General features: G+C 72.3%; 33 protein-coding genes and 1 riboswitch. Of the genes, 23 read left to right on the top strand and 10 right to left on the bottom strand.

What is annotated here, in order from left to right:
- Positions 1-571: 571 nt before the first annotated feature.
- From AB0I49_RS10070 to AB0I49_RS10080, 3 genes are all read left to right on the top strand, one after another.
- Positions 572-2,293, top strand: a complete 1,722-nt coding sequence (locus AB0I49_RS10070) for a serine/threonine-protein kinase (protein WP_363226362.1) — start codon at positions 572-574, stop codon at positions 2,291-2,293.
- A 130-nt stretch (positions 2,294-2,423) separates the two neighbouring features.
- Positions 2,424-4,046, top strand: coding sequence for a succinic semialdehyde dehydrogenase (locus AB0I49_RS10075; protein ID WP_363226363.1), 1,623 nt, complete (start codon positions 2,424-2,426; stop codon positions 4,044-4,046).
- Positions 4,047-4,122: 76 nt separating this feature from the next.
- Positions 4,123-5,916, top strand: coding sequence for a GMC family oxidoreductase (locus tag AB0I49_RS10080; protein WP_363226364.1), 1,794 nt, complete (start codon positions 4,123-4,125; stop codon positions 5,914-5,916).
- A gap of 608 nt (positions 5,917-6,524) precedes the next feature.
- On the opposite strand, the gene AB0I49_RS10085 is transcribed toward AB0I49_RS10080, so the two are convergent.
- Positions 6,525-6,827 carry a chorismate mutase gene (locus AB0I49_RS10085; RefSeq protein ID WP_363226365.1) on the bottom strand — a complete coding sequence of 101 codons (303 nt, stop codon included), beginning with the start codon at positions 6,825-6,827 and terminating at the stop codon, positions 6,525-6,527.
- Positions 6,828-7,094: 267 nt separating this feature from the next.
- On the opposite strand from AB0I49_RS10085, the gene guaA reads away from it, so the two are divergent.
- The 5 genes from guaA (at position 7,095) to AB0I49_RS10110 (ending at position 12,322) form a co-directional block, all read left to right on the top strand.
- Positions 7,095-8,681: a glutamine-hydrolyzing GMP synthase gene (gene guaA, locus AB0I49_RS10090; RefSeq protein ID WP_363226366.1), complete on the top strand. Its 1,587-nt coding sequence runs from the start codon at positions 7,095-7,097 to the stop codon at positions 8,679-8,681.
- A gap of 117 nt (positions 8,682-8,798) precedes the next feature.
- Positions 8,799-9,377, top strand: coding sequence for a Uma2 family endonuclease (locus tag AB0I49_RS10095; protein WP_363226367.1), 579 nt, complete (start codon positions 8,799-8,801; stop codon positions 9,375-9,377).
- A 101-nt stretch (positions 9,378-9,478) separates the two neighbouring features.
- A complete protein-coding gene (locus AB0I49_RS10100) occupies positions 9,479-10,267 on the top strand; it encodes a class II aldolase/adducin family protein (protein WP_363226368.1) in 789 nt (262 codons plus the stop codon).
- A gap of 112 nt (positions 10,268-10,379) precedes the next feature.
- Positions 10,380-11,660 carry a hypothetical protein gene (locus tag AB0I49_RS10105; RefSeq protein WP_363226369.1) on the top strand — a complete coding sequence of 427 codons (1,281 nt, stop codon included), beginning with the start codon at positions 10,380-10,382 and terminating at the stop codon, positions 11,658-11,660.
- Between the two features lie 125 nt (positions 11,661-11,785).
- Entirely contained in the window at positions 11,786-12,322 is a 537-nt protein-coding gene (locus AB0I49_RS10110; protein WP_363226370.1) for a DoxX family protein, read from the top strand.
- 72 nt (positions 12,323-12,394) lie between these two features.
- Here AB0I49_RS10110 and AB0I49_RS10115 read toward each other — a convergent pair whose 3' ends face one another.
- Together AB0I49_RS10115 and AB0I49_RS10120 are read right to left on the bottom strand one after the other, a co-directional pair.
- Complete coding sequence (locus tag AB0I49_RS10115) at positions 12,395-12,616, bottom strand: hypothetical protein (protein ID WP_363226371.1); 222 nt, start codon at positions 12,614-12,616, stop codon at positions 12,395-12,397.
- A gap of 53 nt (positions 12,617-12,669) precedes the next feature.
- Positions 12,670-13,977: a PspC domain-containing protein gene (locus AB0I49_RS10120; protein WP_363226372.1), complete on the bottom strand. Its 1,308-nt coding sequence runs from the start codon at positions 13,975-13,977 to the stop codon at positions 12,670-12,672.
- A gap of 132 nt (positions 13,978-14,109) precedes the next feature.
- Here AB0I49_RS10120 and AB0I49_RS10125 point away from each other — a divergent pair, with 132 nt between their 5' ends.
- The 4 genes from AB0I49_RS10125 to AB0I49_RS10140 all read left to right on the top strand — a co-directional run bounded on the left by AB0I49_RS10125 (position 14,110) and on the right by AB0I49_RS10140 (position 18,532).
- Positions 14,110-16,119, top strand: coding sequence for a serine/threonine-protein kinase (locus AB0I49_RS10125; RefSeq protein ID WP_363226373.1), 2,010 nt, complete (start codon positions 14,110-14,112; stop codon positions 16,117-16,119).
- 109 nt (positions 16,120-16,228) lie between these two features.
- Positions 16,229-17,503 (top strand): PspC domain-containing protein, encoded by a 1,275-nt coding sequence (locus AB0I49_RS10130; RefSeq protein WP_363226374.1) that lies wholly within the window; start codon positions 16,229-16,231, stop codon positions 17,501-17,503.
- Between the two features lie 47 nt (positions 17,504-17,550).
- The gene (locus AB0I49_RS10135) at positions 17,551-18,264 is read left to right on the top strand and encodes a response regulator transcription factor (protein ID WP_363226414.1); all 714 of its coding nucleotides are present in this window, start codon (positions 17,551-17,553) and stop codon (positions 18,262-18,264) included.
- Between the two features lie 31 nt (positions 18,265-18,295).
- Positions 18,296-18,532, top strand: coding sequence for a DUF397 domain-containing protein (locus AB0I49_RS10140; RefSeq protein WP_363226375.1), 237 nt, complete (start codon positions 18,296-18,298; stop codon positions 18,530-18,532).
- Here the strand turns inward: AB0I49_RS10140 and AB0I49_RS10145 are convergent.
- Complete coding sequence (locus AB0I49_RS10145) at positions 18,527-18,982, bottom strand: ATP-binding protein (RefSeq protein WP_363226376.1); 456 nt, start codon at positions 18,980-18,982, stop codon at positions 18,527-18,529. The two genes, AB0I49_RS10140 and AB0I49_RS10145, sit on opposite strands and share 6 nt — an antisense overlap.
- A 221-nt stretch (positions 18,983-19,203) precedes the next feature.
- On the opposite strand from AB0I49_RS10145, the gene AB0I49_RS10150 reads away from it, so the two are divergent.
- The 3 genes from AB0I49_RS10150 (at position 19,204) to AB0I49_RS10160 (ending at position 21,600) form a co-directional block, all read left to right on the top strand.
- The gene (locus AB0I49_RS10150; protein ID WP_363226377.1) at positions 19,204-20,076 is read left to right on the top strand and encodes a helix-turn-helix transcriptional regulator; all 873 of its coding nucleotides are present in this window, start codon (positions 19,204-19,206) and stop codon (positions 20,074-20,076) included.
- Between the two features lie 13 nt (positions 20,077-20,089).
- Entirely contained in the window at positions 20,090-20,287 is a 198-nt protein-coding gene (locus AB0I49_RS10155) for a DUF397 domain-containing protein (RefSeq protein WP_363226378.1), read from the top strand.
- 197 nt (positions 20,288-20,484) lie between these two features.
- On the top strand, positions 20,485-21,600 hold the full coding sequence (locus AB0I49_RS10160; RefSeq protein WP_363226379.1) for an alpha/beta hydrolase-fold protein: 1,116 nt from the start codon (positions 20,485-20,487) through the stop codon (positions 21,598-21,600).
- Positions 21,601-21,648: 48 nt separating this feature from the next.
- Here the strand turns inward: AB0I49_RS10160 and AB0I49_RS10165 are convergent, their stop codons facing one another.
- On the bottom strand, positions 21,649-22,749 hold the full coding sequence (locus AB0I49_RS10165; RefSeq protein ID WP_363226415.1) for an NlpC/P60 family protein: 1,101 nt from the start codon (positions 22,747-22,749) through the stop codon (positions 21,649-21,651).
- Positions 22,750-23,220: 471 nt separating this feature from the next.
- Between AB0I49_RS10165 and AB0I49_RS10170 the strand changes: the two genes are divergently transcribed.
- Complete coding sequence (locus tag AB0I49_RS10170; RefSeq protein ID WP_363226380.1) at positions 23,221-23,574, top strand: hypothetical protein; 354 nt, start codon at positions 23,221-23,223, stop codon at positions 23,572-23,574.
- A 40-nt stretch (positions 23,575-23,614) separates the two neighbouring features.
- Here AB0I49_RS10170 and AB0I49_RS10175 read toward each other — a convergent pair whose 3' ends face one another.
- Positions 23,615-24,814 carry an NlpC/P60 family protein gene (locus tag AB0I49_RS10175; RefSeq protein WP_363226381.1) on the bottom strand — a complete coding sequence of 400 codons (1,200 nt, stop codon included), beginning with the start codon at positions 24,812-24,814 and terminating at the stop codon, positions 23,615-23,617.
- A gap of 7 nt (positions 24,815-24,821) precedes the next feature.
- Positions 24,822-24,987: riboswitch (cyclic di-AMP (ydaO/yuaA leader) on the bottom strand.
- A 335-nt stretch (positions 24,988-25,322) separates the two neighbouring features.
- Between AB0I49_RS10175 and pcrA the strand changes: the two genes are divergently transcribed.
- The gene (gene pcrA / locus AB0I49_RS10180; protein WP_363226382.1) at positions 25,323-27,839 is read left to right on the top strand and encodes a DNA helicase PcrA; all 2,517 of its coding nucleotides are present in this window, start codon (positions 25,323-25,325) and stop codon (positions 27,837-27,839) included.
- A gap of 68 nt (positions 27,840-27,907) precedes the next feature.
- On the opposite strand, the gene AB0I49_RS10185 is transcribed toward pcrA, so the two are convergent.
- Together AB0I49_RS10185 and AB0I49_RS10190 are read right to left on the bottom strand one after the other, a co-directional pair.
- On the bottom strand, positions 27,908-29,584 hold the full coding sequence (locus AB0I49_RS10185) for a peptidoglycan DD-metalloendopeptidase family protein (RefSeq protein WP_363226383.1): 1,677 nt from the start codon (positions 29,582-29,584) through the stop codon (positions 27,908-27,910).
- A 185-nt stretch (positions 29,585-29,769) separates the two neighbouring features.
- Complete coding sequence (locus AB0I49_RS10190) at positions 29,770-30,609, bottom strand: alpha/beta fold hydrolase (RefSeq protein WP_363226416.1); 840 nt, start codon at positions 30,607-30,609, stop codon at positions 29,770-29,772.
- 331 nt (positions 30,610-30,940) lie between these two features.
- Here AB0I49_RS10190 and AB0I49_RS10195 point away from each other — a divergent pair, with 331 nt between their 5' ends.
- A complete protein-coding gene (locus AB0I49_RS10195) occupies positions 30,941-31,351 on the top strand; it encodes a cobalamin B12-binding domain-containing protein (protein ID WP_363226384.1) in 411 nt (136 codons plus the stop codon).
- A gap of 290 nt (positions 31,352-31,641) precedes the next feature.
- On the opposite strand, the gene AB0I49_RS10200 is transcribed toward AB0I49_RS10195, so the two are convergent.
- Both AB0I49_RS10200 and AB0I49_RS10205 read right to left on the bottom strand, forming a co-directional pair.
- The gene (locus AB0I49_RS10200) at positions 31,642-33,306 is read right to left on the bottom strand and encodes a DUF5691 domain-containing protein (protein WP_363226385.1); all 1,665 of its coding nucleotides are present in this window, start codon (positions 33,304-33,306) and stop codon (positions 31,642-31,644) included.
- A gap of 208 nt (positions 33,307-33,514) precedes the next feature.
- Positions 33,515-34,912: an SWIM zinc finger family protein gene (locus tag AB0I49_RS10205; protein WP_363226386.1), complete on the bottom strand. Its 1,398-nt coding sequence runs from the start codon at positions 34,910-34,912 to the stop codon at positions 33,515-33,517.
- A gap of 206 nt (positions 34,913-35,118) precedes the next feature.
- Here AB0I49_RS10205 and AB0I49_RS10210 point away from each other — a divergent pair, with 206 nt between their 5' ends.
- The 5 genes from AB0I49_RS10210 to sucD all read left to right on the top strand — a co-directional run bounded on the left by AB0I49_RS10210 (position 35,119) and on the right by sucD (position 42,554).
- A complete protein-coding gene (locus AB0I49_RS10210) occupies positions 35,119-36,189 on the top strand; it encodes an AAA family ATPase (protein WP_363226417.1) in 1,071 nt (356 codons plus the stop codon).
- Positions 36,190-36,271: 82 nt separating this feature from the next.
- Positions 36,272-38,863 carry a DUF5682 family protein gene (locus AB0I49_RS10215; RefSeq protein ID WP_363226418.1) on the top strand — a complete coding sequence of 864 codons (2,592 nt, stop codon included), beginning with the start codon at positions 36,272-36,274 and terminating at the stop codon, positions 38,861-38,863.
- Positions 38,863-40,050: a VWA domain-containing protein gene (locus tag AB0I49_RS10220; protein WP_363226387.1), complete on the top strand. Its 1,188-nt coding sequence runs from the start codon at positions 38,863-38,865 to the stop codon at positions 40,048-40,050. Before AB0I49_RS10215 ends, AB0I49_RS10220 begins: the two co-directional genes overlap by 1 nt.
- Positions 40,051-40,472: 422 nt before the next feature.
- Positions 40,473-41,648 carry an ADP-forming succinate--CoA ligase subunit beta gene (gene sucC, locus AB0I49_RS10225; RefSeq protein WP_363226388.1) on the top strand — a complete coding sequence of 392 codons (1,176 nt, stop codon included), beginning with the start codon at positions 40,473-40,475 and terminating at the stop codon, positions 41,646-41,648.
- Positions 41,649-41,669: 21 nt separating this feature from the next.
- Entirely contained in the window at positions 41,670-42,554 is an 885-nt protein-coding gene (gene sucD / locus AB0I49_RS10230) for a succinate--CoA ligase subunit alpha (RefSeq protein WP_363226389.1), read from the top strand.
- Positions 42,555-42,686: the final 132 nt, after the last annotated feature.

The raw sequence follows: 42,686 nt of genomic DNA on the forward strand, positions 1-42,686 counted from the left end.
GGAATCACCAAGTCCGCCCCGCAGAGGGGCATTTCACATGAGCGGCGGGATTGCGCACTGCTGGTCCGTGATGCCCCATCCGAGAAGACTGATGCCCTGTCAAACTATCGGGTTACGTCATTCACACCGGTTCGATTTTCAACAGGGTGCGGATTCCCGTTGATTTGGCCCGCGAAGCATCTTCGCGGCAGATGATTTCCGATACGGGGTGACGGGCGGCCGGGCGGTCGAGCGGCCGGGCGGCCGGGACCCCGGGCCCATCGCGGAGCTGTACGCCGAGCGGGGCGGCGGGAGGCCGGACTGCCCGGAGGCCGAGCGCGGGCGCGCGACCACCGCCATCACCGCCACCACGTGTACGAGGACAGCCTCGCCGTCGCCCACGCATTCGATGCGGGAAAGGTCCAGGGAGGCCACTGAGGCCACTGAGGCATCCATGAAGTACCGCACCACAGCAGGCCGTTGACGGGTTCAGTCGGCCCGGTCGCCGCGTCGTCTCGCCGGTTCCCGACCCGAGCGGAGCGGGCCGGTACGGTACCCGCCCGTCGGCTGATGCGTGGGGCAAGATGAGGCCATGGGGACCTTCGGTGGAGACGGTCGGCTGCTGGCCGGGCGTTACCGGCTCGGGGAGCGGCTCGGGCGGGGCGGTATGGGGACGGTCTGGCGGGCCACCGATGAGCTGCTCGGGCGTGAGGTCGCGGTGAAGGAACTGCACCTGACCGACGCGCTGTCCGCCGCCCAGGCGGACGAGCAGCGGCAGCGGACGCTGCGGGAGGCCCGTACGGTCGCGCAGCTCAAGCATCCGAACGTGATCGTCCTGCACGACGTGGTCGAGGAGGACGGGCGGCCGTGGATCGTCATGGAGCTCGTCGACGGCCGGTCGCTGGCCGACGCGCTCGCCGCGGACGGGCCCGTCGGGGCGCGCGAGGCGGCGCGGATCGGGGTGGCGATGCTGGGCGCGCTGCGCGCCGCGCACGCGCAGGGGGTGCTGCACCGCGACATCAAACCCCCCAATGTGCTGATGGAATCCGGCACCGGCCGCATCGTGTTGACGGACTTCGGCATCGCGCAGGTCTCCGGAGTCACCACGATCACGGAGACGGGCGCCTTCGTGGGGTCGCCCGAGTACACCGCCCCCGAGCGGATGTCCGGCCGTACGACCGGGCCGGAGTCCGACCTGTGGTCGCTCGGCGTGCTGCTGTGCGCGGCGCTCAGCGGCGAATCGCCGTTCCGGCGCGACTCGTTGGGCGGAATCCTGCACGCCGTGGTCTATGACGAGATCCGGCCGCCCGTCGCCGCGGGCGAGCTGCTGCCCGTCGTGCGGGGCCTGTTGGAGCGGGACCCGGCGCGAAGAATGGGGGCGGAGGAGGCGGAGGGGCGGCTGAGCGCGTATCTGCGTACGGGCCGGATGCCGGTGCTCGGACGCCCGTACGCGCCGACCCAGGCCGGCGTGCCCGTCCCCGTCGCGCCGTCCGCCGTCGCGTCCTCCTCCGCCGTCACCCGCATCCGCCGGTCCTTCCCGCGCCCGCCGGCGTCCCAGGACGCGCTGTCGCCGGAGGCGGCGCAGGCGGCGCGCGCGAACCGGGCCCGGACCGCGCTGCTGGCCGCCGTCGCGGTCGTCGCGCTGGCGGGGGTGGGCGCGGGGTTCGCCGCGCTGATCCTCGGCGGCGGCGAGGGCGGCGGGCACGGGAGCACGTCTGGCACCCCCACCCCCTCGGGCAGCGCCACGACGCGCCCCTCCGAACGGTCCACGGACGACCGTACGTCCCCGGCCTCCCGGCCCGTCCCGAAGCCGCCCGCCTCGGAGCTCGCGCCGGGCCCGTCCGCGCGCATCACCGTCCCCGTCGGCTACCACCTGGTGCGCGACCCGGCCGGCTTCGCCCTCGCCGTCCCCGACGGCTTCACCCGCTCCTTCGAGCCGCCGCGCGTCTTCTACTACGCGCCGGGCAAGACGTTCCGCCTCGGCGTCCACATCCAGGACCAGCGCCCGGACGGCCCGATGGGCGCGACGCGCGCCTCGCACGCGCAGGGCGCGGCCCACTATCCGGGCTACCGCTCGGCCCGCGTCGAGCGGCTCTCGCGCGCCGGACGCCCGGCCGCGCTGTGGGAGTTCACCTGGAACGGCTTCGGCGAGGACGCGGGCCCCCGCCACACCCGCGACCTCACGTGGAACGAGGGCGGCAAGATGTACGACGTGTGGGTCTCCTCCCCGGCCGGCGAGGCCGCCGCGGGCCGCCGCCACTTCGACGCCGCGCTCGACACGTTCGTACGGACCGAGCCGAAGTCGGCGCCCTGAACCGTCGCGCCCCGTCTGACCTGCACATACACCCATCCACGCCAGTGAACGCTGGCGCAGTTGTGTGTGACCGGTGAAAACTGGCTACTGGCGGGTACCCAAAGCGCCCGCCCCGTCATACGCTCGCCGCATGACGGACTCGCAGGGCAGCCCACAGGACCGTTCGATCCCGGCCGGCGGCAACCCCGTCGCCGCCCCCGGCGCGCGTACCGCCGCCGACGTGGTCACCCCCGACCTCGTCGCCCGCCTGACCCGCGGCGTCATCGGCAGCGGCACCACCGCCAACCACACCCCCTTCACCGGGGAGAAGCTCGCCGACCTGCCCGAGGCCACCCCCGACGACGTCGCCGAGGCGTTCGCGCGGGCCCGCGAGGCGCAGCGCGGCTGGGCGGCCACGCCCGTACAGCGCCGCGCCGCGATCCTCCTGCGCTTCCACGACCTCGTGCTGCGCCGCCAGTCCGAGGTCCTGGACCTCATCCAGCTGGAGACCGGCAAGACGCGGCTGCACGCGCACGAGGAGGTGCAGGGCGTCGCCGTGGCCTCCCGCCACTACGGCCGCCGCGCCCACGCCTATCTGCGGCCCAAGGCGCACACCGGGGTCGTCCCGACGCTGACCAAGGTCACCGAACTGCGCCAGCCGCGCGGCGTCATCGGCCAGATAGCCCCCTGGAACTACCCGCTCGAACTCTCCGTCAGCGACGCCCTCCCCGCCTTCGTCGCGGGCAACGCCGTCGTCATGAAGCCCGACACCGAGACGGCGCTCACCGCCCTGTGGGCCCGCGACCTCCTCATCGAGGCCGGGCTGCCGGCCGCCGTCTGGCAGGTCGTCCTCGGCGAGGGCCCCGTCGTCGGCCCCGCCGTCGTCGCCCACGCCGACTACGTCTCCTTCACCGGCTCCACCCGTACGGGCCGCGAGGTCGCCCAGGGCGCCGCCGCCCGCCTCGTCGGCGCGTCCCTCGAACTCGGCGGCAAGAACGCCATGCTGGTCCTCGACGACGCCGACGTCGACAAGGCCGCCGCGGGCGCGGTCCGCGGCTGCTTCTCCTCCGCCGGGCAGCTGTGCATCTCCATCGAGCGGCTGTACGTCCACGACTCCGTGGCCGACGCGTTCCTGGACCGCTTCGCCGCCCGCACGAAGGCGATGCGGCTCGGCGCGGCCCTCGCCTACGGCGCGGACATGGGATCGCTGGTGAGCGAGCGGCAGTTGGAGACCGTCAGCCGGCACGTGGAGGAGGCCGTCGCCAAGGGCGCCCGGCTCGTCGCGGGCGGCCGGGCCCGCCCCGACGTCGGCCCGCTCTTCTACGAGCCGACGATCCTCGACGGCGTCGAGCCCCCCATGTCCGTGTGCACGGAGGAGACCTTCGGGCCCGTCGTCTCCGTCTACCGCTTCACCGACGAGCAGGAGGCGGTGGAGCGCGCCAACGGCACGCCGTACGGGCTCAACGCCAGCGTCTGGTCCAAGGACGGCCGCCGCGGCCGGGCCGTCGCCGCCCGGCTGCGGGCCGGGACGGTCAACGTCAACGAGGCGTACGCCGCCGCGTACGGCAGCGTCCAGTCGCCGATGGGCGGCATGGGCGACTCCGGGCTCGGCCGCCGCCACGGCTCCGAGGGCATCCTCAAGTACACGGAGGCGCAGACCGTCGCCCAGCAGCGGATCATGCCGCTGGCCCCCGCCTTCGGCCTCGACGACGAGAAGTACGCGCGGCTGATGACCCGCAGCCTGCGCGTGATGAAGGCGCTCCGCCTCCGCTGACCGACCGCACGGCCCGGGCCGACCGCCCGCACGGCCCGGGCCGGTCCGCCAACCCCACCGATCTCAAGGAGAGCCAGTGTCACGGGAGAAGTGCGTCCACGACTACGACGTGATCGTCGTCGGCTCCGGCTTCGGCGGCGCGGTGACCGCCCTGCGCCTGACCGAGAAGGGCTACCGCGTGGGCGTCCTGGAGGCGGGCCGCCGCTTCACCCGCGACACCCTCCCCAAGAACTCCTGGGACCTGCGCAACTACCTGTGGGCCCCCGCGCTCGGCCTCTACGGCATCCAGCGCGTCCACCTCCTCGGCAAGGTGATGGTCCTCGCCGGAGCCGGCGTCGGCGGCGGCTCGCTCAACTACGCCAACACCCTCTACGTACCGCCGAAGGCATTCTTCGACGACCCGCAGTGGTCCGGCATCACCGACTGGCAGCAGGAGCTGGCCCCCTATTACGACCAGGCGCAGCGCATGCTCGGCGTCCGGCTCAACAGGACCATGACCCCCTCCGACGTCCATCTCAAGGCCGCCGCCGAGAAGATGGGCGTGGGCGACACCTTCCACATGGCGCCCGTCGGGGTGTTCTTCGGCGACGGCGACGACGCGCGGGGCGAGGTGCGGGCCGCCCCCGGCGGCGAGGTCCCCGACCCGTACTTCGGCGGCGCGGGCCCGGCCCGCACGGCGTGCACCGAGTGCGGCGAGTGCATGACCGGCTGCCGCCACGGCGCGAAGAACACCCTCAACGAGAACTACCTCCACCTCGCCGAGCGGGCCGGCGCCGTCATCCACCCCATGACGTCCGTCGTGGCCGTCCGCGAGGACCCGGCGGGCGGCTACCAGGTCGCCGCCCGCCCCACCGACGACCGGCGCACGGGCCGGGCCACGGTGTTCCGCGCCGGACAGGTCGTCATCGCCGCCGGCACGTACGGCACCCAGACCCTGCTGCACACCATGCGGGACAAGGGCCTGCTGCCGGGCATCTCGCCGCGCCTCGGCCACCTCACCCGCACCAACTCCGAGGCCCTCGTCGGCGCGCAGACCGACGACCGCCGCTACCGCAGGGCACACGGCGCGCCCAGGGCCGACTTCACCCAGGGCGTCGCCATCACCTCGTCGGTGCACCCCGACGAGAACACCCACATCGAGCCCGTGCGGTACGGCAAGGGGTCCAACTCGATGGGCGCGCTCACCGTCCTCCAGGTCCCGCACGGCGGCCGCGCCCCCAAGGCCCTCGCCTACGCGGCCCGCTGCGCCCGCCACCCCCTGCTGCTGCTCCGCTCCCTGTCCAACCGCCGCTGGTCCGAGCGGACCATCATCGGCCTGGTCATGCAGTCCCTGGACAACTCCCTCACCACCTACCGCAAGCCGAAGGGGCTCGGCAAGGGCCTCCTCACCGCCCGCCAGGGCCATGGCGCGCCCAACCCGGACCACATACCGGAGGCGACGCGGGCCGCGTCCCTCATCGCGGAGGAGATCGGCGGCTTCGCGGGCAGCAATGTCGGCGAGCTGATGGGCACGCCGCTGACCGCGCACTTCCTCGGCGGCTGCCCCATCGGCGCGGACGCGGAGCACGGCGTCATCGACCCGTACCACCGGCTGTACGGGCATCCGGGCATCCACGTCGTCGACGGCTCGGCCGTCTCCGCGAACCTCGGCGTCAACCCGTCCCTGACGATCACCGCCCAAGCGGAACGAGCCATGTCGTTCTGGCCGAACAAGGGCGAGGCGGACACCCGCCCTCCGCAGGGCGCAGCGTACGAGCGGCTGCCCGCGGTCGAGCCGCGCGGCCCGGCCGTGCCGAAGGAGGCGTACGCGGCGCTGACCCTGCCGTTCCTGCCGGTGCCCGCCGTGCCGCCGAAGAAGCCCGCGGACTGATCACGCCCCGGGCGGCGGGGGAGAGCGAAGGGCCCCGGGAGGCCGCTCGCGGGGGCGGAGCGGCCTGCCTCGGGGCCCTAGGCTGTCGGCTCCGGCGTCAGGGCAGCGCCGGTGCCGAAGGGGCGGCGCCGGGGGGAGCGCCGCTGGCTATGGGGTGCGCACGGGCTTCTGACGGCCCGGTGGTCGGGACCATTGGCGGTGCGTCGCGACGGGGTGTGCCGCTCTTCGCGCCTTGGATGCATCGTGCTGGATGCGCCGCGCCGCACGCAACCGTTTCGACCGGATACGGTCGGTCCCGGGCGTCCCCGGAACCGACCGTCCAGTGTGTGGTGACCGGGCTGCTGTCCCCTGCTGACCGGTCACCGGACCACCGGAGCGAGGTCCCACGACGTACGCGCTCGTACGTCACACGCTCCGGCGGCTCCGCCCTGTCGTGAAGGGCGCCCAGAGAACAGGGGCGGAAACCACGCGTGGATCTCAAGTGGGCCGCTCCTGGCTGGCGCGGACACCCGGTCCAACGAAGGCCGTCGGCGGCCGGTCACGCGCCGTACGGGTGACGGCCCCCGAACACAGGGCCGCGGACCGGCGCCCGCCCGCCGCCGGCGGCCTCAGACCCGGCCCCGGCACAGCTCCAGCAGCGTCATCGCCAGCGCCGTGCCCGGCTTGCCCAGCTGGTCGCTGTAGTGGGTGAGGATCTCCATCTCGCGGGAGAGGTTCACGCGGCGGCCGCCGGAGGCGATGCGCTCGCGCTGGATGACGGCCGAGGTGGCCATCCGTTCCTGTACGAGCCCGATGATCCGTCCGTCCAGATCGTCGATCCGCTCCCGCGCCCCGACGATCACGGAGGCGGCCTCGTCGGTACGGGCCCCGGTGTCGGCGGCGGTGTCGGCGGCGGTGGTCGTAGTCGTCACGTGTGTCTCCTGGGGGTCTGGGCCCCCGGAGCCGACGATCACTCTGATCGGACCCGGAACTCTCGGCGAGCGAACGCAGAACGCCCCGGGCCTGTCGGCCCGGGGCGCCTGGGAAGTCGCTTGTCGATCAAGCAGCACGACCATGGCAGCCGGACGGGCCGGTGCCATAGGTAAACACGAAGGTCGAGTGCGTGAACATGGGGCTCAGTATGTGCCCGTTAGAATCGAAAGTCCAACCCCCCGTTCCACCGCCGGAAGGCCGCCGAAGTGCCCTCAGCGTCCCCTGCAGCCGCCCCCGACACCGTTCTGGTCGTCGACTTCGGCGCGCAGTATGCCCAGCTCATCGCCCGTCGTGTCCGTGAGGCGCGGGTCTACAGCGAGATCGTCCCGTCCACCATGCCGGTGGCCGAGATGCTCGCCAGGAAGCCGAAGGCGATCATCCTCTCCGGCGGCCCCTCGTCGGTCTACGCCGAGGGCGCCCCGACCGTCGACCGCTCGCTCTTCGAGGCCGGGGTGCCGGTCTTCGGCATGTGCTACGGCTTCCAGCTGATGGCCACGGCGCTCGGCGGCACCGTCGACAACACCGGGGCCCGTGAGTACGGCCGTACGCCGCTGACGGTCTCCCGGCCCGGCTCCACCCTCTTCGAGGGCACCCCCGCCGAGCAGCCCGTATGGATGTCGCACGGCGACGCCTGCTCCGCCGCCCCCGAGGGCTTCACGGTCACCGCGTCCACGGACGTCGTGCCGGTCGCCGCCTTCGAGAACGACGACCTCAAGCTGTACGGCGTGCAGTACCACCCCGAGGTCATGCACTCCACCCACGGCCAGCAGGTCCTGGAGCACTTCCTCTACCGCGGCGCGGGCATCGAGCCCACCTGGACGACCACCAACGTCGTCGAGGAGCAGGTCGCCGCGATCCGCGAGCAGGTCGGCACGAAGCGCGCGATCTGCGGGCTGTCCGGCGGCGTCGACTCCTCGGTCGCCGCGGCGCTCGTCCAGCGGGCCATCGGCTCCCAGCTGACCTGCGTGTACGTCGACCACGGGCTCCAGCGCAAGGGCGAGACGGAGCAGGTCGAGAAGGACTTCGTGGCGGCCACCGGCGTGCAGCTGAAGGTCGTCGACGCGGAGGAGCGCTTCCTCACCGCGCTCGCCGGGGTCAGCGACCCCGAGCAGAAGCGGAAGATCATCGGCCGCGAGTTCATCCGCGTCTTCGAGCAGGCCCAGGCCGAGCTGGTGGCCGAGGCGGGCGCGGCCGGCGAGGACGTCGCCTTCCTCGTCCAGGGCACGCTCTACCCGGACGTCGTCGAGTCCGGCGGCGGCACCGGCACCGCCAACATCAAGTCCCACCACAACGTGGGCGGCCTCCCCGAGGACCTGGAGTTCGAGCTCGTCGAACCGCTGCGCCACCTCTTCAAGGACGAGGTCCGCATGGTCGGCACCGAGCTGGGCCTGCCCGACGCCATCGTCCAGCGCCAGCCCTTCCCCGGCCCCGGCCTCGGCATCCGCATCGTCGGCGAGGTCACCAAGGAGCGCCTGGACCTGCTGCGCGAGGCCGACGCCATCGCCCGCCAGGAGCTCTCGGCGGCCGGCCTGGACCGCGAGATCTGGCAGTGCCCGGTCGTCCTCCTCGCCGACGTCCGCTCCGTCGGCGTCCAGGGCGACGGCCGCACGTACGGCCACCCCATCGTGCTGCGCCCCGTCTCCTCCGAGGACGCCATGACGGCGGACTGGTCGCGCCTCCCGTACGACGTACTGGGCCGCATCTCGACCCGCATCACCAACGAGGTCGACGAGGTCAACCGGGTCGTCCTCGACATCACCAGCAAGCCCCCCGGCACCATCGAGTGGGAGTGACCTCCCACACGTAGCGGTCAACGCCGACGCCGTCGCTCATTCGTTTGGGCGGCGGCGTCGTCGTACCCCGTGGGTACGCTGCTCGTACAGGCGAGACTCTGCCGCATGGGAGCAACCATGAGCGCCGCACGTGAGTACGGGCGGCCCCGCCCGCCCGAGGGCGGCTGGACGGCGGACGACCTCGACCGGCTTCCGAATCTGCCTCCGCATACGGGGCTGATCGACGGGAGCCTTGTCTTCGGGAGCGCGCAGACCCGATTCCACTCGCGCACCCTGCGGCTCCTGGACAACGAGCTGCTCGCTCAGGCCCCGGAGCATCTGGACGTCGATCGCGGGATGACGGTCCGGCTGGACGACAAGAACCGCCCGGAGCCCGACATCGTGGTCTTCCGCGCGGAAGCCGCCACACACTCCGACCAGACCTGGTACGAGCCCGAGGACGTCGTCCTCGCCGTCGAGGTCGTCTCACCCGACTCCAGGGCCCGCGACCGCGAGGTGAAACCCCGCAAATACGCCGCCGCCGGCGTCCCGCACTTCTGGCGCGTGGAGAAGAGCAACGATCTCCCGGTCGTGTACGTGTACGAGCTGGACCCCGCCACCAGGGCCTACACGGCCGTCGGCATCTACCACAACCGCCTCAAGCTGTCGGTCCCGTTCCCCATCGACATCGATCTCACCGAGATCGACAACCTCTGACGGGCCCACCCCTGTTCTCCGGCGATACCGGGCGGTAGCTTCCGTCCCGTACAGACATACGCGCAGACACACCCGCGCGCTATCGCCGGAGGAGAGCCGTCATGCCGCAGGCACCGGAGCCCATACCCACGGATCAGCTTCAGTTCGCGATGCCGCCTGAGCACGAGAGCGTCGCCGACGAGCGGCGGTATCGCAAGGAGCGGCTGGCCGCCGCGTTGCGGCTGTTCGGGCGGTTCGGGTTCGAGGAGGGGGTGGCGGGGCACATCACCGCGCGGGACCCGGAGTTCACGGACTGCTTCTGGGTGAATCCGTTCGGGATGTCGTTCAAGCACATCACCGTCGACGACCTCATCCTCGTCAACCACGCCGGGCAGGTCGTCGAGGGCCGGTACCACGTCAACCAGGCCGCGTTCGCGATCCACTCCCAGGTCCACCAGGCCCGCCCCGACGTCGTCGCCGCCGCCCACAGCCACTCCACGTACGGGCGCGCCCTGTCCTGTCTCGGGGAGCTGCTGGACCCGATCACCCAGGACGTCTGCGCCTTCTACGAGGACCACGCGCTCTTCGACGACTACACCGGGGTGGTCGTGGACGAGGAGGAGGGGCGGCGGATCGCCAGTGCGCTCGGGGCGCACAAGGCCGTCATCCTGCGCAATCACGGGCTGCTGACGGTCGGGGACTCGGTGGACGCGGCGGCCTGGTGGTTCATCACGATGGAGCGGTCCTGCCAGGTGCAGCTCGCCGCGAAGGCGGCCGGGAAGCCGGTGCTCATCGACCACAAGAGCGCCGTGCACACCCGCGAGCAGCTCGGCAACGACCTCGTCGCGTGGATCAACTATCAGCCCCTCTACCAGCAGATCACGCGCAGCGAGCCGGAGTTGCTCGGCTGACAGCGGCCCGAATGTGAGTTCGGTTGCGCCGAGGTGCTCTCCGCATGCGGCACAATTCCCTGACATTGTCGGGAAGTTGAGGCCCCAGGGGCAGGAGAGGTGGCGTTGCGGCGTGGCTGTGGAGACGGCGGAGAACGCCGAGGCGGACGCGGGCGCGCACGGCGGCGGCTGCGCCTGCGGTAGCTGTCCGCACAGCGTCCGGGCCGGACGCCGGCGCGCGGCCGCCGAGTTCGCCGCGCGGCGCGACGAACTCGCCGCCGGGCAGGGCGTACCGGCCGCGCTCGCCCACTCGGACGGCGCCTCCCGGCAGTGGGTGTCCGACGAACTGACGCAGGCCGCCCGCGCCCTCGCCGGGCGCGCCCACGCCGAGCGCGACGCGTGGCACTGCCTCGTACGGCGGCGCACCGTGTTCGCCGTCTGGGGCGGCTGCGCCGCGCTGCTCCTCGGGCAGGCGCTGACCGCGATCGGCGCGGGATGGACGGCGGCCCGTACGGCGGGCATCGTCGCGGCCGTCGCCACCGCCGCGCTGCTGACCCTCGCCGCGCGGCTGCACCACTCCCGCGGCGGCCTGCTGGCACCCGTCGTCGGCGCGGACAACCGGCTCTCCACCTCCCGCGCCGTCGCCGCCGTATGGCTGCTGTTCGTCCTCTTCGCGGTGCTCCTCATCGCCGTCGAGACGGCCGTCTCCCCGGCGGGAGCCGGCCGGCGGGAGCTGCTGGCCGGGTTCCGACTCGGGCGCTCCGCCGGGGTGTTGACCGTCCTCGCCCTGACCTGCGCGGTCGCCGTGCTCGTACGGCGCGTCGTCGCGCTGCGCGTACGGACGCAGCGGCTCCAGAAGATCCGCGCGGACCGGCCGCGCGCCGCCGACCTGCTCACCGACGACGCCGGGCGGGGCAGCTTCGGCGATGTGCAGTACGCGCTGGTCTGCGCCGTCGTCGTGGTCCTCGCCGCCGTGCGGCTCGCCCGCCGGCCGCAGCAACTCCCCGACATTCCCTGGGGGTTGGCGGTGCTGATGGCCGTCAGCGCGGCTGTGTACGTGGCGGGCAAGTACGCGGAGGGCGGGCGGCCGGTGATCCTGTCGGTCGTACGGGCGCGGGAGGCGGGCGACCTCGACGGGCCGATCCGCACCGGCGACGACATCGAGATCCGCGGCGCCGGCTTCCTGCCGCCCGGCGCGCGGACCCCCGACCGGCTGGCCCGGATGGTCGTGCGGATCGGCGCGGTGTACGTCCATGTGCCGCTCGTACCGGCGCCGGGCGGCTTCACCAACCCGACCGACGCGGCGCTGACCGTGCCGATCCCGGTGGACGTCGAGCCGGGCCCGGCCGAGGTGCAGGTCATCACGGCGGCCGGGGCCGAGACCAACCGCTACCAGATCACCGTCTGCGACTGAAACCGGCCGCCGCCATGGCCGTTGCGCTCTGAGCCCGCGGCCCTCGCCGTACGTATGGTCAGGGGCGAGGGGCCGACGGACGGGTTGGCGCCCGACGGGCGGGTTACGGAGAGGCGGCGGCAGTCATGGCACATGTGGACCGGGGGATGGGGCCGGGGATCGGCGGCAGCGGCGGGCCCGGCGGCCTGCGGGCGGCCGCCGCCCGGTACGCGCTGCTGCCCCTGCGCGTCTTCCTCGGCGTCACCTTCATCTACGCGGGGCTCGACAAACTCACCGACTCCGCCTTCCTGTCGGACAGCGGACCGGACTCCATCGGCGACCTCATGCGGGGCGTGCACGGCAGCTCGGCCGTACCCGCCCTGATCGACCTGGCGCTCAAGAGCCCCGTCGGCTTCGGCTACGCCATCGCCTTCGGCGAACTCGCCGTCGGCATCGGCGTCCTCTTCGGCATCCTGGGGCGGCTCGCGGCGCTCGGCGGCGCGCTGATCTCGCTCGTCCTGTGGCTCACCGTCAGCTGGGCCACGGAGCCGTACTACTACGGCAACGACCTCGCGTATCTGATGGCCTGGCTGCCGCTGATCCTGGCGGGCACACCGGTGTTCTCGTTCGACGCGGAGTGGGCGCGCCGCCGACGGCGGCACGGGCAGCGGCTCTTCGGCTGAGCGGGCCGCTGAGCGGGCCGCGTCGGCCGCCGGGGAGTGCGCACGCCCCGCCGGCCGACGCGGCGGGAACCGCTACCGCTCCTCCGGGTCCCCGCCGCGCCCGCCGCGGCGGCGGATGCCGAAGGCCAGCGACGAGACGAGGCCCGCCGCGATGAAGCCCATGCCCATCGCGGGCAGCAGCGCGTAGGCCGGGAAGTGCCAGAGCCCCGCCGCCATCGCCAGATACATCGCGCACCCGCCGAGGAAGATCAGACCCACGACGATCTTGCCCGGCTCGAACTCATGCCGTCGCACGGCGTACCTCCGATGGGGAGTGGCGGCAGCTGACGCTGTCCCGCCATTCTCGTTCATGGCCTCTCACGGATCACCTCGGCCTGCCCCAGCCCCACCTTGAGCGAGATCTCCAGAGTCCCGCGTGACGCCTTGCCGTTCACCGGCTTGAGCGTCACCTCGCGGTGCTGGTCCGGCTTGATGTCGATGTCGTCCGACGTCTCGCCGGGCAGCTGCACGTCGCCGACGCCGATGTCCACCTTCGCCTTCACCGTGACGTCGTCGGGCACCGCCACCCTGAGCTTCCCCGCGCCGACTTCGGCCCGCGTCGCGACCGTACGGTCCTCGCGCCAGTCGACGCCGGTCAGATCGAGGGTTCCGTAGCCGCTGCCGAGCCGGTAGCCGGAGCGCACGTCCGAGGCGTTCGACGGGGACCAGGTCCGCCGCGACCAGTCGGCGGTCACGGACTTGGGCAGCCCCGCCGCCGCCGTCAGCAGCAGCCCCGTCACGACGGCCGCGACGACGGTGCCGCCGCCCGTGCGCCCGTACAGCGAACTGACCGTGATGCCCAGGCCGAAGACGCCGAGCGCGCACGCGAAACCGATCTCCAGGCTCGTGCCCAGCGGGTGGTGGCGCCACGTCACACCGATGGCCAGCCCCGCGGCGGCGAGCGCCCACAGGAAGATCCAGCCGCCCAGCGGCCGGCCCCGGCGGGCGGGCCGGCGGGCCGCGCGCTCCGCCGCCTTCCGGCCCCGCGACGCGGACTTGGCGTCTTCCGCACCGTAGTCGGGACCCCACAAATAGCCTGTCCCGGCGGGGGAGTGGCCGGGGACGCCGTCCTTGACGATCGGGTCGCGCCACCAGGACGGCGCGCCGGGCGCGGGCGGCGCCTTGGTCTCCGGCGGCGCGTCCTTCTGCACGGTCGCGCCGCTGGTGGCGGGGGTTTCGTCGGCGCTGTCGGCGGCTTGCCGACGCTGCTGCGACCAGTACGTGGCGCCCGCCACGGCGCAGACCAGCAGGAGCGAGAAGGAGACGACACCGCTGTTGTTGAGCATCGACAGGAACAGTCCGCTGCCGACCAGCGCGCACAGCACCGCCGTCAGCGCGGGCCCCTCGACCCGGCCGGACAGCAGCCGCCGGCCCTCGTTCTCCTCCTCGCCCTCCAGCGGCACCAGCAGCCACGCGAAGCCGTACGCGATGAGGCCGAGGCCCCCCGTGAAGGAGAGGACGCCCAGCACCACCCGGAAGATCACGGGGTCGAGGTCGAAGCAGCGGCCGAGCCCCCCGCACACTCCGGCGACCACCTTGTGCTCGCGGCTGCGCCGCAGGGGCGGCCTGGCGCCCGGCGTGGTGTCCGCCGTTTCGGCGGTGGGTGCGTCGGTCATACGTACATGGTGTCAACCCGCAGGCGTCGGAGGCATCCGCGGCAACCCTGGACGTTCCCTGAGACCGTCCCTTAGGCAATGGCCGCTATCGTGATCCATCGAACATGAAGCGGGGACCCAGAGGGGAGCACGGTGTCGGAGTCGGTGACGGGCGGGGAGCCGGGAACGCAGTCCGATGAACAACGGCTGGTCGCCGGGCGGTACCGGCTTCTCGAACGGATCGGCCGCGGCGGCATGGGCACGGTGTGGCGCGCCGAGGACGAGCTGCTGGGCCGCCAGGTGGCGCTGAAGCAGATCCACATCTCCCCCTATCTGGAGGACGACGAGCTCGCGACGCTGTACGAGCGCACCCGACGCGAGGCGCGCAGCGCGGCCCGGATCGCCCACCCCAACGTGGTGGTCGTCCACGATGTGGTCGAGGACCGCGGCCGTCCGTGCATCGTGATGGAGTACGTACCGTCGACGACCCTCGGCGACGTGCTCAAGCAGTTCGGCACCATCTCGCCGGAGGAGACGGCCCGGATCGGGCGCGGCATGATCGCGGCGCTGCGGGCGGCGCACGCGGCCGGGGTGCTGCACCGCGATGTGAAGCCGGGCAATGTGCTGCTCGGCGCGGAGGGCCGCGTCGTGCTCACCGATTTCGGCATCGCGCAGTCCAGCGGCACGTCGACGCTGACCAAGACCGGCGAGATGGTCGGCTCCATCGACTACATCGCGCCCGAGCGCGTCAAGGGCGGCAGCCCCGGCCCCGCGTCGGACCTGTGGGCCCTCGGGGCGACGCTCTACCAGGCGCTGGAGGGCCGCCCGCCGTTCCGCAAGGACACACCGGTGGAGACGGCCTACTCGATCGCCGTGGACCCCTTCGAGCCGCCGCGCCGGGCGGGCCCGCTGACGAAGCTGGTCGAGACACTGCTGGCGAAGGAGCCGGAGTTCCGGCCGCCGGCGGAGCTGGTCGAGCAGATACTGCGCGAGCCGATGGCGGAGGCCGAGACCGCGTACATCGACGCGATGGTCAAGCCGACGGGGTCGACGGCGGGCGGCGCTGCGGGGACGGCTGGTACGGGCACGGGGGCGACGGCGGGGACCGCCGCGGGGGCCGCGGCGGGGGCCGCGGGCGCTGCGGCTCCTCCGGGATTCGGCCCGGCCATGGCCATGGGTACGGACACGGGCGCGGGTACGGGCACTGGTACGGGCACGGGGCAGGGTTACGGGCCCGCCGCGACCGGTACGGGTACGGGCCCGACCGCCACGGGCGCGGACCCGGCCACGGGCTTCGGCACCGGCCCGACGGCCCAGGCCCCGTCCCATGAGGCGCCCTATGCGGCGGCCTCCCACGCGCCGACCGGCCCGACGCGGCGCGACGACTACGGCGCGGCGGGTCCGGGCTTCGGCGCCGCACCCCTGTCCGAGGCCGCCACCGGGCCGTCGTCGTCACCGGCACCGGCACCGTCGCCGTCACCGGGCAAGGGCTCCCCGGACAAGGGCCGGGGCCGCGGCCGTACGGTCCTGTGGACCGCGGTGGCCATGGTGGCCGTCATAGCCGTGGCGGGCGGCACGTACTACTACTTCACGGAGATGCGGACCTCGGGCGGCTCCTCCGCCTCGGCGGACGCCTCCGGCAAGCAGGACCACAAGCCCACCGCGCCGTCGTCGACGAAGCCCTCGCCCGGCAAGTCCAAGCTGCCGCCCCCGCCGGCGGTGCCGGACGGCTACCAGAAGGTCACCGAGGACGGGCTGGGCGTCAGCTTCCCCGTGCCGGAGGGCTGGACGCGGCAGGAGAAGAACTCCACGGAGGTCAACTACATCGACCCGAGCGGACTCGCGCGCATCCAGGTGAACGTCCTGGACTTCGCCAGCTCCGACCCCCTCCAGCACTGGAAGGAGGTGGAGACGCAGGTGAAGGCGGAGCAACGCGGCTACAAGCTGGGGCGGATGCAGGACACCAAGTACCTCGGGGAGGAGGCGGCGGTGTGGGAGTTCACCTTCCAGGGCAAGGCCAGGGAGTTCCGCGCCATCGACCTCGGCTTCGGGCACGAGGGCGGCAAGGAGTACGCGATCTACCTCTCGGCGCCCTCCACGATGTGGGACCAGTACCGGCCGGTGTTCGACTCCGTGAAGGACGGTTTCCGTCCCCTGAAGTGAGGCGCGAGGCGACCCGGAGGCCGTGCCGCGTCGGCAGGGCGCGGTTCTGCGGGTCCCGTCAGGGGTGACCCTGATGCCCGGAGCCCCGCTGACGTGTGACGATCGGGGCATGACCGCCGCCTACACCGCACCGCCCGACCCGGACGCCGCCCCGCCGCTGCGCAAGCTGTACCGCAGCGCGGAGGGGCGCATGCTGGGCGGGGTGGCGCGGGGGCTCGCCGGCCACCTGGGGCTGCCGGTGTCATGGGTGCGCGTGGTGTTCGCCGCGCTGCTCATGTCGGAGGGGCTGGGCGCGGTGCTGTACGCGGTGTTCTGGTTCGTCGTGCCGCTCGGCGTCGGCGGCGTCGAGGCCCGGCGCGCGCCGGCCGAGACGTTCCCGGACGGCAGGCGCAGGCTGCTCATCCGCAAGCCGGACCGGGGCCAGATCTTCGCGCTCATCGCGCTCGTCATCGGTGCCGCGATCTTCCTCGACAACCTCCACCTCGGCCGCGCCAACGCCTATATCTGGCCCGTCCTGCTCATCGGCGCGGGCGTCGCCCTGGTCTGGCGGCAGGCCGACAACGCGCGCCGCGCGCACTGGATGGAGGTCAGCCGCCGCAAGCGGGTGCTCCCGGTGGCGCGCGGCGCGACGGGCGTGGCGCTGGTCGGCGTGGGCGTCACGGGCATCGTGGTGCTCCAGGGCTCGGCCCGGCACCTCGGCACGGTCCTCCAGGCGTCGCTGGCCGTACTGGTCGGCATCGCGCTGCTGGCCGGGCCCTATCTCGTACGCATGACGCAGGACCTCACCGAGGAACGGACGATGCGCATCCGCGCGCAGGAGCGTGCCGAGGTCGCCGCCCATGTGCACGACTCGGTCCTGCACACGCTCACCCTGATCCAGCGCAACGCCGAGGACTCGCGCGAGGTCTCGCGGCTGGCCCGCGCCCAGGAACGGGAGCTACGGGCCTGGCTGCACCGGCCGGAGGGGCGCGGCAAGGACGAGGCGCAGGCGCCGCAGACGCTGGCGGAGGCCGTCAAGGCGGCGGCGGCCGAGGTCGAGGACCACCACGGCGTGCCGATCGAGGTCGTCGTGGTCGGGGACTGCCCGCTGGACGAGAAACTGGGCGCGCAGATGCAGGCCGCGCGGGAAGCGATGGTCAACGCCGCCAAGTACGGTGGCGAGGGCGGGGCGGTGCAGGTCTTCGCGGAGGTCGAGGGGCGCACGGTCTTCGTCTCCGTACGGGACCGGGGTCCGGGCTTCGACCTGGACGCGGTGCCGGGCGACCGGATGGGCGTACGGGAGTCGATCATCGGCAGAATGCAGCGCAACGGCGGTACGGCGCGCCTGCGGTCCGCGCCGGACGGCGGCACCGAGGTGGAACTGGAAATGGAGCGGTCGGCGTGAGCGGGCCGCGCGGCCGGACGACGGACGAGGACGAGGGACGGACGACGATGAGCGAGGGCAACGAGCCGACGGGCGGCGCCGCGATGGGCACGGACGAGGGGCGTACGGTGCGGGTGGTGCTGGTCGACGACCACCGGATGTTCCGCACGGGCGTGCAGGCCGAGATCGGTCAGACGGACCGTACGGGCGTCGAGGTCGTCGGCGAGGCCGCCGACGTGGACCAGGCGGTCACCGTCATCACCGCGACCCGCCCCGAGGTCGTACTCCTGGACGTCCACCTGCCCGGCGGCGGAGGCGTCGAAGTACTGCGCCGCTGCGCCTCGTTGATGGCCGCCCCCGAGCAGCCGGTGCGCTTCCTGGCGCTGTCCGTGTCCGACGCCGCCGAGGACGTCATCGGCGTCATCCGCGGCGGCGCGCGCGGCTATGTCACCAAGACCATCACGGGTACGGACCTGGTCAACGCCGTCTTCCGGGTCAAGGACGGCGACGCGGTCTTCTCCCCGAGGCTGGCCGGCTTCGTCCTCGACGCCTTCGCGTCGACCGACGCGCCCCCGGTCGACGAGGACATGGACCGCCTCACCCAGCGCGAACGCGAGGTCCTGCGCCTGATCGCGCGCGGCTACGCGTACAAGGAGATCGCCAAGCAGCTCTTCATCTCGGTGAAGACCGTCGAATCGCACGTCTCGGCAGTGCTCCGCAAACTCCAGCTCTCCAACCGGCATGAGCTGACCCGGTGGGCCACTGCCAGGCGGCTGGTCTGATCGCGCGGGATCAGTTGGTGGGTGACATCGGATGAAGGCTCCGAACGGTTCGTGGTCGGCGGACTCCGAGGCCATCTGGCGGAAGAGCAGCTACAGCGGGGCGCAGGGCGACTGTGTGGAGGTGGCCGATACCGACGGCTCCATAGCTGTCCGTGACTCCAAAGCCTGTCGCGGACCCGCCCTCGGATTCACCCGCGCCGCTTGGTCCGCTTTCATCGGGGGCGTGAAGCACGGTGCGCTCCGGAGGCATGGCGCGCCGGGGTCATGACGTGAGTTCAGCGCCTCCGGTCGGAATCTTGAGCTCCACCCAGACCTGCTTGCCGATGCCGTCCCTGCGCGGGCACGTCCCCCAGCGGTCCGCGAGCGCGATCACCAGGGCGAGCCCTCGGCCGTCCTCGTCATCGTCCTTGGCCGGGCGCGGCACCGGGAGGTCGTCATTCGCGTCGGCGACCTCCAGGCGCAACGCGCCGTCACAGAACCCGAATCGAGTCCCGATCTCCCGGCCGGGCGAGGTCTTGGCGTGCTCGACGGCGTTGGTGACGAGTTCGGAGAGCAGCAACACCGCTGTCTCGGCGGGTTCATCGGTGACGCCCCAGATCGCCAGCTGCTCGCGCAGAGCGGCACGTGCGCGGCCGACGCTTCTGCGGTGGCGGGGGAATCGGTAGGCGGCCTCGTCGGTGGCGGGCGCGATTGCCGCCTGTTCTCCGGGTGCAGACACAGGAGTGCCCCCTCAAGAGTGCGTGGCTGGCCGGCGGTTCGGTGTGCTGTCGTCCGACCGCGAGCATCGCGCCACGTGAGTGGTTGGTGACTGTTGGTAGCCTGGCGTGCCGAGCTCGCACGGTGCAAGCGAAACACTCAAAGTCACTTGATCTGACGACGACGCTGGGTATGTTGGTGATCGCTAAGAGTGCCTGTGGGGGCATCGGTCAAGGGGGCGTCATGCCAGTGCTGGAAAACCCAACCGTCCGTCGTCGTGTGCTGGGGGCGAACCTTCGTCGATTGCGCGAGGACAGGGGGCTGTTCTTGGAAGATGCCGCCGAACAGCTCAGTTGCCATGCGGCGAAGGTCAGCCGCATCGAGTCCGGGCGAAGTGGAATCCGGCAGCTTGACCTGCGTGTGCTGCTCGACTTCTACGGCGTCAAGGACCGCCAGGTGCGGGAGGGATGGCTTGCCCTGGCCCGTGAAAGTCGCAGGCGGCGCTGGTGGCGGGAGCTGGAGGACCAGCTTCCACAGGACTTTCTCGATCTGATCGGCCTGGAGGATGAGGTTGCCGGGTGCCGAGGTTTCCAACCGAGTGTGATTCCGGGACTGTTCCAGACCGAGGCGTACGCGACCGCGGTAATCCAGGGCGGCTCTGCGGGCCCGCCGGACGAGGGGCAACGGACCAAGGTGCGCGTGCGGCTGGAACGTCAGAAGGCGCTGACGAGACGCCAGCCCGAGTTGCTCAACGTGTGGATGGTCCTGGGCGAGGCGGCTCTTCGGCAACGGATCGGCGGGCTGGGCGTATTGCGAGAGCAACTGTTGCATTTGGCCGATTTGGCGCAACTTCCGAACGTCACTCTGCAGGTACTACCCTTCTCGGCGGGGGCTTGTAAGGGGGGAATGCTGCCCTTCTCGCTCTACAATTTCCCGGCCCCGACGGACCTGGAAGTGGTGCTTCTGGAGAGCTTCACGAGCCACGCCTACCTCGATGGGCCTGAGGATACGGCTCACTACAGCAGTGTCTTCGATCATGTACGAGCAGCAGCGTTGAGCGCCCTGGACTCGGAGGCGTTGATCGTCAGCTCGGCCGACGAGCTGGCCCGTGACTAAGGAAGTGCGACAGATGACCGCTGATCGGTCCGAGTGGTTCAAGAGTTCCTACAGCCATCAGAACGGCGAGTGCGTCGAAGCCCGCCGGGCCGGGACCGGCATGAGCCTGCGGGACACCAAGGACCGCGAGCGCGGAACCCTGGCATTCGGGTCGGATGCCTGGGGCGCGTTCCTCGGAGGCGTAATACAGGGAGCCTTCCGCGCGGTATAGCAGCGGGAAACCGCAGACCTCCTGTTGAGCTCCGGTCAAACAGGGCAGGTCAGGCCCCGACGCGTCCGTATATGACGCTCTGGTCACAAGCGGAACCTCGATGACGAGTACGCCATCTCTTCCGGTCGAAAGGCCCCCACGGGGCCCCTGGCAGCACTGCCCCCTGCGGCTGCCCTTGATCCGGAAACGAGAGCTTCATGAGCCTGACGGGGACGCCCTTCTTCCTGACGTCGATTGTGCTGGTGATCGCGGCCCTGGCGGTGCCGCTGCTGCTGTGGAGCCGAATAGGCGGGCCGCGGGCGGTGCGGGCGGTGGCGCGGTTCGTCATGCTGCTGTTCGCGCAGACCACGGCGGTCGTCATGGTCTTCGTGATCGTGAACAACTCCAACGGGCTCTTCGACAACTGGGACGACCTGCTCGGCACCGGCAACCACGTCAACGCGGCGGCCGACCTCGGCGCGGACGGCACCGGGGGGAAGTCGGTGAAGCACGAGCCCAAGGTGATGCAGAAGTTCAAGCCGGCCGGGGACCAGCGGATGGGGCCGGGGGTGCGGGAGACGAAGCTCAAGGGGCAGATCTCCGGGGTGGAGGGCGAGGTGTACGTGTGGCTGCCGCCGCAGTACGACGACCCCGCCTTTCAGGGCCGTAAGTTCCCGGTGGTCGAGGTGCTGCCGGGCTTCCCCGGCTCGGCCAAGGCGTGGTTCGGGACGCTGAACGTCAACACGCAGCTCAAGCCGCTGATGGAGAAGGGCGAGGTGGAGCCGTTCATCATCGTTGCGCCGCGCACCACGCTGCTCGGCGACGTCGACACCGGCTGCGCCAACGTCCCCGGCAAGGTCAACGCCGATACCTGGCTGAGCGTCGACGTCCGCAAGATGGTGACGGACAACTTCCGGGCCGCGGACAAGCCGGACGGCTGGGCCGTCGCCGGGTACTCCGCCGGCGCGCACTGCGCCGCCAAGCTCGCCGTCTCGCACCCGGACCGCTACCGGGCCGGGGTGAGCCTGTCCGGCTACAACGACCCGATCGCCGAGCCCGTGGCGCTGACGGCGAAGGACCCGGTCCTGCGGGAGAAGAACAACCCGTGGAAGATCCTCCAGCAGGCCAAGACCCCGCCGCGGACCGCCCTGTTCGTCTCGGGCGCGGACGGCGACGGCTATCAGGCGGGGATGGCGCTCAAGCAGGCGGCGAAGGCGCCGACGACCGTGCACGTGGAGAAGATCCCGAAGGGCGCGGGCGGGCACGGCACGGTCGTCTGGCGGAAGCAGGTGCCGGAGGTCTTCAAGTGGCTCACGCATCAGCTCAAGGCGTGAGGTAAGGGGCTGGATACAGCTTGCGGTCACGCCCCCTGGGCTGTCCGTTCACGCCGGGCGCGTCGCGCCCGCGAACGGCATCTGGTCGATCGGCGCCACCCGCACCGGCGCCCCCGGACGCGGCGCGTGGATCATCTTGCCGTCGCCGACGTAGATGCCGACATGGCTGACGCCCGAGTAGAAGAACAGCAGGTCGCCGGGCGCGAGTTGGGACCGGCTGACCCTGGAGCCCGCGTTGATCTGGGTGTACGTGGTGCGCGGCAGCGACACCCCCGCCGCCTGCCAGGCGGCCTGCGTCAGCCCCGAGCAGTCGTACGCGGACGGGCCGGTGGCGCCCCATACGTACGGCTTGCCGAGCGCCGCGTACGCGTAGGACACCGCGCGGGCCGCCCGCCCTGTCGGGGCCTGGGCGCTGCCGCGCGCCGCCGAGCGGTCCGCCGCCCGTACGGCCGTGCCCCGGTCCGTACCAGGCGCGCCGTCGTTCCCGCCGTCGCTCACGCTCGTACCGTCGTTCTGCACGTCGGCGCGCTGTGCGGCCGTCAGCTCGCCTAGGAGCCGCTTCGCGGCGTCCAGCTTCCCCTCGGCGGATCGTTTGTGCACGCCCAATTCGGCCTGGGAGTCCTTGAGGCGGGCCAGTTGGGAGTCGGCGGTGGTGCGTACCTGCCGTACGCCGCGCAGTTCGCGTTCGACGCGCTCCACGGCGGCGGCCTGTCGCCCCGCCATGTGCTCGGCGCGCGCGGCGCGGTCGAGGTACTGGTCGGGGGAGGCGGAGAGCGCGAGCCGGATCTCGGGGGAGAGGCCGCCGTCGCGGTACTGCGCCGTGGCATACGACCCCAGCGCGTTACGGGCCGCGTTGAGCCCCTCGGTCTTGCGCGCGGCCTCGTCGCGCAGCTCGTCCAGCGCGTCCTCGGCGGCGCGCGCCTTCTCCTTCGCGCCGTTGTACCGCTCGGCGGCTGCCTCCGCTTCCTGGTAGTAGCGGTCCACCTCGGTCTTGACCTGGGCCGGGGTGGGCCGGGGCGCGGCGTGTCCGGTGCCTTCCAGCGCGGTACCGGTGGCGGCGCCCGCGAGGGCGAGGGTGGCCGCGGTGCGTGCGGTGGGGCCGGTGAGCGAGTACGGCCGGGGCCGTTTGGGCTTGCGGTGCGAGGCCACGGGGGCCGTCACTTCCTTCCGGTGCCTTGCTTTCTGTTCTGTGCTTTTCTGCTCCGCGCTTTGCTGAACTGCGCTTTCCTGCCCTGCGCTTTCCTGTACTGCGCATTTCTGTTGTGCGCGGTTCGCCGCGGCGGCCCGGCGGTGGCCCGTAATAGGGGGGCGGGCCGCCGCCGGGTTTTCTCGGCGTAGTGGCCGACAGCCGCCGTCCGAGCGCGGTACGGGCCCTGGCGGGGCCCGGTCGTTCGGACGGTGACAGTGGGGAGCCGGTCACCTGGGGCAGGACGCTAGGCCCGACCGTCACGGGACTGCGCGGGCATGACTGCTATTGGATGAAACCGTGCGCACGGTGACCGCACGTGATCGGTCCACTCGCGCTCGTACAGGAAGATTTCGGCCGCCCTTGATCGAAGCGGCGAATGAGGCTGACCTGACTGCCGGTGGGTGATAAGGCCCCGGATACTGTCGGGCCTCATGGACGTACTGATTCACACCGTCGTCGGCCTGCACATCATCGGCATCGCGGCCCTGCTCGGCGGCTTTCTCACCCAGATGAAGGCCATGGGCAAGGGCGAGGCGCGCATGGTCCCGGCGATGCTGCACGGCGCGCTGACCATGCTGGTGACGGGCGTCGCGCTGGTCGGCCTCGACCAGGCCCAGGACTACTCGCTCAACACCGTCAAGATCGGAATCAAGCTGGCGTTCCTGGTCGTGATCCTGGGCCTGGTCTATGTGAAGCGGGACGACGAGAAGGTGGAGCCGCCCGTCTTCGGCATCGTGGGGGCGCTGACCGTCGCCAACATCTTCATCGCGCTGCTGTGGACGTAAGCGGCTGAGAGCCGGCGCCCGGGGGCGTGAGCGACCTCCGCTACGCCGGGCGCACGCTCCCGTAGATCGGCATGTAGTAGATCGACTCCACCCGCACGTTCGCCCCCGGCTTCGGCGCGTGGATCATCTTCCCGTCGCCTATGTACATGCCGACGTGGCTGATGTCGTCGTAGAAGAAGACCAGGTCACCCGGTTGGAGATCGTCCGTGGCGACCCGCGTACCGGTCTTGACCTGATCCCAGGTGGTGCGCGGGAGATCGACGCCGGCCGCCTTCCACGCCGCCTGGGTCAGCCCTGAGCAGTCGTACGAATTGGGGCCGGTGGCGCCCCACACATACGGCTTGCCCATCTGTGCGCGAGCAAAGGCGATCGCCTTGTCGGCCTTGGCGGCGTGCGTCCCTGAGGGGGCCCTGGAATCGGTGCCGCCCCCCTTGTGGCCCTTTTCCGAGCTGCCCTGCCCCTTGCCGCTGCCGCCGCCCTCCGCGGCCTCTTCCTTCTGCCGCTTCTCGGCCTGGCGTTTCGCCAGCTCCTCGGCCTTCTTCTTGGCCGCCGCCTCCTTCTTCCTCTCGATAGCGGCCAGCCGCGCCTTCTCCTGGACCGTCAGCTTCGACAGCAGCTCCCGCGCCTCGCCGAGCTTGCCCTGGACGGCCTCCTTCTTCGCCTTCAGCTGCTTTTGCGAATCGGTGAGCGCGGCCAGGTTCCGTACCGCCTCGCCCCGGTCCCTGGCCGCCGCCTTCTGCTGCGTACGGAACTCCCGTACGGCCTGCTCCTGCCGGCCGGTCATCCGGTCGATCAGATGCGTCTGGTCGAACCAGCTCTGCGGGTCGGAGGCGAACAGCAGGTTCGCGGTCTGGCTCATGCCGCCGTCGCGGTACTGCGCCGCGGCGTACGCCCCGAGCGCGCGCCGCGCGTCGTTGAGCTTCCCGGTGCGCCGGGCCACGTCGTCGAGGAGCCGGTCGACCTTTCCGTTCTGCGCGTCCGTGCGCTCCTTGGCCGCGTTGTACTCCTGCGTGGCCGTGCCCGCCTGCCGGTACAGGGCGTCCACACGGCGCTGGACGTCCTCGACAGAGGCTTTGGGGGTTCGGGGGGCTGTGGGGCGGCCGGGAGCGGCGTGCGCGGTCTGGGAGAGCAGCGTGGCGGAGGCCAGGGCCGCGGTCGTGAGGCCGACGGCGGTGCGGCGGCGGGCGGGCGTGTCGAGCGGCCCGTACCCGGACCTGCGGGGCTTGCGGTGCGACGCCAAGGGAGGCGACTCCTTCCGTGGACCGCCTACCGGGTTAGCTGTCGGGTTCGGGCGGGTTTGGAAGGTTTGTGCCCTACAGTCCGTACGGGCGCGCTGTGCGTGCGTACGGACCGATTCACCCCGGTGGTGCGTGTGGGTCCCCGGCTCCGGGCGCCTCGCGGCGCGGCCGGACTCGGCGTCGGCGGCCCGTGCAGACGGACGTCGGCGGGGGGACGGGCTGCCTGAGCGAGCACCGTAGCCAACGCGTGGTGCCGCTGTGAAGGCTGGTGTTCGATATGCCGGAACCTTCCGGGACTGCGCCTCCCGCGCCGTGACCTGCCCGATTCCGCCTGCTTCCGCCCGACCCCGCCTGCTTCCGCCCCCTGGACGCCGCCTCTCGCCCGTACCGTCCGCGCGCACTTCCACCCCCACTTCCCCCCCGCTTTCCGCCCGCGCTTCCCCCCACTTTTCGCCCGTCTTTCCACAGCCGGAGCCGGGTGTCAGTGGGGCGGCCTAGACTCGGTGGGCGATGAGCAGCCTCTTTGACGACAGCTTCCTGGCGGATCTCGAGCCTTCGGGCGAGGAGCCCCCGCCGCCGCCCGAGGACGCCGCACCGGAGCCGGTGCCGGACGATCTCTTCGGGGGCGCCTTCGACGCGCCCGTACAGCGGTCCGGCCGGGCCTCGGGGCAGGGCGGCTCCGGGGCGCGCGACGCGTACTACCGCGACGGTGCGCCGCGGCCCGTCATCGACCCCTCCGCGCTGCTGGAGGGGCTCAACGAGGAGCAGCGCGCCGCGGTGGTGCACAGCGGCGGGCCGCTGCTGATCGTCGCCGGCGCCGGGTCCGGCAAGACGCGCGTGCTGACGCACCGGATCGCGCACCTGCTGGGCGCGCGCGGCGTGCACCCCGGCCAGATCCTGGCGATCACCTTCACCAACAAGGCCGCGGGCGAGATGAAGGAGCGCGTCGGCGACCTCGTCGGCCCCCGGGCCAACGCGATGTGGGTGCTCACCTTCCACAGCGCCTGTGTGCGCATCCTGCGCCGTGAGTCGAAGAAGCTCGGCTTCACCTCATCCTTCTCGATCTACGACGCCGCCGACTCGAAGCGGCTGATGGCGCTGGTCTGCCGGGACCTGGACCTCGATCCGAAGCGCTTCCCGCCCAAGTCCTTCAGCGCCAAGATCTCGAACCTGAAGAACGAGCTGATCGACGAGGAGGAGTTCGCCGGCCAGGCGGCCGACGGCTTCGAGAAGACGCTCGCCGAGGCGTACGCGATGTACCAGGCGCGGCTGCGCGAGGCGAACGCCCTCGACTTCGACGACATCATCATGACCACGGTCCACCTGCTCCAGGCGTTCCCGGACGTCGCGGACCACTACCGGCGCCGCTTCCGGCACGTGCTGGTGGACGAGTACCAGGACACCAACCACGCGCAGTACACCCTCGTGCGCGAGCTGGTGGGCCCCGGCACGGACGAGGTCCCGGCCGCCGAGGTGTGCGTCGTGGGCGACGCCGACCAGTCGATCTACGCGTTCCGGGGCGCGACCATCCGCAACATCCTCCAGTTCGAGGAGGACTACCCGGACGCGACGACGATCCTGCTGGAGCAGAACTACCGCTCCACGCAGACCATCCTCAGCGCCGCCAACGCCGTCATCGAGCGCAACGAGAACCGCCGCCCCAAGAACCTGTGGACCGAGGCCGGGGCAGGGGCCACCATCACCGGCTACGTCGCCGACACGGAGCACGACGAGGCGCAGTTCGTCGCCGACGAGATCGACCGGCTCACGGACGCGGGCGACGCCAAGGCCGGCGACGTCGCCGTCTTCTACCGCACCAACGCCCAGTCCCGTGTCTTCGAGGAGATCCTCATCCGGGTCGGGCTGCCCTACAAGGTCGTCGGCGGCGTGCGCTTCTACGAGCGCAAGGAGGTTCGCGACGTCCTCGCCTACCTGCGCGTTCTCGCCAACCCCGAGGACACCGTCCCGCTGCGCCGCATCCTCAACGTCCCCAAGCGCGGCATCGGCGACCGCGCCGAGGCGATGATCGACGCGCTGTCGCTGCGCGAGAAGATCTCCTTCCCGCAGGCCCTGCGCCGCGTCGACGAGGCGTACGGCATGGCGGCCCGCTCCGCCAACGCCGTCAAGCGCTTCAACGTCCTCATGGAGGAGCTGCGCACGGTCGTCGAGTCGGGCGCCGGGCCCGCGACCGTCCTGGAAGCGGTGCTGGAGCGTACGGGCTACCTCGCCGAGCTCCAGGCGTCCACCGACCCGCAGGACGAGACCCGCATCGAGAACCTCCAGGAACTGGCCGCCGTGGCCCTGGAGTTCGAGCAGGAGCGCGACGAGGAGAATCCGGGCACGCTGGCGGACTTCCTGGAGAAGGTGGCCCTGGTCGCCGACTCCGACCAGATCCCGGACGAGGACGACGACGGCGGCGTCGTCACGCTGATGACGCTGCACACGGCGAAGGGCCTCGAATTCCCGGTCGTCTTCCTGACCGGCCTGGAGGACGGCGTGTTCCCGCACATGCGGGCGCTCGGCCAGACCAAGGAGCTGGAGGAGGAGCGGCGGCTCGCCTATGTGGGCATCACGCGGGCGCGCGAGCGGCTGTATCTGACCCGGTCGACGATGCGCAGCGCGTGGGGCCAGCCGTCCTACAACCCGGCTTCCCGTTTCCTGGAGGAGATCCCCGAGGAGTATGTGCAGTGGAAGCGGACCGGTCCCGCGACGCCTTCGGCGTCGATGGGGGCGGTCGGCTCCGGCCGGTCGGGTTCCGGAAGCTCCGGCGGCTCCGGCGGCGGGATCATGTCCTCGCTCTCCTCGTCGCGCTCCAAGGCGGGCCCGAGCGGCTTCGCGACGCGCCGCGCGGGCGACCGTCCGGTGGTCCAGCTGGCGGTCGGCGACCGGGTCACGCACGACTCGTTCGGGCTCGGCACGGTCGTGACGGTCAAGGGCAGCGGGGACAACGCGGAGGCGACGATCGACTTCGGCGAGGCGAAGCCGAAGCGGCTGCTGCTGCGGTACGCGCCGGTCGAGAAGCTGTAACGGCGGTACGGGGCGGGGCCGGGCTTCGGTGACGGGGCTCGGCCCGTTGCCGCGGCGGGGGCCCGCCCTTACGTCGGGTCGAGGCCGTGGGAGCGGAGCCAGGGCAGCGGGTCGATGGCCGCGCCGCTGCCGGGGCGCACCTCGAAGTGCATGTGCGGGCCGGTGGAGTTGCCCGAGCTGCCGGAGTAGGCGATGACGTCGCCGGCCTTGACGGTGCCGGACCGGATCTTGTTGCTGCTCAGGTGGCAGTACCAGGTCTCGGTGCCGTCGGGGGAGGTCACCATGGCCATGTTGCCGTAGGCGACGTTGTACTGCGTGCGCACGGTCCCGTCGGTCGCGGCCATCACGGGGGTGCCGTAGCCGACCGGGAAGTCGATGCCGGTGTGCACGGACATCCAGTTGACGCCCGCCTGCCCGAAGTAGGCGCTGAGCCCCTTCTGTTTCACCGGCAGCAGGAACTTGGGGCGCTCGGCCTCCTTGCGGCGCGCTTCATCGGCTTTTCGTTTCTTCTCCGCGTCCTGGCGGGCCTTGAGGTCGATCCGCTGCTGGGTGCGGCTGGCCCGGTCGGCGAAGTCGTCGGCGTCCCTGCTGACCCCGGCGAGCTGGGTGTCCAGCTTGCTGTTGGCGGCGGACGGCTTGACGGTGGCCGGATCGGGCGCCGACGCCTCGGTGCTCTTGCTGTCGCCGCCGCTTCCGGTGACGTTCGCCGCGGCGATCCCGGCGACGCCGATGGCGGCGACGGAGGGGACCGCGATGGTCAGGATCGCGGAGCGGCGGGGGCGGTAGCCGGTACGGGCGGGGGCTCCGCGGCGTCGGCCGCGGCTGCCGCCGTCGCGGCGGGGGCCGGGCGGAGGGGCGGAGTCGGCGGACGGGGCGAGCTCCAACGCCTCGAATTCCGCCGTCTCGTGGGCGAGCGGCTCGTGCGCCGACGGCTCCGCCTCGGCGGGGCCGTCCTCCGGCGCGGCGCCGGGTTCGGGCGCGGCGCCGGGTTCGGGCTCGGGGCCCGGACCGGTTTCGTGGCGGCCTTCGTGCGGCGTCTCGTGCGGTGTCCCGTGCGGCTGTTCGGGAAGGGGTTCGTCGACGGTCGCGTAGGCGCTGGTGTCCCAGGTCTGGGTGTGGGCGCCGGTGTCCCACTGCTCGGCGTCGCCCCACTGCCCGGTGGTGGTGCCGACGGCGCCGCCGATGGTGTTGTACGAGCCGCTGGTGCCGTACACCTCGTACGAACCCGTGGCGTCGCTCGCGCCGTACGCGCCCGTGCCGGCCCAGGCGGCCGTGGACCACTGGCCGGTCTGCTGCTCGTGCAGCCCGTTCGCCGCGTAGAGGCTGGTGTCCCAGGTCTGGGTGTGGCCGCCGGTGTCCCACTGGTTGGCGGTGTGCCACTGACCGGTGGTCTCGTACGTGCCCGTGGCGCCGTACGCGTCCGGGGCGTCGTACGACCCCGTGGCCGCGTACGAACCTGTGGTCCCGTACGCGTCAGTGGTGGTGAACGCGTCGCCGTACGCGGGCTTCGCCTCCCACTGACCGGTCGTGTCCCACTGGCCCGTGGTGTCCCACTGCCCGGAATGCCCGGCGTCGTAGCCGCTGTAGGCGATTCCGATGTTCTGGAACGTACCGGTGGAGTAGCCGTCGTACCCGGCGTAGCCCTGTTGTGCCGCCTGCTCCCCGTACGTCGCGCTGGGCGCGTATGAGGCATCTGGGGCGGGGACGGTCGGAGTGGAGTTCCCCGACGGGTGACGGTCGTTCACCACCAACTTCTCTTTCGCCTAGGCAGCACGAGAATTAGCGGCGACTGTACCCGGCGGTATGCGGCAGTCACAATCTTCGGCGGCTGTCGCCACCTCAAGGACCGGTCATTTAGCCGCCTTTCGGTGGACTGGAGCCGATTCCTTGGCCCGGCGTTCGAATTGTTTTCGATGAAAAAACGTCCGGGTCATGCAACCGAAACGGCTCCCGACGCGTCCCCGGCCGCCTCCTCGGCCATCAGCGCCTGCCGGATTCCGGCCGCCACCCCGCAGTGCACCGGCAGCGCGAGATGGCCCACCCCGCTGACCCGCACGCTGCGACAGCGCAGGTCAGGGTGGTCGAGCCGGGCGGTCTCGACCGGGATCATCAACTGGTCGAGATCGCTCCAAAAGCTGACGAAACGCGTCCGGCAGCCCTTCGCGGGCAGCGCCAGCTCCGTGATGACGGGGGAATCCGGGCGCATCTGCCGAACGAGGGGATGTGCTGAAAGCAGCGGCACCGCGCGTGTCCCGCCGTGCGGCGTGCCGAGCGTGACGAGGGTGCGGATACGGGCGTCCCCGCCGAGCCGCTGCGCGTAGTAACGGGCTATCAGCCCGCCCAGGCTGTGCCCGACGACATCCACCCGCCCGCGGCCGGTACGGGCGCAGAGCTCCTCGACATGACGGCCCAGCAGCTCGGCGGCCGTACGGATATCGCAGGTCAGCGGCGAGTAGTTGAGGGACTCCACCTGCCGCCAGCCGTGCTGGCGCAGATAGCGGCGCAACAGGACGAAGACGGAGCGGTTGTCGATGAAACCGTGCAGCAGGAGCACGGGCGGGTGCGGTGAGGGCACGTCACCGGCCGCCCCGGCCAGGGGGCCCTGGCTCTCGCGGGCGAGCGGCACGCCGGGCGGCACGGGCGGCGGCCGGCGCTCCTGGGCGAGGCCGGTCGGATAGAGGATCACGTGCCCGGCGAGTATCGCCAGTTCCAGCGCGGTGGCCCGGACGGCCTCGGCCGAGGAGCGGAAAAGTGAAAAAGGAAAGGGCATGGCCATCGCGGCCGACCTCCCGAACCGCACGCAGGAGACGGCTCTGACCCCCGTGTGCCCTCATGGGCAGCCGTGCCCGGCGCCGCCGGTGGGGCGCTGCCGTGACGCGCGGTGTACGGCGCGGTCGCACGGCGGCCTCGGTACGGCTTCCCTCACGACCGGCCCGACGGCCCGCCTGGCGCGGGGATTCGGACACGGTGTGTGGCGAACGTATTGTCCCACGTGTGATTTCCCCCTCCCTCGCCACCGTGAAACTGCCGCGTACGGGATGCTGGCGATAACGTTCGTTCACACTTACGGCCGGTGACGGCAGTCGTACATGGAGGCAGTGATGGGAGTGACCGGTCCGATTCGCGTGGTGGTGGCCAAGCCGGGTCTCGACGGCCATGACCGCGGAGCCAAGGTCATCGCGCGTGCGCTGCGGGACGCCGGCATGGAGGTCATCTACACTGGGCTCCACCAGACGCCCGAGCAAATCGTCGGCACCGCGATCCAGGAGGACGCCGACGCGATCGGCCTGTCCATCCTCTCCGGCGCGCACAACACCCTCTTCGCCAAGGTGATAGAGCTGCTGCGCGAGCGCGACGCCGAGGACATCAAGGTCTTCGGCGGCGGCATCATCCCCGAGGCGGACATCGCTCCCCTCAAGGAGCTGGGCGTGGCGGAGATCTTCACTCCGGGTGCGACGACGGCGTCCATCGTGGACTGGGTCAACGCCAATGTCCGGCAGGTGCCGGCCTGAGCCCGAGCGGGAAGGACCGGCGGCGCGCCGGCCGGAGCGACGGGCCGGGGCCGGGCGGCCCATGCGGACCGGGTACGGGCGGGGGCGGCTCGCCGGAGGTGCGTAGGGGCTCGTCTCCGGAGGTGCGTACGGGCCGGTGTCCGGACGCGCGTACGGGCCGGTGTCCGGCGAGTCGGGGGCGCGGCCGTAGGCGGAGTGGTCCGGACGGCGGATCGGGTGACTGCCGGCGTGCTCGTCGGAGCGCGTGCGCGAGCGGAAGGGCCCGGAGCCGAGGCGCGGGCGCGTGCGCGTCACGGGCATCGAGGGCCGTGGTCCGGTGCGAGCTCCCGGCGCATGGCGGCGCGTAGGCGCAAGGTGCCGACCAGCCGCTGAAATGCCTCCGACCAGTAGCCGGCCGCGCCGGGCGAGCCGTTCTCGGACTCGTCCGGCTGGGCGGTCAGCACCTCCAGCCGGTCGGCCTGCTCCGGATCGAGGCAGCGCTCGGCCAGCCCCATCACTCCGCTGAAACTCCATGGATAGCTCCCCGCGTCCCGTGCGATGTCCAGTGCGTCCACGACGGCTCTCCCCAGCGGCTCCGACCACGGCACCGCGCACACCCCGAGCAGGCGGAACGCCTCGGAGAGCCCGTGCACCGATATGAACGCGGCGACCCACGCAGCCCGTTCGCCGTGCGGCAGCGCCGACAGGAGCTTCGCCGGGTCCCGCCAGGACGCCTCGTCCGCGGCGGGCGGCGACGCCGCGGGACCGAGCAGCGCGCGGGACCACTCGGCGTTCCCCTGCCGCGCGGCGGCCCGGCACCAGGCGGCGTGCAGATCGGGCCGCCAGCCGTCGGCGACCGGGAGCGCCACGATCTCGGCGGCGCTCCGGCCCCCGAACCGCCCGTTCCACGCGGAGAGCGGCGCCGCCTCCACCAACTGGCCCAGCCACCACGAACGTTCACCGCGCCCCGAGGGCGGCTTCGCCACGATGCCGTCGCGCTGCATGGCGCCGTCGCACTCGTGCGGAGCCTCGACGGCGATGCGCGGGTCGCCGAAGTCCAGGGAGAGGCAGGACCGGGCCCGGTGGGCCATCCGGGCGGCCAGCGCGGAGTCCGGCAGGCCGGACAGGAGCTCGGCGGAGGTGGCCCGCACATTGCGGCTGCGGTCGGCGAGCGCCTCCTCCAGGAACGGCTCGTCCCCCGCCGACAGCCCCTCGCGCAGGGAGTCGAGGAACATCAGCCGGTCCTCGGCCCGCTCCGTGGACCAGGTCGTGGCGAGCAGCGTCCGTGCCGCGGCCGGGTCGTGGCGGCGCAGGGCCGTCAGGAGTGCCACGCGCTCCGCGAACAGTCCCTCCTGCCACGTCCGTTCGGCCGCTTCGCCGTACCCGCGGGCCTCGTCACCGTCGCCGGTGGGGGCGGCAAGGGCGGCCGGTGTCCAGTCGCCCGCCGGGCTGCTCCGCAGGGCGAACTTCCACTGCGGATTGAGCCGCGCCAGCCAGAGCGCGCGCGGCCCGGCCAGCGCCAGCGCCTCGGGCCGCAGGTCGGTACGGCCGCGGGCTGTGTCCAGCAGGGCGGGCAGCAGGGCGGCGGGGGCGCGGTAGCCGTACTGGTTGGCCGCCGTCAGCCACTGCGGAAGCAGTTCGGTCAGGTCCGGCGCCGTGCCGCGCCGACTGCCGCCGGCCGGACCGGCGCGGTCGGCGAGCAGCATGGCGAGCCGCGCCCGCGCGGCCGGCGGCAGCGGGGGCCGCCGGTCCTCGGGCGCGGGCGCCGGGCGGCGGCGCGCCACGGCCGGCAGCAGCCCGGCCCGCCTCCGCACCGTCTGCACCGCGGCGGCGTCCAGGAGGGCCGACGCCGCGTCCTGGCCGGGGCGCGGCGCTACGGGCGGGGTGCGCCGCCCGGTGCCGAGCAGCGCGGCGGCGACGAGGTCGTCCCAGGTGGTGGCTGTTGGAGTGGTCGTGTCGGCGGCCGTGGTGGCCATGTACGAGTCCCTTCCGTTTATGGCCCGTCGGGGTCCGTTCGGCAGGTCCGGGGTGCTACTGGTGGCTGTTGGCCGCTGGTCGGCGGCCGATGGGCTCGGCGGGAGCAGCCTCGTCCGACGCCACGCCGTCCGACGCTGCCCCGTACGACGCCGATCGTCCGGGAGGCGGTTCGGCGGGCCGCTGCGGGAGCCGTCCGCCGGGAACGGCCTAGAGCGGAACCGCTTCCGGCGCCCATACGGTCAGCGGGGTGAAACCGGCGTGGCCGCAGTCGCCGAAGACCGTGACCGGCTCGCCGCCCGAGACGGCGGCGAGCTGCCACAGGCCCGTACGGTCCGCGCAGCGCGGGTCCACGGGCAGCGCCGACTCGCCGCGCGCGTCGGCCAGCTGCCAGCCCCGCTCGACGTCCGGGACCGGTATCACGCCGGCGAGGACGACCGGCCAGGCGTCCAGCCAGGGGTCCTCGCGCAGCGCGTCCCCGTAGCGGGCCAGCGCGGTCGCGACGTCCGTGCCGGGCGGCGGTGCGCCCGCCTCCCGCGGTGGCGCGTGGCGTGTCGCGACGGCGGCCCGCAAGGGGAGGGCGGCGGGGTAGTAGACGAGGTCGGCGTCGAGGGAGAGGCCGACGGGGAGGGAGAGTTCGGGGGTTCTGCCCGCGGCCCCGTAGGACAGCAGCAGCGCCGTGCGGCCGGTGTTCCGGCCGTGCAGCCAGATGCGGCGGGTGGTCAGCCGGCCGTCCTCGGCGTCCCGCTGGGCCAGGATCAGCCAGTCGTCGCGGACGGGCTCGCCGGTGGCGAGGAGTTCGGCGGCGTCCGTGGTGAGCCCGACGCGCGAACGGACCGTGGCGGCCAGCGGCCCGGGCAGCCCGTCGAGGTGGAGATAGCCCTGGTCGAGGGTGTGCAGCAGCGCACACTCCGCGAGCATCCGGGACGGCCAGCCGTCGCCGGACGCGGGGGCCGACGCCAGTTCGCGTACGCGCGCGGCGAGGCCGGGGGCCTGCGCGTCGACCATGCGGGCCGCAGTCTCCTCCCACTGTCCGTAGCCGCCGCGGTCGGCCGAGGCCAGGCCGTTGCGCAGCAGGTCGGCGAGGCGGTGCTCCAACTCGCGCGCCCCGTCCGCCATGCGCTGCGCGCGCTGCTCCGCGCGGCGGCGGGCGGCGGCCCGGCCTGCCGACGGCTCGGCGTCGCCGGTGTCACCGACTGCCTCCGCTGCCTCCGCCGCCTGCGCCGCCACGGTCGCGGCGGCGCGCTCGGCCCGCTGCCGCCTGCCGGTCAGCCACTTCACGGCCCACTCCGGCGGCTCGCCCCCGTCCCGTACGGCCTCCTCGTCCGACGCCCGCAGCAGGAGGAGTCCGAGCGCGTGCTTGCACGGGAACTTGCGGCTCGGACACGAGCAGTTGAAGGCCGGCCCGTCCGGGCCGGACAGGTCGGCGACCATGCGGTACGGCGTGCTGCCGCTGCCCGCGCACAGCCCCCACACCGCGCCCGCGCCGGCCCCCGTGTCCGACCACGACGCGGACACCGCGAGCTTGGCGCCCGCCTTGCGTGACGCGGCGTCAGGTGCAAGCGCGAGCACCTGCTCCGCCGTTCGGAGCTCCCCCTGCGAATTCATGTCGACGAAGCTACGGCCTCCCACTGACAATCGCCCTGACCTGCGGGTTCGTTGGCCCGAAGCCGAATGTCAGTGGTGTGGTGCAGTGTTGGTCACGCAGCCCGAAGCCGTGTGATGAGGGGGGACCTGTGACCGTGCCAGGATTCGAGAACGAGCCCGCGAGCGACGCCGATACGGGAGCCGCGGCCGAGGCCGGCGGCGAGCCGCTGCGGCCGCACGCCGAAGTGGCCTTCGCCGACGAACTCAAGGCGCTGGCCGCCGCGGACGACCGGCCGAGGCCGGTCAGATGGCGACTGTCGCCGTGGGCCGTGGCGACGTACCTGCTCGGCGGCGTACTGCCCGACGGCACCGTCATCACGCCGAAGTACGTGGGCCCGCGACGCATCGTCGAGGTGGCCGTCACCACGCTCGCGACCGACCGGGCGCTGCTGCTGCTCGGCGTCCCCGGCACGGCCAAGACCTGGGTGTCGGAGCACCTGGCGGCCGCCGTCAGCGGCGACTCGACCCTGCTCGTGCAGGGCACGGCGGGCACACCGGAGGAGGCCATCCGGTACGGCTGGAACTACGCGCAACTGCTCGCGCACGGGCCCAGCCGGGACGCGCTCGTGCCCAGCCCCGTCATGCGGGCCATGGCCGGGGGCCTGACGGCGCGGGTCGAGGAGCTGACGCGCATCCCGGCGGACGTCCAGGACACGCTCATCACCGTGCTGTCCGAGAAGACCCTGCCCATCCCCGAACTCGGGCAGGAGGTGCAGGCCGTCGGCGGCTTCAACCTCATCGCCACGGCCAACGACCGGGACCGGGGCGTCAACGAGCTCTCCAGCGCGCTGCGCCGCCGCTTCAACACGGTCGTCCTCCCGCTCCCGGCCACGCCCGAGGCCGAGGTCGACATCGTCGCCCGGCGCGTCGACCAGCTCGGCCGCTCGCTGGCCCTGCCCGCCGTGCCGGAGGGCGTGGAGGAGATCCGACGCGTCGTCACGGTCTTCCGCGAACTGCGCGACGGCGTCACCGCCGACGGCCGCACCAAGCTCAAGTCCCCCTCCGGCACCCTCTCCACCGCCGAGGCCATATCCGTCGTCACCGGCGGCCTGGCACTCTCCGCCCACTTCGGCGACGGCGTGCTGAGGGCGGCCGACGTCGCCGCGGGCATCCTCGGCGCGGTCGTCCGCGACCCGGCGGCGGACCGCGTCGCATGGCAGGAGTACCTGGAGACGGTGGTCCGGGAACGAGAGGGCTGGAAGGACTTCTACCGGGCCTGCCGAGAGGTCTCGGCGTGACCGGGGGGACGGAGGGCCCGGGCGGGGCGCAGAACCGGGCGGGGGCGACGGGGTGAAGACGGACGAGGGGGAAGCGGGGACGGTGTTGCTGGGGGTTCGGCACCATGGGCCGGGGTCCGCGCGGGCGGTGCGGGGGGCGCTTGACGCGTGCGAGCCCGCCGCCGTGCTCATCGAGGGGCCGCCGGAGGCCGAAGCGGTCATCGGGCTGGCCGGCGAGGACGGCATGCGGCCGCCCGTGGCGCTGCTGGCGCATGCCGTGGACGATCCGGGGCGCGCTGCGTTCTGGCCGCTGGCCGGGTTCTCACCGGAGTGGGTGGCGATCAGATGGGCGCTGGAACGCGGCGTCCCGGTGCGGTTCATCGACCTGCCCGCGGCCGTGTCGCTGGCCATGGACGGCGCCGGCCGAGGGGCGGGCGACGAGGCGGCCGGGGAGGCGGGTCGAGAGGAGCGCGACGACGAGCGCGATGACGAGTGCGACGAGGCAGGCGGTGAGGCGAGTGGCGCGGCGGATGGGGAGGCAGACGGGGAGGTGAGCGGCGGGACGCCCGGCGCGGCGCCCGACGCGGGGCAGTTGCGCGTCGACCCCCTGGCCGTACTCGCCGAGACGGCCGGGCACGACGACCCCGAGCGCTGGTGGGAGGACGTCGTCGAGCACCGCGGCGGCAACGGCCGCCCCGGACCGGGCCGCCCCGAGCCCTCCCGGGCGGGCGCGCTCGCGCCGTTCGAGGCGCTCGCCGAGGCCATGGCCGCGCTCCGAGGGGAGTACGGGCACGGCGGACACGACCGGGACCTGGTGCGCGAGGCGCACATGCGGCTGCGGCTGCGGGAGGCGCGGCGGGAGTTCGGGGACGGCGTGGCGGTCGTCTGCGGCGCGTGGCACGTTCCGGCGCTGGCGGAGACGGTGACGGTCGCCGCCGACCGGCAGCGGCTCAAGGGCCTCCCCAAGGTGAAGACCGAGATCAGCTGGGTCCCCTGGACGCACCGCCGCCTCTCCCGCCACAGCGGCTACGGAGCCGGGATCGCCTCCCCCGGCTGGTACGCGCACCTCTTCGACGCCCCCGACCGGCCCATAGAACGCTGGATGACCAAGGTCGCCAGGCTGCTCCGGGCGGAGGACCAGCCCGTGTCCTCCGCGCACGTCATCGAGGCCGTCCGCCTCGCCGACACCCTCGCCACGATGCGCGGCCGTCCCCTCGCGGGGCTCGCCGAGACCACCGACGCCATACGGGCCGTGCTGTGCGAGGGCTCCGACGTGCCGCTCGCGCTCGTACAGGACCGGCTCGTCGTGGGCGACGTACTGGGCGAGGTGCCGGACTCGGCCCCCGCCACGCCCCTTCAGCGTGACCTCGCCCGCGCCCAGCGCTCCCTGCGCCTCAAACCCGAGGCGGCCGAGCGGAAGTTGGAACTGGACCTGCGCAAGGACACCGACGCCGCGCGCAGCCGCCTGCTGCACCGGCTGCGCCTCCTCGGCATCGAATGGGGCGAGGCGGTCCGCTCCCGCGAGGGGCTCGGCACCTTCCGCGAGACCTGGCGGCTGCGGTGGGAGCCGGAGCTGTCCGTCAAGGTGGCGGAGGCCGGGGTGTGGGGCACGACCGTGCTCGCGGCCGCGACGGCGAAGGCCGAGTCCCGGGCGGCCGGGGCCCCGACGCTGGCCGACGTCACCGGCCTCGCCGAACAGTGCCTGCTCGCCGGGCTCACCGACGCCCTCCCCGTGGTGCTGCGCGCCCTGGCCGACCGCGCCGCGCTCGACGCGGACGTCGGCAACCTGGCCCAGGCCCTGCCCGCCCTCGTCCGCTCGGTCCGCTACGGAGACGTACGGCGTACGGACGCGGCAGCCCTGCGCGAGGTGGCGGCCGGGCTCGCCGAGCGCGTCTTCGTGGGCCTGCCGCCCGCCTGCGCCGGCCTCGACGCCGACGCGTCCGCGACGATGCGCGGCCACTTGGACAGCGTCCACACGGCGGTCGGCCTCCTGGCCGAAGCGACGGAAGCGAAGGAAGCGAAGGAAGCGAAGGAGGAGATAGGAGCGACAGAGGCGACAGAAGCGAAGGGGGTGGAGGACGCGGGAGGGGCCGGCATACGGGAGCGCTGGTCCGCCGTTCTGCGCGGGCTCTGCGAAAGGGGCGGCATACCGGGGCTGATACGTGGCCGCGCCGTCCGACTGCTGCTCGACGACGGCCGGTTGGCGGACGGCGAGGCGGCGCGGCTCATGGGCCTCGCGCTCTCGCCCGGCACCGAGCCGCCGGAGGCGGCGGCCTGGATCGAGGGGTTCGTCGGGAGCGGCGGTTCCGGCGGCATGCTCCTCATCCACGACGAGCGCCTCCTGGCCCTGGTGGACGGCTGGCTCACGCGCGTACCGGCCGACGCCTTCACGAGCGTGCTGCCGCTGCTGCGGCGCACCTTCGGCTCGTACGACCCAGGGGTCCGCCGCACCCTCGGCGAACTGGTGCGCCGGGGCGGCCCGGACGCGCCTCCGCCGGGGTCCGGTGCCGGAGCGCAGGGCTTCGGCCCGGGGCTGGACGCCGAGCGCGCGGCGGCCGTACTGCCGACGCTGCACGCGCTGTTGGGGACGGGAACGGGGATGGGAATGGGGATGCGGACAGGGACGGAGACAGGGACGGGGACGGGTGTCCCCGAACCCCTGCCCGTACCAACTCAAGGGAGGGGAAAGAGCTGATGGGCGACGCGAACAGCGCCACCGCCGAGATCGAACCCGACTCCGCCGACGAGCGGTTGCGGCGCTGGCGGCTCGTGCTCGGAGGGGAGAGCGGGGGAGAGGGCACCGGCCGCGCCCTCGGGGGAGCGGACGCCGGCATGGACGCGGCGCTCGGCGCGCTCTACGGCGGCGACGGCAAGAGCGGCGACATGTCCCGTACGGGCGGGCTCGGTGCGTCCGCGCCCGGTGTCGCGCGCTGGCTCGGGGACATCCGCACGTACTTCCCCGCCTCCGTGGTGCAGGTGATGCAGCGCGACGCCATCGACCGGCTCGGGCTGGCCGCCCTGCTGCTGGAGCCCGAGATGCTGGAGGCCGTTGAGGCGGACGTGCACCTGGTCGGGACGCTGCTGTCGCTCAACAAGGCGATGCCCGAGACGACCAGGAGCACCGCGCGGGCCGTCGTGCGCAAGGTGGTCGAGGACCTGGAGAAGCGCCTGGCGACCCGCACGCGCGCCACGCTCACCGGGGCGCTCGACCGCTCCGCCCGGGTCAACCGCCCCCGTCACCACGACATCGACTGGAACCGGACCATCCGGGCCAACCTCAAGCACTACGTGCCGGAGTACCGGACCGTCGTGCCGGAGCGGCTCATCGGGTACGGCCGTGCGGCGCAGGCCGTGAAGAAGGAAGTCATTCTCTGCATCGACCAGTCGGGTTCGATGGCGTCGTCCGTCGTCTACGCGTCCGTGTTCGGCGCGGTGCTGGCCTCGATGCGCTCCCTTGCGACCCGGCTCGTCGTCTTCGACACGGCTGTGGTCGACCTGACGGAGGAACTCGCCGACCCGGTCGACGTGTTGTTCGGCACGCAGCTCGGCGGCGGTACGGACATCAACCGCGCGCTCGCCTACTGCCAGTCGCGCGTCACCCGCCCCGCCGACACCATCGTCGTCCTGATCAGCGACCTCTACGAGGGCGGCATACGGAACGAGATGCTGGCGCGGGTCGCCGCGATGAAGGCGTCGGGCGTGCAGTTCGTGACGCTGCTCGCGCTGTCGGACGAGGGCGCGCCCGCGTACGACCACGAGCACGCGGCGGCGCTGGCCGCGCTCGGCGCGCCCGCCTTCGCCTGCACGCCGGACCTCTTCCCGGAGGTGATGGCGGCGGCGATGGAGAAGCGACCGCTGCCGGTCCCGGAGACGGCGGCGTGAAAAGACACCGTGAAAGGAGAGCGGGAAGGAGGGAGCGAGAAGAGGGGAGCAGCGGGAAGAGGGGAGCGGGAAGAGGGGAGCAGCGGGAAGAGGGGAGCGGGAAGAGGGGAGCGGGAAATAACGCTCGGTAATCGGTCGCGAACCGCGGGCGGGGCATTCGGGTGAGCGCCGTCCAGCCCCGCGACGTAGCCGCCCGTACGTATATACAAGCCGCCACGTAGCGATCTGTGAGGGTAATCACGGCTCCAGTGTGATCTGTGATTTAGGGACCCACCGCCCTCGGGGATAACCTGCGAGACGGACATGCCGCGTACCCGGCGCACGTGTGCCGCCCTCGTAAAAGATCGCGTCCTCACGCTGCTCCCGCGGCACGCCCGCGCAGACAACGAACCGCGATATCCATGGAAAAGGGACGGACGCGCGTGGACCTGTTCGAGTACCAGGCGAGGGACCTCTTCGCCAAGCACGGTGTACCGGTGCTGGCCGGTGAAGTCATTGACACGCCTGAGGCGGCGCGCGAGGTGACCGAGCGTCTGGGCGGCAAGGCCGTCGTCAAGGCGCAGGTCAAGGTCGGTGGCCGCGGTAAGGCCGGTGGCGTGAAGCTCGCTTCCGACGCCGACGACGCGGTCGAGAAGGCCGGTCAGATCCTGGGCATGGACATCAAGGGCCACACGGTCCACAAGGTGATGCTGGCCCAGACCGCGGACATCAAGGAGGAGTACTACGTCTCCTTCCTGCTGGACCGCACCAACCGCAACTTCCTCGCCATGGCGTCCGTCGAGGGCGGCGTGGAGATCGAGGTCGTGGCGGAGCAGAACCCCGACGCGCTCGCCAAGATCCCGGTGGACGCCAACGAGGGCTGCACCCCGGAGAAGGCCGCCGAGATCGTCGCGGCCGCCAAGTTCCCGGCCGAGATCGCGGACCAGGTCGCCGAGGCGCTGCAGAAGCTGTGGACCGTCTTCATCAAGGAAGACGCCCTCCTCGTCGAGGTCAACCCGCTGGTCAAGACCGGTGACGGCAAGATCATCGCGCTTGACGGCAAGGTCTCGCTCGACGAGAACGCCGCCTTCCGCCAGCCCGAGCACGAGGCGCTGGAGGACAAGGCCGCGGCCAACCCGCTGGAGGCGGCGGCCAAGGCCAAGGGCCTCAACTACGTCAAGCTCGAGGGCGAGGTCGGCATCATCGGCAACGGCGCGGGGCTCGTGATGAGCACCCTGGACGTCGTCGCGTACGCCGGTGAGAAGCACGGCAACGTGAAGCCGGCCAACTTCCTCGACATCGGCGGCGGCGCGTCCGCCGAGGTGATGGCGAACGGCCTGGAGATCATCCTCGGCGACCCGGACGTCAAGTCCGTCTTCGTCAACGTCTTCGGCGGCATCACCGCCTGCGACGAGGTCGCCAACGGCATCGTCCAGGCGCTGGAGCTGCTCAAGTCCAAGGGCGAGGACGTCACGAAGCCGCTGGTCGTCCGCCTCGACGGCAACAACGCGGAGCTGGGTCGCAAGATCCTGTCCGACGCCAACCACCCGCTGGTGCAGCGCGTGGACACCATGGACGGCGCGGCCGACAAGGCCGCCGAGCTCGCGGCTGCGAAGTAAGGGACGAGGGACTCCAACACCATGGCTATCTTCCTCACCAAGGACAGCAAGGTCATCGTCCAGGGGATGACCGGCGGCACGGGCATGAAGCACACCAAGCTCATGCTGGCCGACGGCACCAACATCGTGGGCGGCGTCAACCCGCGCAAGGCCGGCACGAGCGTCGACTTCGACGGCACCGAGGTGCCCGTCTTCGGCTCCGTCGCCGAGGCGATGGAGAAGACCGGGGCTGACGTCTCCGTCATCTTCGTCCCGGAGAAGTTCACCAAGGCCGCCGTCGTCGAGGCGATCGATGCCGAGATCCCGCTGGCCGTCGTGATCACCGAGGGCGTCGCGGTGCACGACTCCGCGTCCTTCTGGGCGTACGCGGGCGAGAAGGGCAACAAGACCCGGATCATCGGCCCGAACTGCCCCGGCCTGATCACCCCCGGCCAGTCCAACGCCGGCATCATCCCGGGCGACATCACCAAGCCCGGTCGCATCGGTCTCGTGTCGAAGTCCGGCACGCTGACCTACCAGATGATGTACGAGCTCCGTGACATCGGCTTCTCCTCGGCCGTCGGCATCGGTGGCGACCCGATCATCGGCACCACGCACATCGACGCCCTGGCCGCCTTCCAGGCCGACCCCGACACCGACCTGATCGTCATGATCGGCGAGATCGGCGGCGACGCGGAGGAGCGGGCCGCGGACTACATCAAGGCCAACGTCACCAAGCCGGTCGTCGGCTACGTGGCGGGCTTCACCGCGCCCGAGGGCAAGACGATGGGCCACGCCGGTGCGATCGTGTCCGGTTCGTCCGGCACCGCGCAGGCGAAGAAGGAGGCCCTTGAGGCCGCGGGCGTGAAGGTCGGCAAGACCCCGTCCGAGACGGCGCGCCTGGCGCGTGCCGCGCTCGCCGACTGAGTCTTCCGGCACCGCGTCGCGGGCCCGCACCCTTCAGCACCACCTGGCCAGACCGGCACAGAACCCAGGTCATGGGGGTGCCGGTGTCGATGCCACCGAGCAGGTCGAGGACGGCCGGATCCGCGGCCGCGG

It is taken from the genome of Streptomyces sp. NPDC050617 (assembly GCF_040654795.1).
Classification (GTDB): domain Bacteria; phylum Actinomycetota; class Actinomycetes; order Streptomycetales; family Streptomycetaceae; genus Streptomyces.

Coding starts and splice junctions, on each gene's coding strand:
- sucD (WP_363226389.1), top strand. CDS start 41,670: ATGGCTATCTTCCTCACCAAGGACAGCAAGGTCATCGTCCAGGGGATG.
- AB0I49_RS10095 (WP_363226367.1), top strand. CDS start 8,799: ATGAGCGCCGCACGTGAGTACGGGCGGCCCCGCCCGCCCGAGGGCGGC.
- AB0I49_RS10110 (WP_363226370.1), top strand. CDS start 11,786: ATGGCACATGTGGACCGGGGGATGGGGCCGGGGATCGGCGGCAGCGGC.
- AB0I49_RS10070 (WP_363226362.1), top strand. CDS start 572: ATGGGGACCTTCGGTGGAGACGGTCGGCTGCTGGCCGGGCGTTACCGG.
- AB0I49_RS10120 (WP_363226372.1), bottom strand. CDS start 13,977: ATGACCGACGCACCCACCGCCGAAACGGCGGACACCACGCCGGGCGCC.
- AB0I49_RS10170 (WP_363226380.1), top strand. CDS start 23,221: ATGGACGTACTGATTCACACCGTCGTCGGCCTGCACATCATCGGCATC.
- AB0I49_RS10155 (WP_363226378.1), top strand. CDS start 20,090: ATGACCGCTGATCGGTCCGAGTGGTTCAAGAGTTCCTACAGCCATCAG.
- AB0I49_RS10130 (WP_363226374.1), top strand. CDS start 16,229: ATGACCGCCGCCTACACCGCACCGCCCGACCCGGACGCCGCCCCGCCG.
- AB0I49_RS10160 (WP_363226379.1), top strand. CDS start 20,485: ATGAGCCTGACGGGGACGCCCTTCTTCCTGACGTCGATTGTGCTGGTG.
- AB0I49_RS10140 (WP_363226375.1), top strand. CDS start 18,296: ATGAAGGCTCCGAACGGTTCGTGGTCGGCGGACTCCGAGGCCATCTGG.
- pcrA (WP_363226382.1), top strand. CDS start 25,323: ATGAGCAGCCTCTTTGACGACAGCTTCCTGGCGGATCTCGAGCCTTCG.
- AB0I49_RS10150 (WP_363226377.1), top strand. CDS start 19,204: ATGCCAGTGCTGGAAAACCCAACCGTCCGTCGTCGTGTGCTGGGGGCG.
- AB0I49_RS10135 (WP_363226414.1), top strand. CDS start 17,551: ATGAGCGAGGGCAACGAGCCGACGGGCGGCGCCGCGATGGGCACGGAC.
- AB0I49_RS10205 (WP_363226386.1), bottom strand. CDS start 34,912: ATGAATTCGCAGGGGGAGCTCCGAACGGCGGAGCAGGTGCTCGCGCTT.
- AB0I49_RS10075 (WP_363226363.1), top strand. CDS start 2,424: ATGACGGACTCGCAGGGCAGCCCACAGGACCGTTCGATCCCGGCCGGC.
- AB0I49_RS10220 (WP_363226387.1), top strand. CDS start 38,863: ATGGGCGACGCGAACAGCGCCACCGCCGAGATCGAACCCGACTCCGCC.
- AB0I49_RS10200 (WP_363226385.1), bottom strand. CDS start 33,306: ATGGCCACCACGGCCGCCGACACGACCACTCCAACAGCCACCACCTGG.
- AB0I49_RS10100 (WP_363226368.1), top strand. CDS start 9,479: ATGCCGCAGGCACCGGAGCCCATACCCACGGATCAGCTTCAGTTCGCG.
- AB0I49_RS10190 (WP_363226416.1), bottom strand. CDS start 30,609: ATGCCCTTTCCTTTTTCACTTTTCCGCTCCTCGGCCGAGGCCGTCCGG.
- AB0I49_RS10195 (WP_363226384.1), top strand. CDS start 30,941: ATGGGAGTGACCGGTCCGATTCGCGTGGTGGTGGCCAAGCCGGGTCTC.